This window comes from Streptomyces sp. NPDC042100, from assembly GCF_055582325.1.
On record NZ_JBVJDK010000002.1, the window covers coordinates 54,820 to 109,894 of the forward strand.

At 72.2% G+C, this 55,075-nt stretch carries 55 protein-coding genes, 1 tRNA gene and 3 pseudogenes (2 of these 59 running past the window's edge); 29 read left to right on the forward strand and 30 right to left on the reverse strand.

Translation table 11 applies throughout. The features are described 5' to 3' along the window. The 3 genes from ACZ6J5_RS04460 to ACZ6J5_RS04470 form a co-directional block, all read left to right on the forward strand. On the forward strand, positions 1–20 hold the end of the coding sequence (locus ACZ6J5_RS04460; RefSeq protein ID WP_469387538.1) for an HNH endonuclease family protein. Its footprint begins 631 nt before the window's first position; only the last 20 of its 651 coding nucleotides appear in the window; the start codon falls outside the window, past its left edge; it ends in the stop codon at positions 18–20. Positions 21–108: 88 nt separating this feature from the next. After that, positions 109–561: a DoxX family protein gene (locus tag ACZ6J5_RS04465; RefSeq protein WP_469387539.1), complete on the forward strand. Its 453-nt coding sequence runs from the start codon at positions 109–111 to the stop codon at positions 559–561. 69 nt (positions 562–630) lie between these two features. Then, on the forward strand, positions 631–1,275 hold the full coding sequence (locus ACZ6J5_RS04470; protein WP_469388646.1) for a DedA family protein: 645 nt from the start codon (positions 631–633) through the stop codon (positions 1,273–1,275). A gap of 8 nt (positions 1,276–1,283) precedes the next feature. On the opposite strand, the gene ACZ6J5_RS04475 is transcribed toward ACZ6J5_RS04470, so the two are convergent. Together ACZ6J5_RS04475 and ACZ6J5_RS04480 are read right to left on the reverse strand one after the other, a co-directional pair. Continuing rightward, positions 1,284–1,526 (reverse strand): DUF2277 domain-containing protein, encoded by a 243-nt coding sequence (locus tag ACZ6J5_RS04475; RefSeq protein WP_469387540.1) that lies wholly within the window; start codon positions 1,524–1,526, stop codon positions 1,284–1,286. A gap of 141 nt (positions 1,527–1,667) precedes the next feature. Continuing rightward, positions 1,668–1,883: a hypothetical protein gene (locus ACZ6J5_RS04480; RefSeq protein WP_469388647.1), complete on the reverse strand. Its 216-nt coding sequence runs from the start codon at positions 1,881–1,883 to the stop codon at positions 1,668–1,670. 352 nt (positions 1,884–2,235) lie between these two features. On the opposite strand from ACZ6J5_RS04480, the gene ACZ6J5_RS04485 reads away from it, so the two are divergent. Both ACZ6J5_RS04485 and ACZ6J5_RS04490 read left to right on the forward strand, forming a co-directional pair. After that, a complete protein-coding gene (locus ACZ6J5_RS04485; protein ID WP_469387541.1) occupies positions 2,236–3,000 on the forward strand; it encodes a GntR family transcriptional regulator in 765 nt (254 codons plus the stop codon). 184 nt (positions 3,001–3,184) lie between these two features. Further along, positions 3,185–3,634, forward strand: coding sequence for a lamin tail domain-containing protein (locus ACZ6J5_RS04490; RefSeq protein WP_469387542.1), 450 nt, complete (start codon positions 3,185–3,187; stop codon positions 3,632–3,634). On the opposite strand, the gene ACZ6J5_RS04495 is transcribed toward ACZ6J5_RS04490, so the two are convergent. Both ACZ6J5_RS04495 and sigJ read right to left on the reverse strand, forming a co-directional pair. Then, entirely contained in the window at positions 3,624–4,232 is a 609-nt protein-coding gene (locus tag ACZ6J5_RS04495) for a DUF4231 domain-containing protein (protein ID WP_469387543.1), read from the reverse strand. The genes ACZ6J5_RS04490 and ACZ6J5_RS04495 overlap by 11 nt on opposite strands. Next, complete coding sequence (gene sigJ / locus ACZ6J5_RS04500; RefSeq protein ID WP_469387544.1) at positions 4,225–5,208, reverse strand: RNA polymerase sigma factor SigJ; 984 nt, start codon at positions 5,206–5,208, stop codon at positions 4,225–4,227. The genes ACZ6J5_RS04495 and sigJ overlap by 8 nt, the downstream gene beginning before the upstream one ends. An 89-nt stretch (positions 5,209–5,297) precedes the next feature. Between sigJ and ACZ6J5_RS04505 the strand changes: the two genes are divergently transcribed. Beyond that, complete coding sequence (locus tag ACZ6J5_RS04505; protein ID WP_469387545.1) at positions 5,298–5,768, forward strand: hypothetical protein; 471 nt, start codon at positions 5,298–5,300, stop codon at positions 5,766–5,768. Here the strand turns inward: ACZ6J5_RS04505 and ACZ6J5_RS04510 are convergent. From ACZ6J5_RS04510 to ACZ6J5_RS04525, 4 genes and pseudogenes are all read right to left on the reverse strand, one after another. Further along, positions 5,762–5,872 (reverse strand): annotated as a pseudogene (locus ACZ6J5_RS04510) (mycothiol transferase); the annotation flags it as partial. The gene ACZ6J5_RS04505 and the pseudogene ACZ6J5_RS04510 overlap by 7 nt on opposite strands. A gap of 134 nt (positions 5,873–6,006) precedes the next feature. Next, positions 6,007–6,324 carry a hypothetical protein gene (locus tag ACZ6J5_RS04515; protein ID WP_469387547.1) on the reverse strand — a complete coding sequence of 106 codons (318 nt, stop codon included), beginning with the start codon at positions 6,322–6,324 and terminating at the stop codon, positions 6,007–6,009. Positions 6,325–6,963: 639 nt separating this feature from the next. Then, the gene (gene cyaB, locus ACZ6J5_RS04520; protein WP_469387549.1) at positions 6,964–7,521 is read right to left on the reverse strand and encodes a class IV adenylate cyclase; all 558 of its coding nucleotides are present in this window, start codon (positions 7,519–7,521) and stop codon (positions 6,964–6,966) included. A gap of 16 nt (positions 7,522–7,537) precedes the next feature. Further along, on the reverse strand, positions 7,538–8,380 hold the full coding sequence (locus ACZ6J5_RS04525; RefSeq protein WP_469387550.1) for a helix-turn-helix domain-containing protein: 843 nt from the start codon (positions 8,378–8,380) through the stop codon (positions 7,538–7,540). A gap of 174 nt (positions 8,381–8,554) precedes the next feature. On the opposite strand from ACZ6J5_RS04525, the gene ACZ6J5_RS04530 reads away from it, so the two are divergent. From ACZ6J5_RS04530 to ACZ6J5_RS04540, 3 genes are all read left to right on the forward strand, one after another. After that, the gene (locus ACZ6J5_RS04530) at positions 8,555–9,022 is read left to right on the forward strand and encodes a DUF6415 family natural product biosynthesis protein (RefSeq protein ID WP_469387552.1); all 468 of its coding nucleotides are present in this window, start codon (positions 8,555–8,557) and stop codon (positions 9,020–9,022) included. 280 nt (positions 9,023–9,302) lie between these two features. Then, a complete protein-coding gene (locus ACZ6J5_RS04535; protein ID WP_469387554.1) occupies positions 9,303–9,464 on the forward strand; it encodes a hypothetical protein in 162 nt (53 codons plus the stop codon). Positions 9,465–9,687: 223 nt separating this feature from the next. Continuing rightward, complete coding sequence (locus tag ACZ6J5_RS04540; protein WP_469387556.1) at positions 9,688–9,945, forward strand: hypothetical protein; 258 nt, start codon at positions 9,688–9,690, stop codon at positions 9,943–9,945. Here ACZ6J5_RS04540 and ACZ6J5_RS04545 read toward each other — a convergent pair. Further along, positions 9,935–10,066 (reverse strand): annotated as a pseudogene (locus ACZ6J5_RS04545) (GntR family transcriptional regulator); the annotation flags it as partial. The gene ACZ6J5_RS04540 and the pseudogene ACZ6J5_RS04545 sit on opposite strands and share 11 nt — an antisense overlap. Positions 10,067–10,450: 384 nt before the next feature. Here ACZ6J5_RS04545 and ACZ6J5_RS04550 point away from each other — a divergent pair. Next, on the forward strand, positions 10,451–10,987 hold the full coding sequence (locus ACZ6J5_RS04550; RefSeq protein WP_469387558.1) for an NUDIX hydrolase: 537 nt from the start codon (positions 10,451–10,453) through the stop codon (positions 10,985–10,987). On the opposite strand, the gene ACZ6J5_RS04555 is transcribed toward ACZ6J5_RS04550, so the two are convergent. After that, positions 10,950–12,335 carry a helix-turn-helix domain-containing protein gene (locus tag ACZ6J5_RS04555; protein WP_469387560.1) on the reverse strand — a complete coding sequence of 462 codons (1,386 nt, stop codon included), beginning with the start codon at positions 12,333–12,335 and terminating at the stop codon, positions 10,950–10,952. The genes ACZ6J5_RS04550 and ACZ6J5_RS04555 overlap by 38 nt on opposite strands. A gap of 203 nt (positions 12,336–12,538) precedes the next feature. On the opposite strand from ACZ6J5_RS04555, the gene ACZ6J5_RS04560 reads away from it, so the two are divergent. From ACZ6J5_RS04560 to ACZ6J5_RS04570, 3 genes are all read left to right on the forward strand, one after another. After that, positions 12,539–13,006, forward strand: a complete 468-nt coding sequence (locus ACZ6J5_RS04560; RefSeq protein ID WP_469387562.1) for a DUF6415 family natural product biosynthesis protein — start codon at positions 12,539–12,541, stop codon at positions 13,004–13,006. A 142-nt stretch (positions 13,007–13,148) separates the two neighbouring features. After that, positions 13,149–13,709: a glycine-rich domain-containing protein gene (locus ACZ6J5_RS04565; protein WP_469387564.1), complete on the forward strand. Its 561-nt coding sequence runs from the start codon at positions 13,149–13,151 to the stop codon at positions 13,707–13,709. A gap of 27 nt (positions 13,710–13,736) precedes the next feature. Next, positions 13,737–13,943 carry a hypothetical protein gene (locus ACZ6J5_RS04570; RefSeq protein ID WP_469387566.1) on the forward strand — a complete coding sequence of 69 codons (207 nt, stop codon included), beginning with the start codon at positions 13,737–13,739 and terminating at the stop codon, positions 13,941–13,943. 66 nt (positions 13,944–14,009) lie between these two features. Here the strand turns inward: ACZ6J5_RS04570 and ACZ6J5_RS04575 are convergent. Both ACZ6J5_RS04575 and ACZ6J5_RS04580 read right to left on the reverse strand, forming a co-directional pair. Continuing rightward, positions 14,010–14,246: pseudogene (locus tag ACZ6J5_RS04575) on the reverse strand (helix-turn-helix domain-containing protein); the annotation flags it as partial. Between the two features lie 378 nt (positions 14,247–14,624). Then, positions 14,625–14,696, reverse strand: a tRNA-Val gene (locus ACZ6J5_RS04580). 154 nt (positions 14,697–14,850) lie between these two features. On the opposite strand from ACZ6J5_RS04580, the gene ACZ6J5_RS04585 reads away from it, so the two are divergent. Further along, positions 14,851–16,206, forward strand: coding sequence for a hypothetical protein (locus ACZ6J5_RS04585; protein ID WP_469387568.1), 1,356 nt, complete (start codon positions 14,851–14,853; stop codon positions 16,204–16,206). 104 nt (positions 16,207–16,310) lie between these two features. Then, positions 16,311–16,532, forward strand: a complete 222-nt coding sequence (locus ACZ6J5_RS04590) for an FmdB family zinc ribbon protein (protein WP_469387569.1) — start codon at positions 16,311–16,313, stop codon at positions 16,530–16,532. Between the two features lie 19 nt (positions 16,533–16,551). On the opposite strand, the gene ACZ6J5_RS04595 is transcribed toward ACZ6J5_RS04590, so the two are convergent. From ACZ6J5_RS04595 to ACZ6J5_RS04605, 3 genes are read right to left on the reverse strand one after another with little or no spacing between them, the layout of a single operon-like run. After that, positions 16,552–17,451, reverse strand: coding sequence for an HAD family hydrolase (locus tag ACZ6J5_RS04595; RefSeq protein ID WP_469387571.1), 900 nt, complete (start codon positions 17,449–17,451; stop codon positions 16,552–16,554). After that, a complete protein-coding gene (locus ACZ6J5_RS04600) occupies positions 17,448–19,952 on the reverse strand; it encodes a phosphoribosyltransferase (protein ID WP_469387573.1) in 2,505 nt (834 codons plus the stop codon). Before ACZ6J5_RS04600 ends, ACZ6J5_RS04595 begins: the two co-directional genes overlap by 4 nt. A 9-nt stretch (positions 19,953–19,961) precedes the next feature. Beyond that, a complete protein-coding gene (locus tag ACZ6J5_RS04605; protein WP_469387575.1) occupies positions 19,962–21,149 on the reverse strand; it encodes an HpcH/HpaI aldolase/citrate lyase family protein in 1,188 nt (395 codons plus the stop codon). 154 nt (positions 21,150–21,303) lie between these two features. Here ACZ6J5_RS04605 and ACZ6J5_RS04610 point away from each other — a divergent pair, with 154 nt between their 5' ends. After that, on the forward strand, positions 21,304–22,140 hold the full coding sequence (locus tag ACZ6J5_RS04610; protein WP_469387577.1) for a TerD family protein: 837 nt from the start codon (positions 21,304–21,306) through the stop codon (positions 22,138–22,140). Positions 22,141–22,174: 34 nt separating this feature from the next. On the opposite strand, the gene ACZ6J5_RS04615 is transcribed toward ACZ6J5_RS04610, so the two are convergent. From ACZ6J5_RS04615 to ACZ6J5_RS04640, 6 genes are all read right to left on the reverse strand, one after another. Beyond that, complete coding sequence (locus tag ACZ6J5_RS04615) at positions 22,175–22,909, reverse strand: TerD family protein (RefSeq protein ID WP_469387578.1); 735 nt, start codon at positions 22,907–22,909, stop codon at positions 22,175–22,177. Positions 22,910–23,011: 102 nt separating this feature from the next. Further along, the gene (locus ACZ6J5_RS04620) at positions 23,012–24,148 is read right to left on the reverse strand and encodes a DUF475 domain-containing protein (protein WP_469387580.1); all 1,137 of its coding nucleotides are present in this window, start codon (positions 24,146–24,148) and stop codon (positions 23,012–23,014) included. 29 nt (positions 24,149–24,177) lie between these two features. Next, a complete protein-coding gene (locus ACZ6J5_RS04625; RefSeq protein ID WP_362475260.1) occupies positions 24,178–24,753 on the reverse strand; it encodes a TerD family protein in 576 nt (191 codons plus the stop codon). Between the two features lie 91 nt (positions 24,754–24,844). Then, positions 24,845–25,420, reverse strand: a complete 576-nt coding sequence (locus ACZ6J5_RS04630) for a TerD family protein (RefSeq protein ID WP_351669670.1) — start codon at positions 25,418–25,420, stop codon at positions 24,845–24,847. A 127-nt stretch (positions 25,421–25,547) separates the two neighbouring features. Continuing rightward, the gene (locus ACZ6J5_RS04635) at positions 25,548–26,027 is read right to left on the reverse strand and encodes a peroxiredoxin (RefSeq protein WP_469387583.1); all 480 of its coding nucleotides are present in this window, start codon (positions 26,025–26,027) and stop codon (positions 25,548–25,550) included. A 142-nt stretch (positions 26,028–26,169) separates the two neighbouring features. Then, a complete protein-coding gene (locus ACZ6J5_RS04640; protein ID WP_469387585.1) occupies positions 26,170–26,592 on the reverse strand; it encodes a DUF3052 domain-containing protein in 423 nt (140 codons plus the stop codon). Positions 26,593–27,006: 414 nt separating this feature from the next. Between ACZ6J5_RS04640 and aceE the strand changes: the two genes are divergently transcribed. Together aceE and ACZ6J5_RS04650 are read left to right on the forward strand one after the other, a co-directional pair. After that, positions 27,007–29,739 (forward strand): pyruvate dehydrogenase (acetyl-transferring), homodimeric type, encoded by a 2,733-nt coding sequence (gene aceE, locus ACZ6J5_RS04645; protein ID WP_469387587.1) that lies wholly within the window; start codon positions 27,007–27,009, stop codon positions 29,737–29,739. Between the two features lie 103 nt (positions 29,740–29,842). After that, complete coding sequence (locus ACZ6J5_RS04650) at positions 29,843–30,616, forward strand: potassium channel family protein (protein ID WP_469387589.1); 774 nt, start codon at positions 29,843–29,845, stop codon at positions 30,614–30,616. Here the strand turns inward: ACZ6J5_RS04650 and ACZ6J5_RS04655 are convergent. Together ACZ6J5_RS04655 and ACZ6J5_RS04660 are read right to left on the reverse strand one after the other, a co-directional pair. After that, positions 30,597–30,983: a peptidase inhibitor family I36 protein gene (locus tag ACZ6J5_RS04655; protein ID WP_469387590.1), complete on the reverse strand. Its 387-nt coding sequence runs from the start codon at positions 30,981–30,983 to the stop codon at positions 30,597–30,599. The two genes, ACZ6J5_RS04650 and ACZ6J5_RS04655, sit on opposite strands and share 20 nt — an antisense overlap. Before the next feature lie 150 nt (positions 30,984–31,133). After that, complete coding sequence (locus ACZ6J5_RS04660) at positions 31,134–32,768, reverse strand: MFS transporter (RefSeq protein WP_469387592.1); 1,635 nt, start codon at positions 32,766–32,768, stop codon at positions 31,134–31,136. A gap of 129 nt (positions 32,769–32,897) precedes the next feature. On the opposite strand from ACZ6J5_RS04660, the gene ACZ6J5_RS04665 reads away from it, so the two are divergent. The 7 genes from ACZ6J5_RS04665 (at position 32,898) to ACZ6J5_RS04695 (ending at position 40,554) form a co-directional block, all read left to right on the forward strand. Continuing rightward, positions 32,898–33,527 (forward strand): TetR/AcrR family transcriptional regulator, encoded by a 630-nt coding sequence (locus ACZ6J5_RS04665; protein WP_469387594.1) that lies wholly within the window; start codon positions 32,898–32,900, stop codon positions 33,525–33,527. Between the two features lie 289 nt (positions 33,528–33,816). Further along, positions 33,817–35,028 (forward strand): alpha/beta hydrolase, encoded by a 1,212-nt coding sequence (locus ACZ6J5_RS04670; protein WP_469387595.1) that lies wholly within the window; start codon positions 33,817–33,819, stop codon positions 35,026–35,028. A 76-nt stretch (positions 35,029–35,104) separates the two neighbouring features. Continuing rightward, positions 35,105–35,974, forward strand: a complete 870-nt coding sequence (locus tag ACZ6J5_RS04675) for a DUF4429 domain-containing protein (RefSeq protein WP_469387597.1) — start codon at positions 35,105–35,107, stop codon at positions 35,972–35,974. Positions 35,975–36,116: 142 nt separating this feature from the next. After that, positions 36,117–37,490 (forward strand): sensor histidine kinase, encoded by a 1,374-nt coding sequence (locus tag ACZ6J5_RS04680; protein WP_469387599.1) that lies wholly within the window; start codon positions 36,117–36,119, stop codon positions 37,488–37,490. Next, on the forward strand, positions 37,487–38,167 hold the full coding sequence (locus tag ACZ6J5_RS04685) for a response regulator (RefSeq protein WP_469387601.1): 681 nt from the start codon (positions 37,487–37,489) through the stop codon (positions 38,165–38,167). Before ACZ6J5_RS04680 ends, ACZ6J5_RS04685 begins: the two co-directional genes overlap by 4 nt. Positions 38,168–38,380: 213 nt before the next feature. Beyond that, positions 38,381–39,361, forward strand: a complete 981-nt coding sequence (locus tag ACZ6J5_RS04690) for an alpha/beta hydrolase (RefSeq protein WP_469387603.1) — start codon at positions 38,381–38,383, stop codon at positions 39,359–39,361. Further along, a complete protein-coding gene (locus ACZ6J5_RS04695; protein WP_469387605.1) occupies positions 39,358–40,554 on the forward strand; it encodes an acyltransferase family protein in 1,197 nt (398 codons plus the stop codon). The genes ACZ6J5_RS04690 and ACZ6J5_RS04695 overlap by 4 nt, the downstream gene beginning before the upstream one ends. Positions 40,555–40,595: 41 nt before the next feature. On the opposite strand, the gene ACZ6J5_RS04700 is transcribed toward ACZ6J5_RS04695, so the two are convergent. Together ACZ6J5_RS04700 and ACZ6J5_RS04705 are read right to left on the reverse strand one after the other, a co-directional pair. Further along, positions 40,596–41,624: an aldo/keto reductase gene (locus ACZ6J5_RS04700; RefSeq protein WP_469387606.1), complete on the reverse strand. Its 1,029-nt coding sequence runs from the start codon at positions 41,622–41,624 to the stop codon at positions 40,596–40,598. Continuing rightward, a complete protein-coding gene (locus ACZ6J5_RS04705; RefSeq protein WP_469387608.1) occupies positions 41,621–42,031 on the reverse strand; it encodes a MerR family transcriptional regulator in 411 nt (136 codons plus the stop codon). The genes ACZ6J5_RS04700 and ACZ6J5_RS04705 overlap by 4 nt, the downstream gene beginning before the upstream one ends. Positions 42,032–42,092: 61 nt before the next feature. Here ACZ6J5_RS04705 and ACZ6J5_RS04710 point away from each other — a divergent pair, with 61 nt between their 5' ends. Then, positions 42,093–42,923 carry a serine hydrolase domain-containing protein gene (locus ACZ6J5_RS04710; RefSeq protein ID WP_469387610.1) on the forward strand — a complete coding sequence of 277 codons (831 nt, stop codon included), beginning with the start codon at positions 42,093–42,095 and terminating at the stop codon, positions 42,921–42,923. A 28-nt stretch (positions 42,924–42,951) separates the two neighbouring features. Here the strand turns inward: ACZ6J5_RS04710 and ACZ6J5_RS04715 are convergent, their stop codons facing one another. From ACZ6J5_RS04715 to ACZ6J5_RS04735, 5 genes are all read right to left on the reverse strand, one after another. Then, positions 42,952–43,533 carry a hypothetical protein gene (locus ACZ6J5_RS04715; RefSeq protein ID WP_469387612.1) on the reverse strand — a complete coding sequence of 194 codons (582 nt, stop codon included), beginning with the start codon at positions 43,531–43,533 and terminating at the stop codon, positions 42,952–42,954. Beyond that, positions 43,530–45,011 carry a sensor histidine kinase gene (locus ACZ6J5_RS04720; RefSeq protein ID WP_469387614.1) on the reverse strand — a complete coding sequence of 494 codons (1,482 nt, stop codon included), beginning with the start codon at positions 45,009–45,011 and terminating at the stop codon, positions 43,530–43,532. Before ACZ6J5_RS04720 ends, ACZ6J5_RS04715 begins: the two co-directional genes overlap by 4 nt. After that, positions 45,008–45,694, reverse strand: coding sequence for a response regulator (locus ACZ6J5_RS04725; RefSeq protein ID WP_469387616.1), 687 nt, complete (start codon positions 45,692–45,694; stop codon positions 45,008–45,010). Before ACZ6J5_RS04725 ends, ACZ6J5_RS04720 begins: the two co-directional genes overlap by 4 nt. Positions 45,695–45,788: 94 nt before the next feature. Next, positions 45,789–47,405, reverse strand: coding sequence for a murein biosynthesis integral membrane protein MurJ (murJ, locus tag ACZ6J5_RS04730; RefSeq protein ID WP_469387618.1), 1,617 nt, complete (start codon positions 47,403–47,405; stop codon positions 45,789–45,791). Then, entirely contained in the window at positions 47,402–48,580 is a 1,179-nt protein-coding gene (locus tag ACZ6J5_RS04735; protein WP_362475065.1) for a lipid II:glycine glycyltransferase FemX, read from the reverse strand. Before ACZ6J5_RS04735 ends, murJ begins: the two co-directional genes overlap by 4 nt. A 209-nt stretch (positions 48,581–48,789) precedes the next feature. On the opposite strand from ACZ6J5_RS04735, the gene ACZ6J5_RS04740 reads away from it, so the two are divergent. The 3 genes from ACZ6J5_RS04740 to ACZ6J5_RS04750 form a co-directional block, all read left to right on the forward strand. Beyond that, a complete protein-coding gene (locus tag ACZ6J5_RS04740; protein WP_469387620.1) occupies positions 48,790–49,959 on the forward strand; it encodes a L,D-transpeptidase family protein in 1,170 nt (389 codons plus the stop codon). Positions 49,960–50,451: 492 nt separating this feature from the next. Then, complete coding sequence (locus ACZ6J5_RS04745) at positions 50,452–54,681, forward strand: LamG-like jellyroll fold domain-containing protein (RefSeq protein WP_469387622.1); 4,230 nt, start codon at positions 50,452–50,454, stop codon at positions 54,679–54,681. A 365-nt stretch (positions 54,682–55,046) separates the two neighbouring features. Then, positions 55,047–55,075, forward strand: the start of a protein-coding gene (locus ACZ6J5_RS04750; RefSeq protein ID WP_469387624.1) for an RHS repeat-associated core domain-containing protein. Its footprint extends 6,586 nt past the window's final position; the window shows 29 of its 6,615 coding nt (coding positions 1–29); it begins with the start codon at positions 55,047–55,049; its stop codon lies beyond the right edge, outside the window.

Consider the following 55,075-nt stretch of genomic DNA (forward strand, 5'->3'; position numbering starts at 1 on the left):
CGGTCCTCAACGGCTGCTGACACAAAAGATAAATGTTGAAGTTGCAAGCACTAGTGAGGGGTGCCTAACCTGAGGGCTCCGGTTCTCGTCCCCCACAGGAGCCCTCCCATGAACAACACCCTTGCCGGCCGCCTGAATCAGGCGCAGCCGTACGCCCTCGGCCTGTTCCGCATCGTCACCGGCCTGCTGTTCGCCTGCCACGGCGCCGCCTCGCTCTTCGGAGTGCTCGGCGGCAGCGCGGCGCAGACCGGCTCCTGGCCGGGCTGGTACGCGGCCGTCATCCAGCTCGTCGGCGGCGCCCTGGTGCTGCTGGGCGTGGGTACCCGCAGCGCCGCCTTCATAGCCTCCGGCTCGATGGCGTACGCGTACTTCGACGTCCACCAGCCCGAGGGCCTGTTCCCGCTCCAGAACGCGGGTGAGAACGCCGCCCTGTTCTGCTGGGCCTTCCTGCTCCTCGTCTTCACCGGGCCGGGCGCGCTGGCCCTCGACCGGCTCTTCGGCGCGCGCGGCGCGGAGACCGTGCGGGCCCGCGAGGAGGAGCGGCCGGCCGTCACGGCGTGACGGCACGGCACAACACGGCCCCGGCCCGTCCGGTGGCGGAAGCCGCCGCGTAGGCTCGACGCCGTGAACGTGCTCGACAGCGCGGGCTGGTCGCTGCAGGCGCTGACCACGGGCCCGTGGATCTACGCGGCGGTGATGACGTCCATCCTGCTCGACGTCCTGCTGCCCGTACTGCCGAGCGGCATCCTGGTGGTCACGGCGGCGACGGCCTCGTCCGCCGCCGCCGTGGCCGCCGCCCCGGGCGCGGCGGGCGGCTACGCCCCCGCCCTGCTCCCGCTGCTGCTCTGCGCGGCCACCGCCTCCGTGCTCGGCGACCTGCTCGCGTACCGGCTGGCCCGGGGCGGCGGGACCAGGCTGGCGCGGGCCGTCGCCCGCTCCCGGCGCCTGGCCACCGCGCAGGAACGTCTCGGCGAGACGCTGGCGCGCGGCGGCGGACTGCTCGTCGTCCTCGCCCGATTCGCCCCGGCGGGCCGCTCGGTGGTCGCGCTCGGCGCGGGCGTGACCGGCCGCCGGCTCCAGGACTTCCTGCCCTGGTCGGCCCTGGCGGCGGGCGCCTGGGCCACGTACAGCGTCGGGCTCGGCTGGCTGAGCGGGCGCTGGCTGGGCGCGACCTGGCTCGGCGCCTGCGTCCCGGTCCTGGCCCTGTTCCTGGCGGGCGGGGTGGCGGCCTACGTCATACGGCGCCCCGCCGCGGCCCCGGCGACGGCGGGCTGACCGGACGGCTACCGGTCCCCGTGCGGGTGCGCGTGCGCGTGGCCGCCCCGTACCTCCAGTCCGTCCAGGAGGCGCGCGGTGGCCTCGGCGATCTCGTCCACGGCCCGGTCGAACACCTCGCGGTTGTGCGCGGCGGGCGCCCGGAAGCCGGACACCTTGCGCACGAACTGGAGGGCGGCGGCGCGGATGTCGTCCTCGGTGGCCTCCTCGGGGAGGGCCGGCGGTCGGAGGGTCTTGATGCTGCGGCACATACCTCCAGTGTGACGCGCCCCACTGACAACGGCCCGGGACCCGCCGCGCCCCCGCCCCCCCTCGGCTTCCCTCGGCCTCCCTCGGCCTCCCTCGGCCTCCCTCAGCCGCCCTCAGCCGCCCTCAGCCGCCCTCGGCCCCCCTCAGCCGCCGAGCCCGCGTCTGCTGCGCGCGTTGATCTCGGCGGCGCGGGCGCGCAGCTCCCGCATGGGCGTCGCGAGCTGCACGTCGGCCGGTTCGGCCTCCCACGCGCCGCCGCCGTTGACGGGCCGGATGAGGAAGCGGCCGGAGACGCTGTCGACGTAGAAGCCGACCCGCCCGGTAGCGGTATCACGGACGAGGTCACCGACCTCGGGCATGGGCTGCACGCATTGCCTCCGTCCCGTGGGCAGAGAGCCGGCGGGGAAGAGCCGGCGGCGATCAGACAGAGAGTCCGGCAGAGGTTCCCGAAAGGGATTCCGACAGAGATTCCGACAGGGGTTCCGACAGGGGTTCCGACAGAGATCAGGTAGCGGGGATCAGGTAGCAGGGGTCAGGTAGCGGAGATCAGATAGATACACCCAGAGAAGCCCTGAGACCCCCCTCTGTCAACGCATCTCTAGAGATGTCCCCCGAAGGATGGATCGGCGGCGCGGGACGGCGCACAGGTGTACACCACCTCGGAGAACCGGGCCGTAGGGTGTCCCGCAGACGGAAGGGAGTGGTCCACCCATGACTGACCAGGACAGCGGTCGTCGGCCCAAGTACCAGCGGATCGCCGACGAGTTGAGAACCGCGATCCAGTCGGGTGCCTTCGCGCCGGGCGACCGCCTCCCCGGCGAGAACGATCTGATGTCCACCTACGACGTGGCCCGGATGACCGCCCGCCAGGCCCTGTCCGTCCTGCGCAACGAGGGCCTCGCGGAGGCGCGCAAGGGCGCCGGGGTGTTCGTCCGCAGGTTCCGGCCGCTGCGCCGCCGGGGCATCCCCCGGCTCGCGCACACCCACTGGGGTGCCGGCCGCTCGGTCTGGTCGGCGGACATCGAGGACCGGTCCCTCCTGGTGGACCAGATCGAGGTCAGGGCCGCCGCCCCGGCGGGCGCCCGGGTGGCCAGGGTGCTGGACCTGGCCTCGGCGGACGCGTCCGTGTGCGTGCGCAGCCGGCGCTTCGTGCTGGACGAGAAGCCGGTGCTGTTCTCCGTCTCGTACCTCCCGGCGGCCCTCGCGGAGGGCACCGCGATCGCGCAGCAGGACACCGGCCCCGGCGGCACCTACGCCCGACTGGCCGAACTGGGCCACCGGCCGGTCCACTTCCGCGAGGAGATCCGCTCCCGGATGCCGACGGCCGAGGAGGCGGAGCGGCTGGCGCTGGAGTTCGGCACGCCGGTGATCCTGATCTGCCGGACGGCGTTCACGGAGGCGGGGGTTCCGGTGGAGCTGAACGAGATGACGCTGGACTCGGCGTCGTACGTCCTGGAGTACGACTTCGACGCGTGACGAGAGAGAGCCGACGGAGGGATCGGGCTCCGGAAGGAGCGAAATCCGGCCACCGGGCTCCCCACTTCCGCGAACCCGTGGGGAAGTTGTGAAGGCCGTGCGTATCCTGTGTCCTCGCCGGGCGCCCGTAGGGGCGGGCCCGGCCGGTCACCACGCATCCGCCCCACCACGCCAAGGGACACCCATGCTCCGTACGCGCACCGTCGCGACCGCCGCTGCCGCCGCCGCGGCCGGCCTGCTCCTGCTGCCCTCGCCCGCCCAGGCGGCCGGCTCGGTCCACCTGTACAAGATCTACTACGACAGCCCGGGCAAGGACACCCGCAGCACGGCCAGCCTCAACGCCGAGTACGTGCAGATACGCAACACCACCGGCGCCGCGGTGAACCTCCGGGGCTGGACGCTGACGGACGCGTCGAACCACAAGTACACCTTCGGCAACTTCACCCTCGGCAAGGGCAAGACGGTCACCGTCCGCACCGGCCGAGGCACCAACACCGCCACCAACCTCTACCAGGGCCGCGGCGCGTACGTGTGGAACAACGACCGGGACACGGCGACGCTGCGCAAGGCCAACGGCGGCCGGATCGACACCTGCTCGTACAACTCGACCCGGGTCGACTCCGTCATGTGCTGACGCCGCTCCCGGCCGACCCTGCCGACCCCGTCGGCTCCGTCGCCCCCGCCGACCCCGTCGGCTCCTTCGGGCTCTCCTCGCGCTGCGGGGGGAGCCCGTACTGCTGGAGCTCGCTGTTGACCTGCCCACCGAGGGTCATCACGTTGAGCGTGGCCGAGTTCTCGCTGGCGATGGCCTTCTCGACGCGTGCGACCAGCGTCGTGAAGGAGTCCCGATCCGAGAGCCGGTGGTAGGGCCCGACGCGTGCGGCGAAGTAGACCCGCTCGTGGCCGAGGAGTTGCTCGGTGGAGCGGTAGTTCTTCCACTGCTCCCGGTAGCGGTAGACGCTCTCCAGCGACACGGACGCGACGACGACCAGGCTGAGCACGGTGGCGGTGATCCGCGCGAAGCCGAGGTCCAGGTTGACCAGGACCGGCACCAGCGCGCCCCCGACGACCGAGACCGTCCGCATCCGCAGATGCATCGCCTTCATCTTCGTGGCCTTGCGGTCGTACCACTCCTGGTACTGCGCGAGCCGGGTCTCCAGGTAATCCTGCGGCGTCATCGTCGTCACGCCGCTCCGCACGTCCCCGTCGGGCGCGTCCCCCACCTCATCCATGCCTGGGAGTAGACCGCCGCGCCGGAGCGCCCGTCAACCCGGGCCGCCCCTCCGTCCACGGGCGCAGCTTCTCGGGGTTGCGGACGACCCAGATCCGCCCGATGCGCCCGATCCGCCCGCTCGCTTCGTCCCGCCCGTCGTCGGCGAGGTCGAAGGCGGCGACGGTGACGACGGCGCCGCCGGCCTCGGCGACCAGCCCGGGGCGCCCGCCGACCGAGCGCTCCCGGAGCCGCAGCCCCGGGGCCTTGCCGGCGATGAAGAGCAGGTAGTCGGCGATCCGGGCGCCGCCCTCGACGGGCCGCAGGACGGTGCCGACGAGGCCGCCGCCATCGGCGGTCATGACGGCGGCCGGGTCGAGGAGGCCGACGAGCGCCTCGATGTCCTTGGCCTCCCAGGCCTGCTTGAAGTCCCGTACGACACCAGCCTGTCCGGCGGCGGGGGGCCCGGCGGGCGCCCGGGCGCCGTCGATCCGGCGGCGGGCGGAGGAGGCGAGCTGCCGGCAGGCGGCCGGGCTGCGGCCGACGATCTCGGCGACCTCGCCGAAGGGGTACGCGAAGACGTCGTGCAGCACGAAGGCGACGCGCTCGGCGGGCGTCATCGCCTCCAGCACGACGAGGAAGGCCATGTGGACGGACTCGTCGAGGGTGACGCGGTCGGCGGGATCGGCGAGTTCGGAGGGGCGGGCGCCGCCTTCGGCCCGGTCGGGCAGCGGCTCGGGCAGCCAGGCGCCGACGTACCGCTCGCGCCGGACCCGGGCCGAACCGAGCAGATCGAGACAGATCCGCCCGGCGACGGTGGTGAGCCAGGCGCCGGGCACCCGGACGGCGTCGCGGCGCTCGGGGGTCATCGCGTACCAGCGCGCGTACGTCTCCTGGACGGCGTCCTCGGCCTCGGCGAGCGAGCCGAGCAGCCGGTAGGCGAGATCGGTGAGCCGCCGCCGCTCGGAGACGAGTACCCCGGCATCTCCCCCGTACAAGCCCTCGCCCACCGTCCGCCTCACATTCCGGTCCGCCGCGTCGTCAGACGAGCGAAAGCTACCGCGCACGAGCCAAGAAGGACGCCGACATGACAACGACGACAGGACCCACGACCCCCAAGCCCCCCACAACCCCCACAAACCCCGCACCCCCCAAGCTCCCCACGACCCCCGCAACCCCCACACCCCCCACCCCGAAGACCCACACCTTCCTCCGCGTCGCGATCGCCCTCCAGACCGTCACCCTCTTCCTCCAGGCGACGACGGCGGGCCTGCTGCTGACCTCCTCGTACGGCGAACAACTGCACGGCATAGGGGCGCGCGTGATGTACGGGGCGTCGATGCTGTACGTGCTGGCGGCGGTCCTGGCCTGGCGGCCGGGCGGGGGCGGCCCGCGCCCGATCCTGTACGCGACGGGCTTCCTGCTGCTGGCCTCGGCGCAGGTGGTGCTGGGCGTCGCACGGGTGCCTTCGGCGCATGTCCCGCTGGGTGTCCTGATGTTCGGCCTGAGCCTGCTGGCGCTGGCCGCCCACGCCCTGTCACCCCGGCGGCGTCACTGACCGACCCGGCCGTCGACGCACTCGCGCAGCAGGTCGGCGTGGCCGCGGTGGCGGGCGTACTCCTCGATCCGGTGCACCATCAGCTCCCGGATCGAGGTGCCGTCCCCGGCCGCCGCGCCCCCGCGGCGGAGATCGTCGCGGCGGCTGCGGCGGCCGCGGCGGAGTTCCCGCACGTCGAGGACCTGATCGCGGGACTGTGCCGCTGACGGAGCCCCGTCCCCCCACGTCCCGCGTCGCTTCAGCCCGGCTGGACGGCCGACTTCACCAGATCGTTCGCCGCGACGAGGCCCAGCCCCGGGGCGGCTTCCCTGAGGGTCTTCACGGCGCGTACGAAGTCCTGCCCGGGATCGACCCCCGCCGCCGCCAGCGTGCGCGACACCCAGCGGCGGACGTGCTCCCCGTCGTCGTCCGCCGCCCGGCGGTCCAGCACGCGCAGGGCCGCCTCAAGCCCGGGCCGCTCCGCCTCGCCCGCCACGCCCAGTTCGGCCACGAGCTCCGCACGGACGTCTTCCAGGTCGTGCAGCACCACGATGGGCAGTGCGTCATTGCCGAACACGCGAATCTCCTGTCGATCGGGACCTTCAGTCAACACGAAGCCCTCCGACCGAGTCGACCGAGGCCCCGCGCCCCGCTGCGCGCGGACGGTTTCGAACCACCGGCATCTGCTGTGCGAGCGACTGCGGGGCGCCCTCCCCCAGGGGCGGCTCGATGGGCACTACCGCCACGGCGGCTCGCGCGCAACCGCCGTGATCCGCCAGCGCTGTTGTCACCTCTGAAGGTCGGCCCACCGCACTCGACGACTCGCTACCGCTTCTTCCGAAGCTTCTTCATCTTCGCTTCGGCTTCCTTCTTCTTTCGCTGCTCGACCCCGTACGGGGACCACGCACCCTGGTGTTTGGAGCACCGAGAGGTCCCCGTGATCGCCTTGTTCCCACAGCGGCCTCCGCTCTGGGTAGGCGCACCGCACTTCGGCTGAACCATCCCGTCCCCCTTCGTCGCCGGACCCTGAAATGCTTCCAGCAGCCGCCGCGGAAGGGGAGGCGCAACCGAGGCGGACGGCAGCACACCAACGGCACAAGCCCGGAGAGGAAGAGCGTCGTGGCCGAAGACCCGGGCCGGACCTGCCGACCGATGAACGATGCCCCCTCTCGCCTTCGGGCGGGAGGGGGCTGTTTCGTCGTTTCTGCGGCGCCGACTACGACCTGCGGCGCGCCCGGACGGCGTCCGTGTACAGCTCGCGCGTCAGGTCCTCCTCGCCGATGCCGAGCTCGGCCAGGACTGCACGGACATCGTCGAGTGCGCTCTCGACCTGGTCCTCCTCGACTAGCGTCTCGACCTCCAAGAACGTCCCGTCGACCTCGGGGACGCGGACGAGGGTGGCCAGGAACCGCCGCCCTCGGGACTCGAAAATGTAGTTCCGGCACCGCTTCTCGAACGCGATCACGGGTACAAAGCCGAGGCCCCGCACGATTGCGTGTGCGGCGTCGGCGTCCTCCACCCGGGTCTCGTGCTCCGGTTTCGAGCCGGACTCCTTGTCGACCGCAGCACCCTTGTACGTGAGGACCGTCCGGGTGTCGTCGGGCCCGTGCACGGTACGGATGCGCAGCTCAGCGCCCCGGGCATCAAGGCCACCGTCGGGCGCGTCGTAGTAGGTGTCCTGGTAGACCTCGGACACACCGGATGCGCGCTCATCCAGCCGTCGCACCGTCTCCTCCGGCGCGTGCACGCGGGCCTTCAGTTCCGCCTCGATCACAGGTGTCTCCCTTCCCTCACACTGTCCGCTCCGCGCCGTCGAGGAGCGCCTCGAACATCCGCCGGAAACCTCGGTAGAAGGGACCGTGCGGGGTCTCCATCACCTTGTACGTCGCCGACTCGTGGCCCTCCCAACCCGTGTCGAAGGCGCCGACGAACATCGTGCCGTCGAGGCGGATGATGCGCCAGGTCGGCAGCTGACGGTAGCGGTAGACCTGAACGTCGCCCTGAAGCTCGCGCAGGCGGGCCTCGGCAAGGCGGATACCGCTGGCCATGGACTCGGACGACTCGCCAATCTCGGCAGCGCGGCGAGCGGTCGCCTGCGACTCCGGGTCGAGGAGCAGCACACGCACACGGAGGCCTCGGCCACCGAGGTCTCGGGGCAGGCAGTACTCCCGCAAGAGGCTGTCGTTGAGCCCGATGAGGCCGAGGCCGCGCACAGCCAGAACATCGAGCTCTTCGGCAGCAGCCGCGTGTTGGCGGATCTCCGTGCGCGCAGCGGCCTGAGAGGAGTAGACCCGGACCACTTCAGGGAAGGCGGCGAGGTCGAAGGCAGCGCCGCCCGCCCGTTTCTCCCGGCTGGCCGCGAGGCCGAGGAGGTGCCGGGCGTCGTCGGGCATGGTGAGTCCGTCTGCGATCCGCTCGTACACGTCGAGCTGGGTAACCGTCCGACGACCGTTGATGATCTCGTTGACGCGCCCTTGAGAGAGGTCGACGGCACCGGCGATGCGGGCCTGGCTGGCCCCGCTGTGGTGCTGGACGTAGCGGAATACGGCAGCGATGTCCCGGGCGCGCAGGGCTCGGCGGACCTCTGCCCGTTCCCACGTCCAGGCCTCCAACTGGATTGGTCCGGTGGTCATGTGATGCCCCCTTGTCCAGCGTGAGATCGAAATGCATCTCACGGTGAGATTACCGCTCTGGGATCGAATCACCACCCTCCGTCACAAGATCCTTATGGCGTGACGATCCGAGGCGGCCGGAAGGACCCGCGCCGTGCGCTGGCATACCCGCCACCCAACCCATCAGGAGCGAGCATGGACGAGCAGCCCCAGCACGACAGGCCGGCCGACACGCTGGTCGCCGTCGACCTCGGCGCCGCGCTCGCCACGGCGGCTGACGGGATAGAGGGTCACGTCGAGACGGAGGCCGAGCGGCACATCACCGCCGCCGTCCAGCTGGAGCACCACTGCCCGACGGACGCCGCCATCGCCCAGCTCACGGACAATCTCCTCACGTACTGCTCGTCCCTCGCCGACGGCGTCGCCCTGATCCCGGAGGCCGAGCGGCCCGCGCGCGGCACGGCCGCCGTACGCATGTGGACCGAGCTCGTCCAGGCCGGACTGGAGGACGGCCCGCTCGCGAACTGGAGCTACGCCCGCCAACTCGGCATCGCCGGCCGCGCGCTCCTCTACGAGCTCCGCGAGCACCGGCGCACCGGCCGCCGCCGCGCCGCGTTCGTCGGCCGCACCGAGCTCCCGCCCGCCCCCGCGGAGTGGCCGTGACGGAGCTCGGACGGCAGATCTGCTACTGCGTGATCGTCCTCGCCCTGCTCGGCCTCATCGTCATCGGCATCACCACCTGAGAGCTCCCGTCCTGGGTCGGCCAGGGCGGGCCAGGCGCACCATCCGCTGTGGAACGGTCCGGCGGACGAGCGGATTCCCGTCGCCGCGGGTGGCCAGCATTCCGACGAGTCCGGGCCGATCGTGATCATCCCGAAGGAGAAGAAGGACAAGAAGTAGTCCCTACCCCCCTACGCTGCCGGTCAGAAAGGAGGTTCACCGCATGGACGACACGCAGGACCAGCACGAGCCAGAGGACTGGACCGACCCCCAGTACGAGGACGCCGTGGCGGCGGTGCACGCCGCCGAGATCCCGGTGTCCCCGGCTCCTGACCGACAGCCCACCAGGCCCGCGCGCGGCTTCATCGTGCCGACGAGGGCCTGACCAGACCGGCCCGGCCCGGCCGCTACCAGCTCCCCGGCCAGCCGGCTGGCGGGGGTCGCCCCCACCCGCTCGCGGACGCCACTCAGGGCCGTGCGGGGCTGGTGCCATCCACCGTCGTTGATGTCAGATCCGGATGTCACCTGTCGCCGGTCCGCGAACGGCCGCAGACAGCCCGAGCCGTAGGCGCCATACTCGCCGCGTGCGCGTAAACAAACATGCTCAGGTGGCCCTTCGGTGCGGTGTCTGGGTCGGTGCGACTCTCACCGCGCCCCTGCTGCTGGTGGCCGGCGGCCCGGTGTACGAGCGCCTGACGCGGTACCTGTACCGCGACGAGGGGCCGGGGCTCCTCGCTAAGGAAGAAGGCTGGGTGCACCCGGGGTACTGGGTCGTGACCAACAGTCTGGTCCGAGCCCTGACCTGGCCGACCCGGCGGGACGGGCTGTTGAGGGCAGCCCGGATGCGCGAGCCCTCTACCGGTTGATCGGGATCTCGTAAACGATCTCGCACAAGGCAGCCGGGACGGCCATGTCCGCCGCCTCCACCAGCCGCTCCTCGTCGCTGTAGAGCGGGTGGCTGGTGAGGTACACGAGGACGATCCCGAGGGACGCCGGCGCAAGCAGACGCTTCCCCTCCCCGCGATCTGCGTCGCCCTCCTGCGATGGCAGCGTCTCAAACAAGCCGCTGCCCGCGCAGCGTGCCGGAGAGTGACCGCCCCTGACCGCCCCCGTCGATGTCAGAAGCAGATGTCAAAGGCCCCCAGCCATGATCGGCTGGGGGCCTCTGCACTGGTGGGCGCGGACGGTTTCGAACCGCCGACATCTGCTTTGTAAGACCGCGTGGACAGCGATCGGTGTGGGGGCTGTGGCGGCTCCGGCGGCCGGGTGGCTGATCAGCGTCTTGGCGAAAGGAAATGCCCCCTCTCACCTTCGGGCGGGAGGGGTCATTCGACGTTTCTGCGGATCACGGGCTGTGCGAGGGTGGCCCCCATGAGTGAGTGGACAGTGCATGGGGCGCGCCCCGTCTACAGCAGCCCTTGGGTCAGCCTCGACCTTGTCGACGTCGAGCCGCCGGGCCACGACCGCTACGAACACCACCTGATCAAGCTGGCGCCAGTCGCCGCCGTCGTCCTGGTCGACAACGCCGACCGTGTCCTGCTCATGTGGCGGCATCGGTTCGCGACTGGCTCGTGGTCGTGGGAGATCCCGAGCGGCATCGTGGAGGACGGCGAGACGCCTGAGGCGGCCGCTATCCGCGAGGTACTGGAGGAGACCGGCTACGAGATCCCGCCCGACCAGGTGACCCCGCTCGCCTACAACGAGCCCATCGGCGGCATGTGCAACGCCGTGCACCACGTCTACCTCGCCCGAGGCGCCCGAAAGATCTCCGAACCGGTCGACACTCACGAGGCAGACCGCATCGAGTGGATCGCCCTCGACAAGATCCAGGACATGATCGACGCCCGGCAAATCGTCGCGGGGGTCGCTGTCACGGGCCTGCTTCAACTGCTGGCGCGCCGCCCATGACGGCTGGCGCGGCGGCGACGAGCTCGCGCAGGTCGCGCGCGGGAGCGGCCGCCGCTTCGCGCGCCGGGATCGCGGCGAGCACTTCACGGGCCCGTGAGATCACGATCCCGGTGAAGTGCTCGGGTGGCAGTGCCAGCAGCAGGCGTTCCGTGGCTCGGCAGGCGACCGACACCTCGCCCACCGCGACCAGGCTCTGCGCCTCGTCCATCGAGATCAGCGCCTGGTCGAGGTACTCCGTCGGCGAGTACAGGCCGCGCGCCCGGTGCAGGGCAGCCTGCGCACGTCGCGTATCGCCCAACGTGGTCCACATGCTGCCTCCGTGCCACACGAGCTGCCGCTCCGTGTACCCGTATGCCGTGTCAGAGGTGTCCGCCGCCCCGAGGCGCGCGAACGCCGCCTCGGCGAGGGCAAGAGCGTCCTGCGCCTCGCGCGCTCGCCCCATCCGGGCCAGGGCCCGCGCCTCTAGCGCCGGGGCCCACGCCGCCGTCGCGCACACCGAAGAGCCAGCAACGAGTCGCGCCTGCTCGGCGAGTTGCAGGGCAGCCGCCGGCGCACCGAAGTAGAAGGGGATAACCGCCTCGCGGGCGAGAAGCCACGCCCGCAACGCCCGATCGCCCGTCTCTTCCGCGAGTCGCTGCCCGAGGTGATACCAGGAACGCGCCTCCCGGTGATCCCCGAGGGCCACAAGCGCTATCCCCGTAGTGCCGGCGAGCTGCGCCGCGATCCTGCACAACCGGGCGCGGACGTCGGCTGGCTGCCGCTCTGCGAGCAGGCCCTTGACAGCCTGGAAGTCGGCAACGGATCCGGCAAGGAGCTTTGACGGCGGCAGGACCTGATACTCGTGGCCGTGTTCAGCGGCGCTGCGCTCCAGCTGATCAAGCGTGGTCTCGGCGACGGATCCGGCGAGGAGCGCCGCCGTGCTCACCCGCAGCGCGGGGAGGGACATCGGCCCTGCTGCCGCCTCGGGCCGCGCTGGGGAGGAACTGTGCGACTTGGGCACAGACAGTGCTGGCTCGCCCTGGGTGGGCGTGTAGTCGGAACCGAACCCGAGCCGGTTGGGGCGCGTGCGGTACAGACGGCACAAGCGATCGAGGTTGGCGTCGCCAGGCCGCCCCTTCCCGCGCTCCCAGCTCGACAACTGCTGAACGGTGACTCGCGCCCCGAGGGCTGCCAGTTGCGTGCGGGCGTCCGTGAGCGTCCAGTCGTTCGCCAGACGATGGGCTTGCAATAGTCCGCACGCGGTTTCGCGATGGATCGCTGCGGCGGTCTGCCACGGCGTCCAGCTCTCGGCATCGGCCTGGGCCGTGATGGCCCGGGCCGCACTTCGCTTGCTGTCACTGCGCGGCATGAAGCCCCCCCAAAACTCACGGTAGTTGCTGGCCTTGGGGCTGTGGGCCGTTTTTCATCTCCGCCCAATGAGCGGCACACCGAAATCACCTCAGCGTCATGACGTACCGATGTTTTCACCGCCCCGAAGCCATGGTGCGAAGCCTCCGATCGAGGTCAAAGTGCAGGTCGGCAAGGAGCAGACGTCATCCATCAGGAGCGAGCATGGACGAGCAGCCACAGCACGACAGGCCGGCCGAGACGCTGGTGGCCGTCGACCTCGTCGGCGCGCTCACCGCTGCGGCCGACGGCATAGAGGGACACGTCGAGACGGAAGCCGAGCGGTACATCACCGCCGCCGTCCAACTGGAGCACCACTGCCCGACCGACGCCGCCATCGCCCAGCTCACGGACAATCTCCTCACGTACTGCTCGTCCCTCGCCGACGGCGTCGCCCTGATCCCGGAGGCCGAGCGGCCCGCGCGCGGCACGGCCGCCGTACGGATGTGGACCGAGCTCGTCCAGGCCGGCCCGGGGGACGGCCCGCTCGCGAACTGGAGCTACGCCCGTCAGCTCGGCATCGCCGGCCGCGCGCTCCTCCACGAGCTCCGCGAACACCGGCACACCAGCAGCCGCCGCGCGCGGTTCGTCGGCCGCACCGAGCTCCCGCCCGTCCCCGCAGAGTGGCCGTGACGGAGCTCGGACGGCAGATCTGCTACTGCGTGATCGTCCTCAGCCTGCTCGGCCTCATCGCCATCGGCGTCACCACCTGATCTCCCGCCCTGGGTCGGCCAGGGCGGGCACGTGCACTATCGAGAATCCACCAGGAGGAACCATGGCCTGCACCAACCAGCCGTCGAAGCCGCCGCCGCCCTGCGCGCCGACCGGCCCCGTCGGCGCCAGCCCGCGCGCGCTGCTCAGCGACGCGGCGTTCAACGGCGTGATGCACACCGTCCTGGACAACAACCCCGGCTGGGACCGGTTCTACGCCGGCCGGATCGTCGAGGAGGCACTCAAGTTCGTGGCCGCCGCCGCGCTCTTCCCGCAGGTGCGGATCTCCCCGACGGAGGAGGTCGACGAGGGCTGGCACGCGCTCATCCTGCACACCCACCTGTACGCCACCCTGTGCAGCCAGCTCGGCCGAACGGTCCACCACTACCCCGAGCGGCCCGAGGCGGCCCGGCACGACCCGGACACCCTCACCCGCACCATGGCCCTGATCGAGCAGGCCGGGTACACCCCGGATACCGAGCTCTGGACCGGGCGCACGGACACCCTGGTCGGGGCGACCCGTCACACCCCGATGCCGGGCGGCTGCGGGCCGATCAACCCCGGCAACTGCGCCTCGCACTGCAACAACGGCGGAAGCGGTGGCAGTGAGGGCGACGACAACTAGGCTCGACAGCCCCTACAGAGGAGAGCCATGGACGCGCGCGAGGTCTCAGCCCTACACGATGCGATGCTGCAGCACGGAATTCCCGGGACCCTTCAGCCGAAGGACCCGGACTACCCGGCCGGCACGTGGCAGGTGGTCGATCCTGAAGGACGGGACATCACCGAGGCGACCCTCGCCACCGCGGCTGCCGCCGCCCGGAAGCGTCCCACCCGCGGGTTCGTGATCGCCCGCTAGCCGCAGCAAGAGCGCCCCGGCCGGTATCCGTTCCCCCACGGCCGGCCGGGGCTGTCTCACCAGCTCAGCAAGAGGGACGCCGATCGCGTAGGCGATGAGGAGCAGCATGTCGAACAGGGGCGTCGCGTTGCCCTGCTCGATCCGGTTGTAGCTGGGCCGGCTGATGCCGGACCTGTTCGCCACCGCCTCCTGGGTCAGGTTCCGGTGGATCCGTGCCGCTCGGATCTGGTCGCCGATCTGCCGTCGGCGGTCGAGGACCCAGTCTAGGGGTGGGGTGGAGCGTGGCACGTGCTCCACGCTCACTGGATCAAGATCAAAAAGCTGCAGGGCAGACCCTACTTCGTTTGATCTTGCAACCGTCGGGTGTCAGACATGCATTCCCACGCCACGTCCGTACGCCTGGCTCCGCTGGAGCGTACGGACCAGGTAGCGGCAGGTGTACATGCATCCGCCGCCGCTACCAGCGCTCTGGTTTCGGCCAGAGCAGAGCTGCCCCGTCCCTTCGTGGAACGGGGCAGCGCCATGTGAACGACCGTGTACGAGAAGGCCCCCCACCGATCTACCCGGCGGGGGCCTCTGCCTATGGAGCCGGCCTCCCCGCCAAGCTGCGAAACACGAGAGGCTCCTCAACCGCTGACGGTTGAGGAGCCTTTACCGCGTTCTACCTGCGGTTTCTCATTGTGGGCGCGGACGGTTTCGAACCGCCGACATCTGCTTTGTAAGAGCAGCGCTCTACCCCTGAGCTACGCACCCGTGGAAGGAAGCAACAGCGTACATGGCGCACGGGTGGGGACCGCAAACCGATAGAAGGGGGTTCGCGGTGAACTGATCAGGCCGTGTCTTCGTCCCTAGCGGGTGGGAGAATGAACCGGACCGGGCACGGCGGGCACAGCACGGGAGAGGAAACGTGGCGGCGACCGAGGACAGGGGCGGGGCGGCGGCCGGGGTGACCGGTGTGGTTCGGCTGGGGCTCGTGCTGCCGGCGCTTCTCCTCGCGGTGCTGCCGGGCGCCTTCGCCGGCGGTGGGACGCGGCGCTGGTTCGGGGGGCGCGACGAGAGCCGGCGGGCCGAGGCGCAGGCCGCCAAGGACGCCGCCGCCTCGGCCTTCTACGAGCTCGACACCGCCCAGCGCGGGCTGCGGATCTCCGTCGAGACCATCACCGCCGCCGACGACTCCCCCGACGCCCGCCGCGCCGTCGAGGGCTTCGCCGCGCTCGGGCGGCGGATCGACGAGGCCAGCCACGGGTACATCGAGGCCGTCGACGCCCACGACCTCGACAGCGAACTGCTCGACGGCGCGGCCGCCTCCCGCGCCACCGCCGCCCTCGGGCGGGCCCGCGACGAGCTCCAGCGGGTCAAGGGCGAGCTCGACCGGTTCGAACAGGGCCTCGCGCCGCTGCTCGGCCGGGCGGAGACGCAGCTCGCCCGGCTCGTGCCCGCCGTCGAGCGCGCCCGGCAGGCCCTGCGCGAGGCCGCGGTCGCCCTGGACACCACCCGCGAGCAGGGCTTCCGGGCCGACGAGCTCGCGCGGCGGCTCGCGCTGCTCGGGCCCGAGCTGACCCGCCTCAACGAGGGCGCCGGCCGGCACGGCGTCGCCGAGACCCTGGAGCGCGCCGACCGCGTCCTGCGCGAGGCCGAGGCGGTGCGGGCCGAGGCGGCCCGGGTGCCCGAGCGGGCCGGCGAGACCGACAAGCGGCTCGTGTCCCTGCGGACCCGCTCCCAGGCCCTCGCCACCCGCGCCGAGGGCGTCGAGCCGGTCCTGTCGGAGCTGCGCCGCCGGTTCTCGGCCGCCTGCTGGCAGGACCTCCAGCACGTGCCCGAGCAGGCCGCCACCGCCGCCCGCCAGGCCGAGGAGCGGCTGGCCGAGGCCGCGAAGGCGCGCGACGAGCAGCGCTGGCCCGACGCCACCGCGCTGCTCGCCACCGCCCGCGCCCTGCTCGACTCCGGCGACGAGGGCGTGGCCGCCGCCGGGGACCGGCTGCGGCGGCTGAACGCCGTCGCCAAGGACCCGGGGGCCGAGATCGACCGCGCCCGCTTCGCCGTACGGGACGCCCAGCGGCTCGCCATGGCCGGGCGCACCACCCCCGAGCCCCGGCACGCCCGGCCGCTGGACGAGGCCGTGGCCCGCATCGACCGCGCGGTCGCCGGGCTCGACAGCGGGCGGCACCCCGACTACTGGGCCTTCCTGACGGAGCTGGAGGCGATCCGGGGCACGGCCGCCCGGGTCGTCGAGCAGATCCGGGAGGAGCGGGGGAAGCCCTAGGGCCGGTGGATCATGCCCGGGGTCGCGGCGCCTGTCACGGCACCGCGCCCTGTCCGACCCCGATCCACCGGAAACGCCCGAGCGGCACGCCGTACGCTGAGCCCATGCCTCGTTACGAGTACCGCTGCCGCACCTGCGGCGACACCTTCGAGCTCAGCCGCCCGATGGCCGAGTCCGCCGCCCCCGCCGCCTGCCCCGCCGGGCACGACGACACCGTGAAGCTGCTCTCCGCCGTCGCGGTCGGGGGCTCCAAGGGCTCCTCCGCCGCGCCCGCCGCAGGTGGCGGCGGGGGCGGCGGCTGCTGCGGGGGCGGGTGCTGCGGATAGCCGACGGACGGCGGAGCCCTCAGACCGGGTCCGGGAGCGCGCCGGGCACGCCGGGCGCGGCGGGCTCGCCGTCGAGCCGGGGCGCCGGCGCGGTGTGGGCGCGGGCGGCGGCGCGGAAGCGGCGGAGGATCTCCTCTCCCGCCGCCACGCCCCGCTCGGCCAGCGCCTCGACGTGCGGGGCGGTCCAGTCGGCGTCGGCGAGCTCGCCGTGGCCCGGGCGCCAGGCGCGGTCGGCGGCGAGCAGCAGGTCGGCGTCGAGGAGCGAGTCTCCGGCGCCGAGGGTGAGGGTGGCGCCGGTGCGGCGGGCGACCTCGCGGACGGCGGCGCTCTTGGTGAGCGGCCGGGGCACGGCGTACACCTTGCGGCCCTGGAGGGAGACGGTCCAGCCGCGTTCGCCGGCCCAGGCGGTGAAGCCGGCCAGCCACTCCTCGGGCAGCCGCTCGCGCTCGACGACGAGGTAGGCGAACAGCTCCTCGGCGACCCGGTGCTTGCGCACCCAGGAGGGGTCGGTGGTGTCGGCGAGGCGGGCGCGGACCTCGGCGAGCGGGGCGCAGGACGCGGCGAGCGTGCGGCGCACGTGGGCCTGCCAGTCGGGGTCGGAGACGCCGTCGACGAGGAGGTGCCCGCCGTTGGCGCAGATCGCGTACCGAGGCGGGGTGTCGAGGGGCAGCCGGATGCGCTGGTACTGCTTGCGGGTGCGGGTGGTGGTGGGGACGAAGACGGTCTCGGCGGCCAGCGCGCGCAGTTCTTCGGCGGCGGTCTCGGTCAGGTACGAGAGCGGCTTGGACTCGTGGACCTCCACGCACAGCAGCCGGGGCGCCTGGGCGTCGGGCATCCCGAGGGCGAGCGCGGCCGTGGAGTAGACGAGGGTGCGGTCGAGGTCGCTGGCGACCAGGACGGCCGGGGTCGCGGCGCTCATCGGGACACCACCGCCGTGCCGTCGGCGCCGGTGGCGCCGCGCGTGTAGCGGGGGTGGATGAGCCCGACGCAGCTGTACGGCAGGTCGTCGACCTCCTCGACGGGTACGCCGCGCTGTTCGGCGAGCAGGCGTACGTGGGCGAGGTCGGCGCCCGCGCCGCGCTTGGCCAGGATCTTCCAGGGGACCCGGCGCAGCAGCACCCGGGTGGTCTCGCCGACGCCGGGCTTGACCAGGTTGACGTCGTGGATGCCGTACTCCTCGCTGATCCGCTCGACGGCGCGCCAGCCCTCCCAGGTGGGGGTGCGGTCGGTGGCGAGGAGCCGGGTGACCTCGGCCTCGACGTCGGCGACGACCTCGTCGAAGCGGGCGGTGACGGCGTCGAGGAAGGCGCCGGAGACGTCGGCACCGGCCAGCTCGCGGTAGAACTTGGCGCCGTGGAAGTCGTGCGGGCCGACCAGGTCGGGGCGCAGGACGGTGCGCGAGACGAGGCCGGAGACGGTGGAGTTGAGGCAGGCGGAGGGGATCAGGAAGTCCTCGCGGGTGCCGTGGACGCGGACGCAGGAGCCGGGGTCGGCGAGGACCGCGACCTCGGGGTCGAAGCCGTCGAACTCCTTGAGGGCCTCGGCGAGTTCGCGGGTGATGGCGCCCTTGCCGGTCCAGCCGTCGACGAAGACGACGTCGGCGGGGTCGTGGTGGGCGGCGAGCCAGCGCAGCGCGTTGGCGTCGATGCCTCGGCCGCGCACGATGGAGACGGCGTAGTGCGGGAGGTCCAGGCCGTGCCGGTGCTGGGCCCAGCGGCGCATCAGGACGCCGACGGGGGTGCCGGCGCGGGCGAGCGAGACGAGGACGGGCTGCTTGCCGCGCTCGGCCAGGACGGTCTCGGTGACGGTGCCGACGGCGCGGGCGATGCGGGCGGCGGAGCCTTCCAGGGCGGCCTGGAACAGCTCCTGGTAGCGGGCGCTGGGCTGGTACTCGACGGGCAGCGACTCGGCGTAGTGGGCGCCGCCGCTCTGGATGGCCTCCTCGCGTTCCTCGGTGGGGGCCTCCAGTTCGACGTCCGAGAGGTCCTGGAGCAGCCAGCCGACCTCTTCGGGGGCGTACGAGGAGAAGGCGGGGCCGCGGAGGGGCTCGGGCAGCATGGAGCTCCTTTCGGGAGCTTCGGTGACCTGGGGGGCGTACGAGGGGACGACGGCCAGCACGACGCGCGGTATGTGCGCGGCGAGCTGGGCGAGCAGTCCGTCCGGGGCGTGCAGCTCGGGGGTGTCGGCGACCGAGTCGACGACGGCGACGACCGCGTCGAAGCCGCCGCCGGCCACGTTGTAGGCGTAGCGCTCGCCGGGGCCGTCGGCGGGCTCGTCGTGGGCGGGGAAGACGAGCCGGGTCCGTATCGCGTAGCCGGGGTCGTCGACGGCGAGGACGGGCGAGCGGGTGGTGGTGGAGTACCGGACCTCGGCGGCGGCGCCGGTCCGCTCCAGTTCGGCGGCCAGGCGCAGCGGCGCGTACATGAGCTCTTCGAAGCCGAGGACGAGTACGCGGGAGGGGGCGGCGGCCCCGGACGTGGTGCCGGGGCCCTCGGAGCCGCCGCGTCCTTCGGGGCCTTCGGCCAGGGCGCGGGCGATCCGGGCGGCCATGCCGGGCAGGGCGGCTTCCAGGCGCTCGCGGTGCCCGGGGGTGAAGCCGTGCCGGCCGCCGTCGGGGAGGCCCCTCGGCCAGTCGAGCGCGATCCGCTCGGGGGCGGGGCGCGGTCCGCGCGGGGCGGGGAGGGCGGGGAGGGCGGGGAGGGCGACGGGGGCCGCGGCCTCGTGGCGGGCGACGAGCTCCTGGCCTCGGGCGAGCACACCGTCGGGCAGGTCCACGGTGCCGGCGGCGAGGGTGACCAGGTCGACGCGGGCGCCGAGCTCCTCGGCGAAGGCGGTGAGCCGGTCCCGGTCGGCGGGGGCGCGCATGTCGACGAGCGCGACGACGACGTAGTGCCCGCGCGGGTGGCGCGCGTGGAGTTCGCGGATGGTGTTGAGGACGGTGTTGCCGGTGGAGAACTCGTCGTCGACGAGGACCAGCGGCCCGTCGCCGGCGAGCAGCCCGGGGTCCTCGGGGAGCAGCAGGTGGGAGGTGGCGTGGGAGTGGGACTCCTCGAAGCCGCCGGCGGTGGCGACGCCGTCGACGGGGCGCCGGGTGGAGTGCAGGTACGGGGCGAGGGCGAGGCCGTCGGCGACGCTGTGGCCGAGGCCGGTGGCCGTCTCGGCGTAGCCGAGGACGACGGCCCGGGCGGCCTGCTCGTCGCCGAGCAGGCGGCGGACGCGGACGCCCAGGCCGTGCCCGGCGTCGCGGACGACGGAGGGGCGCTGCGGCACGTGCTTGCCGAGCACGTTGGAGACCAGCAGGTGGGCCCGCTTGGGGTTGCGGCGCAGGGCGAGGCCCAGCAGGTCCGGCAGGGTCTCGTCGCCGTCGAGCCCGACGCCGAGCCGTTCGGCGACCCAGCTTCCCGACCACACGGTGTCCATCGGTGTACGTCAGCCTTCCGTCAGCCGGGCGAGGCCGGCGGTGAGCAGCTCCACGAAGCCGACGTCCTCGCGCGCGACGCCGAAGACCTCGGCGCGCTGGAGGGTGCGTTCGGCCCACGCGCGGTGCGGCTTCACCTCGTTCATCTTGTTGGTGTACGCGGAGCGGAGCACGCCGCCGCCGTCGCGCTCCGGCCGCAGGATGTCCTGGGCGTCGCTGAACTCCTCGTGGCTGACCACGGACAGCGCGTGCACGGGCGGGACGTGGGTGGGGTGGATGCAGGTCTTGCCGAGCAGGCCGTTGGCGCGGTCGAGCTCGATCTCGCGGAGCAGTCCGTCGAGGTCGTGTTCGATGAGCGCGGTGCGCAGGTCCTCGGCCCGTCCCTCCAGGAAGGGGCTGCGGCGCAGCTGGGGCTTGAACATGCGCTCGCCGGGGCGGAAGTACTCCCAGACGGGGCCGGTGATGGTGAAGCCGGTGCCGTCGGAGCGGCCGAGGACGTTGACGACGTCGGCGATGACGTTCGCGACGATCTTGACGTCGTAGGCGGTCATGTCGGGCGAGCGGCGCAGGCCGTAGTGGGAGCAGAAGTCGGTGACGCCGAGGCGCAGGGCGAGGACGCGGTCGCGGTGCTTGGCGGTGATCGCGGCGATGCCGGCGAGGGTCTCGGCCCGGGTCTCCAGGTGCAGGAGTTCGGGGGACTCCAGGACGGGCATGGCGAAGAGGCGCCGGCCGTGGTCGCGCTCGGCGGCGGCGAGGGCGTCGAGGAAGTCCCGGCCGCGGCTCTCGGTGAATTTGGGGAGTACGAATCCGGACAGCAGCCGGAGCGTCTCGCCGAGCCGGTGGGCGAGGTCGGTGATCTGGCGCGGCTCGCGGACCCGGACGAAGAGCAGGGGCAGGTCGGCGCCGTCGGGGGCGGCGGTGTCGGCGAGCCCGGCGAACTGCCGGACCAGGTTGGCCTCGCCCGCCTCGACCTCGGCGTCGCTGATGGAGTCCTCCAGGCAGAGCACCATGGAGGCGACCCCGCGCGCGGCCTGTTTGCGCACGTCGTCGGCGAGGTGCGGCCGGGTGGCGGGGCTGTAGAGCGTGGCGCCGAGGGCGACCGCGAGCGTGCGCGCGGGAGAGGCGGCCGTGAACGCGGCCGGCTCCTGATGGAACAGCCTGGTCCGCGTTGCGGCCGGGATGTGCCCGAAATGACGCATGTATCTCCCCCGACTGGCCCGGGAGGCCCTGATGAGATGTGGCCGGTAATAGTACGTAGGTGAGGGTGTCCGTAGTTCCCCACGTGCGTGAAGTTCAGGTAACTCGTCCGCATCCGGCCCCCCGCGTTGTCCGGAAGGCGTGCGGGCAGGAATGATGACGGGCATGACGCACGCGATGCTGAAGGGCTCCAACGTCCCTCTCGACACCGCGGCCGTACGGGCCGTGCTCCGCTGGACCCCGGGACCCGGGGTGCCCGACGTGGACGCCTCGGCCCTGCTGCTGGGCGGCGACGGGCGCGTGCGGTCCGACGAGGATTTCGTCTTCTACAACCAGCCCCGGCATCCCTCGGGGCTGGTCCGCCGGCTGTCCAAGAAGCGGGGGCCGGAGGGCCTGACGGACACGGTGGAGGCCGAGCTGGGCGCGCTGGACGCCTCGGTCGACCGGGTGGTGCTCGCGGCCTCATCGGACGGTGACACCTTCCGTTCGGTCTCCGACCTGCGGATCCTGCTGTACGACGCGGCGCCGGGCGCCGGGGACCGGGACGCGCTCGCGGTCTTCGACGTGTCGGCGGAGACGGGCGAGGAGACCGCGATCATCTGCGCCGAGCTGTACCGGCGCGGGGAGGGCTGGAAGTTCCGGGCGGTCGGCCAGGGCTATCCGACCGGCCTGGTGGGGCTCGCGACGGACTTCGGCGTCTCGGTGGACGACTCGGCCGAGGCGGCGGCGGACGGGGAGCCCCGCGACGCCTCGGTGCCCGGGGCGGACCCGGACGCGACGATGGTGCGGCCGGCGCCGGAGGCCGGGACGGCGGCCGGGGCCCCGGCGGCTCCGGTGAACCCGCCGCCGGCGCCGCCGTCGGTGCCGCCGCAGCCGGTGGCCCCGCCGCTCCCGGCGACGGCCCCGGTCCCGGCGGGCGGGCCCGCGTACGGCTATCCGCAGCCGGTCCGGGAGTTCCGGATGCCGCCGATGGGTCCGCAGTTCGTCCGCTGAACGCGGCGGGCGCGGCGGGCCGGGGCGGGCGGCCTCAGGTCTTGGTCTTGTAGCCGCGGCCCCACTGGAGGCCCCAGCCGTACAGCCGGTCCAGCTCGGCCTGGAAGCCGTACACGAAGCGCACCTCGCGGCGGACGGTCAGCTCGCCCTTGAGGTTCTGCACGCTGAAGACGGCGCAGGAGCGGGCCTGCGGGGCGTGCTCGTCCAGCTCGATCTCGATCCGCGGGCCGCTGCTCGGGTAGAGCGTGACCTTGGCGTGGGTGCGGTCGAAGGCGGGCGTCTGGTCGTAGATATAGACGAAGAACAGCAGCCGCTTGATCTCGTCCCGGTGGTCCAGGTTGACGAAGATCGTCTCGCCGGAGGGGGCGCCGAAGCGGTCGTCGCCGCTGAGCTTCACGTACGGCGGCTCGTTCATGTGCCCGAGGAAGCCGCCGAGCGGCTGCACCACGCCCTTGGTGCCGTCGGCCAGCTCGTAGAGGCAGCCGAGGTCGAGGTCGACGTTGACCACGCCCTGGGTGTGGGCCTGCACCTCCTCGGGCTTGAAGAGGCGCGAGGGGTGCCGCAGCAGGCCGCCGGCCTGGCGGGGGCGGCCGTCGAGGTCGGAGGTGCGCATCCGCCAGGAGAGATTGACCCGCAGGCTGCCGGTGGCGGCGCCCTGCTTGCTGAGGGAGACCAGCGGGCGGCGTCTGGTCAGGTCGATGGAGTTGCCGGCACCGCCCATGTCGAAATCGTCCGCCCGGCCCGGAAACAGGTTGTCCCAGAAGGCCATGCGCCCCCACCCCCCACACTCGTCGCCCACCCCGGTCACGCGCCGCGGGGCGGCCGGGTGCACCGGCCGCCCCGCAGAGAGCGTTCCTCATTGTCGGGGACGTCACACCCCGGACGGCACCTCTGTCTTGTCTCCCGAGCCCTCGGCCGCCGCGAGGCGCTTGTTGCGCCGGACGGAGGACCAGAAGGACCAGCCGATCAGGGCGACGCCGATGCCGCCGGTGATGATCTCGGGGATCTCGTACTGGATGCTGACCATGAGGACCACGGCCAGGGCGCCGATGGCGTAGTGGGCGCCGTGCTCCAGGTAGACGTAGTCGTCGAGGGTGCCCTCGCGGACCAGGTAGACCGTCAGCGAACGGACGTACATCGCGCCGACGCCGAGGCCGAGGGCCATCAGGACGATGTCGTTGGTGATGGCGAAGGCGCCGATGACGCCGTCGAAGGAGAAGGAGGCGTCGAGGACCTCCAGGTAGAGGAACATGAAGAAGGCGGCCTTGCCGGCGAGCTGGACGGCGGTGACCTTCTTGCCGCTGCGCTTGGCCGCTTCCTCGGCCTCGTGCTCGCGCTCCTCTTCCTCCTCCAGCTTGTTCTCGAAGTAGCCGGAGAGACCGCCGACGACGAGGTACGTGATGAGGCCGGCGATGCCGGAGATCAGCACGGTCTGGGCCTTGTCGACGTGGGCGCCGCCGTGCTGGTGGGCCTGGGTCGCGAAGGTCATCGCGGTGATCAGCAGCACGATCAGGGCGATGCAGACCGACAGCATGTCGACCTTGCCCAGCTTGGCCAGCGGGCGCTCGATCCAGCGCAGCCACTGGATGTCACGGTCCTCGAAGATGAAGTCGAGGAAGATCATCAGCAGGAACATGCCACCGAAGGCGGCGATCGACGGGTGCGCGTCGGTGACCAGTTCCTGATACCGGTCGGCGTCGTTCAGCGCCAGGTTGACGGCCTCGATCGGGCCGATCTTGGCGCTGACCGCGACGATCACGACGGGGAAGACGAGCCGCATACCGAAGACGGCGATGAGCACGCCGATCGTGAGGAAGATCTTCTGCCAGAAGGCGTTCATCTTCTTCAGGATTCCGGCGTTGACCACCGCGTTGTCGAAGGAGAGCGAGATCTCCAGGACGCAGAGGATCGCGACGATCCCGAACGCCTCCCACCCCCCGTAGACCACGGCAGCGGCCAGGCCGAGCACGGTGATCGCGAACGACCAGCCGAAGGTTTTCAGAACCACTGTCTACCCCATCGTGTGATAACGCGGCTTTACGAAACGTTGACCCCGAAGTCTAGAGCGATGCCCCGCAGGCCGGACGCGTACCCCTGCCCCACCGCGCGGAACTTCCATTCGCCCTGGTAGCGGTAGAGCTCTCCGAAGATCATCGCGGTCTCCGTGGAGGCGTCCTCGGAGAGGTCGTAACGGGCCAGCTCCTGGCCGTCGAGCTGGTTCACGACACGGATGAACGCGTTCGCCACCTGGCCGAACGACTGACCCCGGTTGTCCGCCTCGTGGATCGAGACGGGGAAGATGATCTTGTCGCAGTGGGCCGGGACCTTGCCGAGGTCCACGATCAGCGACTCGTCGTCGCCCTCACCCTCACCGGTGAGGTTGTCGCCGGTGTGTTCGACGGAGCCCTCGGGGCTCGTGAGGTTGTTGTAGAAGACGAAGTACTCGTCGCCGAGCACCCGGCCCGACTGGCACAGCAGCGCGCTGGCGTCGAGGTCGAACGGGGCTCCGGTGGTGGAGCGCGCGTCCCAGCCGAGTCCCACCAGGACCCGGGTGAGGTTGGGAGCGGCCTTGGAGAGGGAGACATTGCCTCCCTTGGCGAGCGTGACGCCCATGACGGTGGTTCCTCCCCGGTGGTGACTGGTGATGAGGCACGTCCGGCGCCGCACGGAGGGTGCGGCGCCGGACGGGACGTGCGGGCGTCGGTCAGACGTTGACGCCGAAGTCCTGCGCGATGCCGCGCAGGCCCGAGGCGTAGCCCTGGCCGACGGCGCGGAACTTCCACTCGGCGCCGTTGCGGTACAGCTCGCCGAAGACCATGGCGGTCTCGGTCGAGGCGTCCTCGGAGAGGTCGTACCGCGCGATCTCGGCGCCGCCGGCCTGGTTCACGACGCGGATGAACGCGTTGCGCACCTGGCCGAAGGACTGCTGGCGGTTGTCGGCGTCGTAGATCGAGACCGGGAAGACGATCTTCGTGACGTCGGCGGGGACGCCGGCCAGGTTGACCTTGACCTGCTCGTCGTCGCCCTCGCCCTCGCCGGTGAGGTTGTCACCGGTGTGCTCGACGGAGCCGTCGGCGCTCTTCAGGTTGTTGAAGAACACGAAGTCCTGGTCGTTGCGGACCTTGCCCTCCGCGTTCACCAGGATGGCGCTGGCGTCGAGGTCGAAGTCCGTACCGGTGGTGGTGCGGACGTCCCAGCCCAGACCGACGGTGACGGCGGTCAGGCCAGGGGCCTCCTTGGTCAGCGAGACGTTGCCGCCCTTGCTGAGGCTGACTCCCACGAGTCCCTCCATTGGTTTCCAGGGGCAGCGCCCCCAGTCGTGCGTTGGCATCGGATCAACGTCTGGATCCTAGTGACGGGTTCCCCGTCGAAACAGACGTTTCGCCCGAGTGTTGGCCGAGGACCCCTCAGAGGGCCGCGAGGGCCTTCCTGTACTCGTCCAGGTCACGGGCGTCCGGCAGGGCGTTGACGACCTTCCAGCGGACCGTGCCGGCCCGGTCGATGACGAAGGTCCCGCGGACCGCGCAGCCCTTGTCCTCGTCGAACACCCCGTAGGCGCGGGAGGCCGCGCCGTGCGGCCAGAAGTCGGACAGCAGCGGGAACTCCAGCCCCTCCTGCTCGCCGAAGACGCGCAGGGTGTGCATGGAGTCGGCGGAGACCGCCAGCAGCCGGGTGTCGTCGTTGACGAAGGCGTCCAGGTGGTCGCGAAGCTCGCGCAGCTCCCCGGTGCACACGCCGGTGAAGGCGAAGGGGTAGAAGAACAGCACCACGTTCCACCCGGCCGAGGGATCCCCGGGGTCCCCGGCGAAGTCGGAGAGCCGCACGGTGCGCCCGTGGTTGTCCTTCAGCTCGAAGTCCGGAGCCTGGGCGCCGATCTCGATCGCCATCGCGTACGCATCCCTTCGCCCGGCGGCCCAGCCCTTGGGCCGATCCGGTGAAACCCACCCTAAGGGGCCGGATCACGGGCCGGGCACGCGCAGAGCCCCCACCGGCCGTGGCCGGTGGGGGCTCTGCGCGGCGATCGAGGGATCAGCGCTTCGGGCTGCCCAGACGGGTACCCGTCCAGTCCTTGGCGACGCTGATGCTCTTGGCCGGGGAGAGACCGGCGGTCTGCGCGGCATCGTTGATGTCGCTCGGCTCGATGTAGCCGTCGCGGCCGGTCTTCGGAGTCAGCAGCCAGATCTGGCCGTTGTCCTCCAGAAAACCGATGGCATCCACCAGGGCGTCGGTGAGATCACCGTCTTCGTCACGGAACCACAGCAGCACGACGTCGGCGACGTCGTCGTAGTCCTCGTCCACGAGTTCCTGGCCGATGAGGGATTCGATGCCTTCGCGGAGATCCTGGTCGACGTCGTCGTCGTAACCGATCTCCTGGACCACCTGTCCGGGCTCGAACCCCAGCCTCGCTGCCGGGTTGGTCCGCTCCTCCGCGTGGTCCGCGGTCGCGCTCACGGCTTGCCTCCTGATCGTCTTCGGAAAAATGCTTCGACCACGCGCGTACGCGCGGCACTGGCCGTAGTCCACACGGGCCGGGGCGGATCGCGCAAGTACCCGGCCGTGGAGACCGCCGAAACGGTGACGTTTGGGGCCGTCTCGCCGCAACTTCCGGCGAGGACCCGTCGCACTCCGTGACGAGACGTGCACTCTTCGCCCCGTATTACGGGACTCTGCGGCTTCAGTGTGCCGAACGCGGTGACGAAACGCATGTGCGTGATGGGCGTAAGGTTGCGATTTGACCGAACAAGGCACCTCGGGAGGGTTACCCCACGGTAAAGATGACGTTTGCCGCCGGCGGGGTACACGATGGTCATCCCGGCCCTCCACGGGCCCCTCCCCGTGGGCTCCACCGACCAGCGAAGGAACAGCGTGGCTTCCGCATCCGATCGCAACCCGATCATCATTGGCGGCCTTCCCAGCCAGGTCCCGGATTTCGATCCCGAAGAGACCCAGGAATGGCTCGACTCCCTCGACGCCGCCGTGGACGAGCGGGGCCGGGAGCGGGCCCGCTATCTCATGCTCCGGCTGATCGAGCGGGCCCGTGAGAAGCGCGTCGCGGTGCCCGAGATGCGCAGCACGGACTACGTCAACACGATCGCGACCAAGGACGAGCCGTTCTTCCCCGGCAACGAGGAGATCGAGCGCAAGGTCCTCAACGCCACCCGGTGGAACGCGGCCGTGATGGTCTCGCGCGCCCAGCGCCCGGGCATCGGTGTCGGCGGCCACATCGCCACCTTCGCCTCCTCCGCCTCCCTCTACGACGTGGGCTTCAACCACTTCTTCCGGGGCAAGGACGAGGGCGACGGCGGCGACCAGATCTTCTTCCAGGGGCACGCCTCCCCCGGCATCTACGCCCGCGCCTACCTGCTGGACCGGCTGACCGACACCCAGCTGGACGCCTTCCGCCAGGAGAAGTCGAAGTACCCGAACGGGCTGTCCTCGTACCCGCACCCCCGGCTGATGCCGGACTTCTGGGAGTTCCCGACCGTCTCGATGGGCCTCGGCCCGCTCGGCGCGATCTACCAGGCCCGGATGAACCGCTACATGGAGGCGCGCGGCATCGCCGACACCTCCGCGTCGCACGTGTGGGCCTTCCTCGGCGACGGCGAGATGGACGAGCCCGAATCGCTCGGCCAGCTGACCATCGCGGCCCGCGAGAACCTGGACAACCTCACCTTCGTCGTCAACTGCAACCTCCAGCGCCTCGACGGCCCGGTGCGCGGCAACGGCAAGGTCATCCAGGAGCTGGAGTCCGTCTTCCGCGGCGCCGGCTGGAACGTGATCAAGCTGGTCTGGGACCGCTCCTGGGACCCGCTGCTCGCGCAGGACCGCGACGGCGTGCTGGTCAACCGGATGAACACCACCCCGGACGGGCAGTTCCAGACGTACGCGACGGAGACCGGCTCGTACATCCGCGACCACTTCTTCGGCGACGACCAGCGGCTGCGGGCCATGGTCGAGAACATGACCGACGACCAGATCCTCCACCTGGGCCGCGGCGGTCACGACCACAAGAAGATCTTCGCCGCGTTCTCGGCGGCCAAGGCCCACAAGGGCCAGCCGACGGTGATCCTGGCCAAGACGGTCAAGGGCTGGACGCTGGGCCCCAACTTCGAGGGCCGCAACGCCACCCACCAGATGAAGAAGCTGACGGTCGACGACCTCAAGCGCTTCCGCGACCGGCTGCACATCCCGGTCACGGACAAGCAGCTGGAGGACGGCCTGCCGCCGTACTACCACCCGGGACGGAACTCCGAGGAGATCCAGTACATGCACGACCGCCGCAAGGCGCTCGGCGGGTACGTCCCGACGCGGGTGGTCCGCGCCAAGCCGCTCGCGCTGCCGGAGGACAAGACCTACGCGGCGGTCAAGAAGGGCTCCGGCCAGCAGTCGATCGCCACCACCATGGCCTTCGTCCGGCTGCTCAAGGACCTGATGCGGGACAAGGAGATCGGCAAGCGCTTCGTGCTGATCGCGCCCGACGAGTACCGCACCTTCGGCATGGACTCCTTCTTCCCGAGCGCCAAGATCTACAACCCGCTCGGGCAGCAGTACGAGGCCGTGGACCGCGAGCTGCTCCTGGCCTACAAGGAGTCCCCGACCGGCCAGATGCTGCACGACGGCATCTCGGAGGCGGGCTGCACGGCCTCGCTGATCGCCGCCGGCTCGGCCTACGCGACGCACGGCGAGCCGCTCATCCCGGTCTACGTCTTCTACTCGATGTTCGGCTTCCAGCGCACCGGCGACCAGTTCTGGCAGATGGCCGACCAGCTCGCGCGCGGCTTCGTGCTCGGCGCCACCGCCGGCCGCACCACGCTGACCGGCGAGGGCCTCCAGCACGCGGACGGGCACTCGCACCTCCTCGCCTCGACCAACCCGGGCTGCGTCGCCTACGACCCGGCCTTCGGCTTCGAGATCGCGCACATCGTGCAGGACGGTCTGCGGCGGATGTACGGCCCCGAGGCCGAGGACGTCTTCTACTACCTGACGGTCTACAACGAGCCGATCCAGCACCCGGCCGAGCCGGAGAACGTGGACGCCGAGGGCATCCTCAAGGGCATCCACCGCTACCGGGCCGGTGAGGCCGGCGCGATCCCGGCGCAGATCATGGCCTCCGGCGTGGCGGTCCCGTGGGCCCTGGAGGCCCAGCGGATCCTCGCCGAGGAGTGGAACGTGCGCGCCGACGTCTGGTCGGCCACCTCCTGGAACGAGCTGCGCCGCGAGGCCGTGGCCGTCGAGGAGCACAACCTGCTCCACCCGGACGAGGAGCAGCGGGTCCCGTACGTGACCAGCAAGCTCCAGAGCGCCCAGGGTCCGTTCGTGGCGGTCTCGGACTGGATGCGCTCGGTGCCGGACCAGATCTCCCGCTGGGTGCCGGGCCGTTACACCTCGCTGGGCGCGGACGGCTTCGGCTTCGCGGACACCCGTGGCGCGGCCCGTCGCTTCTTCCACATCGACGCCCAGTCGATCGTGCTCGCGGTGCTCACCGAGCTGGCCCACGAGGGCAAGGTCGACCGGTCGGCGCTGAAGCAGGCCGTGGACCGCTACCAGCTGCTCGACGTGGCGGCGGCGGACCCCGGCTCCGCCGGCGGCGACGCGTGACACCTCGCGCGTAGCACGTATCCGCTGGTGAGGGCGGCGGGACCGGACGGTCCCGCCGCCCTTCCGCGTTCCTTACGATGCCGGGCATGAAGGATCACCCGTCATGCCCTCCGTCATGAGGAACCGCTGGGAGGAGCGCACCCAGACGCCGCTGCTGGTGCTGGCCGTGGCCTTCGGCCTCGCCTACGCCGTGCCGATCGTGGCGCCCGGCGCCGACCCGTGGGTGCACCGGCTGTGCACCCATGTGGAGTGGACGGTGTGGGCCGCGTTCGCCCTGGACTATGTGGTGCGCCTCGCGCTCGCCCCGGCCAGGTGGGCCTTCGTGCGGGGGCATCCGCTGGATCTGCTCGCGGTGATACTGCCGATGGTGCAGCCGCTGCGGCTGCTGCGGGTGGTCTCGACGCTCCTCCTGGTGGGACGGCGGGCCCGGATGGCCCCGCAGATAACGCTCACCACCTATGTGGCGGGCTCGGTGGTCGGGCTGATGATGTTCGGCTCGCTGGCCGTGCTCCACGTGGAGCGGGACGCGCCGAACGGCAACATCAAGACGCTGGGGGACGCGGTCTGGTGGTCCTTCACCACGATGACCACCGTCGGCTACGGCGACCACGCGCCGACCACGGGTCTGGGCCGGGTGCTCGCGGTGGGCCTGATGCTCTCGGGCATCGCCCTGCTCGGTGTGGTGACCGCCAACATCGCCGCCTGGTTCATCGCCCGCTTCGAGCGGGACGACGAGACCGAGCGCCGCCAACTGGCGCTGCTGGAGGCGCTGACCGTCGAGGTGCGGGAGCTGCGGGCGGAGGTCGCGCGCCTCTCCGTCCCGCCGCCCGGCGCCCCGGACGTGCCCGCGCCCGCCCCTACCTCTCCCAGATCTTGAAGGCCCTCACCTGATAGGGCGTCTGGGGGACCCACACCCCTCGGCCCGGGTAGGTCTCGAACTCGCCGGTCTCCGCGCACTCGGCGGACTGGTAGGTGGTGACCGGGCGGCCGGTCCGGTTGGCCAGGGCCTGGGCGGTCGTGCCCGGTGGGAGGGGGACGCAGCTCTCGATGTCGACCGAGGCCAGCTCGTGGACCTGGGCCTTCCCCTTGAAGTCGGGCTTGGGCCACAGGCACAGCTGGCCGGAGCCGCACGGCCCGAGAGCGGCTCCGCCCGGGGCCGCCGCCTCCGCCGGGACCACCGCCGGAACCACCGCCAGGAGCGCGGTCAGGACCACTCCAGCCGCCAGCATCGTCTTCGTATACATGCAGGTGAACCCCCGTTTCGTAACTCTCCGTAATCAGAGCATGGCGGAGGTGGCCCGGGAAAGGGAAGGGGGGCCGCCCCCGTTCACGCGAACGGGTGACGGCCCCCCTGGGGAGCGCCTGCCGGGCCTCGGGTGCCGAGACCCCGCGGATCAGATGTGGGCCGCGCCCGCGCCCGCCTCCGCGTTGGCGCCGCGCTTGGTCAGCGTGGCGACCAGGGCCGCGACGACGGCCACGACGCCCGCGACGGTGAAGGCGAGACCCATGCCGTCCATGAAGGTGTCGTGGATGACCTTGCCGATCACCTGGAACATGTCGGGCGTCATGCCCGGCGCCTTGGCCAGCTCCGGCGGCACCATGCCGAACTCGGCGGCCTGCTCCAGGCGCGGGTCCGCCGGGTGCGGCAGCCCGGCCGCGACCCAGTTCACACCGAAGGCGCTGGAGACCTTGGAGGACATGACCGCGCCCAGCACGGCCGTGCCGAGGGCGCCGCCGACCTGCATGGCGGCCTGCTGGAGGCCGCCGGCCACGCCGGAGAGCTCCAGCGGCGCGTTGCCGACGATGACCTCGGTGGCGCCGACCATGACGGGCGCCAGGCCCAGGCCGAGCAGGCCGAACCAGAGGGACATCGCGAGGGTGCCCGTGTCGGCGGTGAGGGTGATCATGCCGAACATGGCGATCGCGGTGCAGACCATGCCGCCGACCAGCGGGACCCGCGGGCCGAACTTGGTGATCAGCGCGCCGGCCAGCGGCGAGGAGACGATCATCATGCCGGTGAGCGGCAGCAGGTGCATGCCGCTGTCGACCGGGCTGAGCCCCTTCACGCCCTGGAGGTAGAAGGTGACGAAGAAGAGGCCGCCCATGAAGGCGAAGGCCATCAGGACCATCAGCACCACACCGGCCGACAGCGGCACGGAGCGGAACATCGCCAGCGGGATGAGCGGCTCCTTGACCTTGGTCTCCCAGAGGGCGAAGACGCCGAAGAGGACGACCGCGCCGATCAGGCAGCCCCAGGTGTTGAGGCTGGACCAGCCCCAGGACTCACCGGCCTTGATGATGCCCCAGATGAGGGAGGCCATGGCGCCGGAGAGCAGCAGGATGCCGACGACGTCGAAGGAGCGCGGGGCGTTCTCGGCGCGGTGGTCCTTGAGGATCACCAGGCCGAGGACGAGCGCGAGGACGCCGACCGGGACGTTGATGAAGAAGACGGACTGCCAGCTGACGTGCTCGACGAGCAGGCCGCCGACGATCGGGCCGCCCGCGGTGGAGGCGCCGATGACCATGCCCCAGATGCCGATGGCCATGTTCAGCTTCTCGGCCGGGAAGGTGGCGCGCAGCAGGCCGAGCGCGGCCGGCATCAGCAGGGCGCCGAAGAGGCCCTGGAGGACGCGGAAGGCGACCACGAGGCCGATGGAGCTCGACAGGCCGATCGCGCCGGAGGAGGCGGCGAAGCCCGCGATGCCGATGATGAAGGTCTGCCGGTGGCCGAAGCGGTCGCCCAGCTTTCCGGCGGTGACGAGCGCGACGGCCAGCGCGAGCAGATAGCCGTTGGTGATCCACTGGACCTCGGCGAGCGAGGCCTGGAGGTCGTCCTTGATGGCGGGGTTGGCGATGGCGACGATGGTGCCGTCGAGCGCCACCATCATGACGCCCACGGCGACGGCGAACAGCGTCAACCACGGATGCCCGCGGAGTCCCTTCGCCTGAGCCGGGGCCGGATGCGCGTCGGGCGTCCGGCCACCCCCCTGCCCCTGCGGGGTCTTTTCCACGGTGGTCTGACTAGTCATGCCGCGAGGCTAATGTCAGTCACTGACAATTGACTAATCAGTTCACGCGACGGTAACTGTCATGTTGCTCACAGGTACGCTGAGCTGGACGAAGCAGCAGAAATCGAGACGCGGGAAGGGGTCGAGACGGTGACGGTTCCCGGTCTGCGCGAGCGGAAGAAGCAGCGCACCCGTGACGCGCTGATCCGGGTGGCCCTGGAGCGCTTCACCAGCCAGGGGTACGAGGGGACCACCGTCGACGAGATCGCCGACGCGGTCGAGGTCTCCCAGCGCACCTTCTTCCGCTACTTCGCCTCCAAGGAGGAGGTGGCCTTCGCCGTCCAGCAGATGGTGGAGGAGCGGTTCATGCGCGCGCTCACCGAACGGCCCCCCGAGGAGGGCCCGTTCGACGCGATGCGGAACGCGGTGCTGAGCGCCTGGGACACCATCGGCGAGGCCATCGCCGAGGTCGTCCCCGTCGAGCTGTACGTCCGCAGCTTCCAGGTCATCGAGTCCACACCCGCGCTGCTCGCGGTCCATCTGCGCCGCTCCCACGAGATGGAGGAGTCCATCGCGCGGGTGATCGCCGAGCGCGAGGGCCTCGACGTGGACACCGACCCGCGCCCGAGGATCGCCGTGGCGGCGTTCAGCGGCGTGATGCGGGTGACCGGCCAGCTGTGGGGGCGGAGCGGCGATCCGACCCTGGAGGCGATCCGCGCCCTCACCGAGCGCTATCTGGACCAGCTGGGCGCGGCCCTCGCGCCGGACTGGCGCACCTGAGCCGACCGGCCACCGGGCCTCGCGAGCCGACCCGCGCACCCAGGCCGACGCGCCCGCCGGAGCCCACCCGCGCCCCCGGCCCGGGACCCCCCGAGCCGACCCCCGCCCCGCCCCGCGCCCCCGCCCGACCCGCGCGCCCGCCCCGTCCCCGTACGCCCCCGTCCCGCCCCCTTCGCGCGCTCCGGCCCGTGCGCCCCCGCGTGCGGAGCGTCACCATGCGCCGTCCGCCAGGTGATCCGCGTCACTCGCCCGCCCGGGCGCGGGACCGCGCCCCCTAGGGTGGCGCCCGATGCCTTCTTTCGACACCTCCCCCACCCTCCAGGCCTGGCGCATGATGCTCGCGCTCGCCGTGGTGTTCGTGTTCCTGGCGACCACCGGGTGGACCACGATCCGGCATCAGGACGCGCCGGGCGAGACCCGGCAGAGCGCGCTCGCCGCCTGGGCCCACGGCCGGGTCGGGCAGCGTCCGCTGCCCGCCGCCACCGCCCCCGCGCGCACGATCGCCGGCTTCTTCGCCTCCCTCTCCCCCGCGCAGCGCACCCGGCTCGCCGACCGGTACCCGCTCGTCGTCGGCAACCTCGACGGCGTGCCGGTCACCCTGCGCTACCGCGCCAACCGGGTCTCCCTCGCCCGCACCCTCGACGCCGAGCGGGGCAGGGTCGACGACCCCCGGCTCAGCGCCGAGGGGCGGCACGACGCCCTCCGCCGGGTGGACCGCTTCCGCTCGCTGATGCGGCCGGGCCGCCAGATCCTCGCCTTCGACCCGGGCGGTACGGGACGGGCCGCCGAGGTCCTGGGCGACCTGGACCGGGCCCGCCGGATCTCGGTGGTGGTACCGGGTGTGGACACCAATCTGCTGACCTTCCAGAAGACGGCCCGGATGTACTCGGCGCCCGCCGGGATGGCCGCCTCGCTGTACGCGGCCGAGCACCGCGCCGCCCCGCGCACCCCGACCGCCGTCATCGCCTGGGCCGACTACACCGCGCCCGTCGGCGTCGGCATCGACGCGGCCATCGGGCGGCTGGCGGAGAGCGGCGCCGACCGGCTCCTCGGGCTGACCGCCGCGCTGCCGGGCTCCGCCCCCGTCAGCCTCTTCTGCCACAGCTACGGCTCCGTCCTGTGCGGGGTCGCCGCCGGCCGGCTGCCCGCGCGGGTGACCGACGTGGTGGTCGCGGGCAGCCCCGGGATGCGCGCCGAGCACGCCGCCGACCTGGGCACCGGGGCCCGCGTCTGGGCCATGCGGGACAGCGGCGACTGGATCGCCGACGTCCCGCACGTGGAGGTCGGCGGGGTCGGCCACGGCGCCGATCCGGTGGCCCCCGAGTTCGGCGCGCGGCTGCTGTCGGCGGCGGGCGCGAGCGGCCACGCCGGGTACTTCGAACCCGGCACCGGGAGCCTCGCCAACTTCGCCGCGATAGGCGTCGGCGCCTACGACGAGCTGACCTGCGCTCCCGCCGACAGCGCTTGCCGCAGGGGAATCTCCGGTGCCGAAGCCGCCTGACGCGCGTAGATCACGGCGGATTTCGGGCGATGCCACAGGGGCGACGCCGGGGCATACGCCGCATACGATGAGGCGTATGGGTGATGTGCTGGCCGGAATTCATGCCACCTGGCAGTTCGAGAGCGACGCCATCGTCATCCGTTTCGAACGGGGGATCCGCACGCCGAGGCTCTTCGGCACGCTGCGCGAACGGCGCATCCCGCACGAGGCGCTGGCGTCCGTGACGCTGACGCCGGGCAAGCGGGGCACGCTGGTGCTGCACGCCGTGCCGAGGGCCGGGGCCGATCCGCTGGTCGAGGCGGCGGCGGGGCAGCTGCACGAGGGGAGCGACCCCTATCGGCTCGTGCTGCCCGCCGAGCGCGAGCCGCAGGCCTCGTACTACCGCGACGAGCTCCTCGGGCTGCTCCCGGCGGACGCGGCGGAGCCCGCGGAGGGCTTCCTGGTCGCGGCTCCGGAGGGGCCGCAGTCCTTCAAGGCGTACGACGGGAAGGCCAGCTTCGACGGCTCCGGCGAGGTCGCCTTCCGCTGGTCGCGCACGATGGCGTCCTCGGAGAAGTGGCGGGCGGGCGACCAGGTCTTCGCGGTGCGCGAGCTGAACGGGGTCGAGTGGGCCTCGCCGGAGGCCCCGGAGGGCTTCCTGCGGCTGCTGACGCGCCCCGACCCGTGCGGCTCGGCCCGCGTCGGGGAGCACCCGGACCGGGACCCGGCCTCGGTGGTCTTCGGGCTCGGCTACGGGCCGGTCCACGAGTCGCTGCCCTTCGCCGCCGCCGTGCTGGCCGCGATCCGCGGCTCGGGCCGGGTCCCCGCGCAGCCGGGGGCGGCGCGGCCGTACGACCCGGCCGGGGTGGAGGAAAGGATTCGCCATCTCGGCGAGCTGCACCAGGCGGGCCTGGTGACCGACGAGGAGTTCTCCTGCCGCAAGGCGGAGCTCCTCGCCGAGCTGTAGCCGTCCGAAGGCGCCCCTGAGCGCCCGGGCCCGGCCGGTGACCGGGCGCGAGCCGCCCCCGCCCCGTACCCCGGTATGACCCCCGGCCCCGCACCCCGGTATGACGTGCCGGACCGGGCGGCCCGCCTACCCTGGGCGGGCCATGAAGGATGAACAGCGGCGTCGACCGCACCCACCGGAGTCCACGCCCTGGACCGGCCGCGCGCGCGGAGTGGTCCGCGCGGCCGGAGCCGGGGCCAACGTGCTGCTGCGCGGCCTCGGGGTCGCGCTCACCACCCCCACCGGCCCCGGCGAACCGCTCCTCGGGCGGGCCGCCTCCCCCTGGGTGCGGCTGCTGCCGTACGGGGTCGCGCTGGCGTTCGTCGCCTCGCTGCTGCCCGTCACCGTGACCGTCCTCGTGCAGGACTACCAGCTCAACGGGGCCGTCGCCGGGGCGCTCGCCACCGCGCAGACCGCGCCCCTGCTGCTCGCCGTCACCCGGCCCCTCCAGGCCTGGTGGGTGATCTTCCCGGCCGATGTCCTCGGCGGCTTCGCGCTGCTCGCCGCCGACGGGGTGGACGGGCGGCCCTGGCCGTGGACCCCTATGGTGGTGGTCGGCTATCTGGCGCTGATGCTCGCCCTCGGGCTGCGCGAGTCCCGGCGCGCCCTGATGGGGGTGTGGCTGATGACCGGCGCGGCGGCGGCGGTCTTCGAGGTCGTCTCGCCGAACCGGGCCGGCGGCATCACCCTGCTGCTCTTCGTGCTCAGCGGCGTCGTGCTGCTGCTCACCACCGCCCTGCGGGGCCGCGGCGAGGCCGAGCGGCGGCTGGTCGAGCAGGAGACCATCAGCGAGGCCGAACGGGCCCGCCGGACGCTCCTGGAGGAGCGCGCCAGGATCGCCCGCGAGCTGCACGACGTGGTGGCCCACCACATGTCGGTGATCACCGTGCAGGCGGACTCCGCCCCGTACCGGATCGCCGGGCTGCCGGACGCCGCCCGCGAGGAGTTCGCCTCCATCGCGGCCGGGGCGCGCGAGTCGCTGGCCGAGATGCGGCGGCTGCTCGTGGTGCTGCGCAGCGAGGGCACCGAGGGCGAGCGGGCCCCGCAGCCGGGGCTCGACCGGGTGCAGCAGCTGATCGAGGCGACCGTGCGGGCCGGGGTGCCGGCCGAGCTGTCCCTCGCCGCCGACCTGGGCGAGGTGCCGCAGGCGGTCGACCTCTCGGCGTACCGGATCACGCAGGAGGCCCTGGCCAACGTGGTCCGGCACGCGCCGGGCGCCGCCACCCGGGTCTCGATCCGCCCGGACGGCGAGGGCCGGCTGATCGTGCTGGTCGTCAACGGGCCCGCCGAGGGCGGCGGTTCGCCGGTCGAGGGCGGTACGGGGACCGGGCACGGGCTGGTCGGGATGCGGGAGCGCGTACGGTTGACGGGCGGCTCGCTCGACACCGGGCCGCTGCCGGACGGCGGCTTCCGGGTCGCCGCGCGACTGCCGCTGGGTCCGACCGGCATCCGCCCGACCGCCGAGGAAGCCCCGTGACCATCCGTGTGATCATCGTCGACGACCAGGCCATGGTGCGGGCGGGGTTCGCCGCGCTGCTGGCGGCTCAGTCCGACATCGACGTGGTGGGCGAGGCGCCGGACGGGCGGCAGGGCGTGGCCGTGGCCCGGACCGTCCACCCGGACGTGGTCCTCATGGACGTGCGGATGCCGGAGATGGACGGGCTCACGGCGGCGCGGGAGATCCTGAACCCGCCGCCGGGGGTGGTGCACCGCCCCAAGGTGCTGATGCTCACCACCTTCGACGTGGACGACTACGTGTACGAGGCGCTGCGCGCCGGGGCGTCCGGCTTCCTCCTGAAGGACGCGCCGCCCGCCGACCTGATCGCCGCCGTCCGGGTGGTCGCGGCGGGCGAGGCGCTGCTGGCGCCGTCGGTGACCCGGCGGCTGATCGCCGACTTCGCCGCCTCGAAGCCCGCGCCGCGCGCCGACCGGGCCGCGCTGCGGCTCAACGGGCTGACCCCGCGCGAGACGGAGGTGCTGGAGCTGATCGCCCGAGGCCTGTCGAACCAGGAGATCGCCGACACCCTGGTGCTCGCCGAGCAGACCGTGAAGACCCACATCGGCCGGGTGCTGGCCAAGCTGGACCTGCGCGACCGGGCGCAGGCGGTGATCTTCGCGTACGAGTCGGGTCTGGTGACGCCGGGCGGCGCCTGACCCGAGCGGGCCCCGGGCGCGCGGACCGGGCGCCGCCCGCCCGGGCCGGGACCTTCGGCCGGGGGACAGCCCCACCCCTGACCGGGGGTCAGCAGCTCCTCCGCCCCCTACCCCGGTATCACTTCACGGTTGGCGCCCTGGTGTGACGCCCGGTCAGGCACTCCCTTCCTACCTTCCTCTCGCCGACGGACGAGAGAGAGGAAGGGCCGCCCCATGCGCCGCTTCACCAGGACCCTGGTCGCCACCGTGCTCACCGCGAGCGTGGTGGCCGGGACGGCGGGCTGGGCCTCCGCCACCAGCCAGCGGCCGGTCACCGGGATGCCGGTCGGGACGGCCGAGTGGCGGGCCGAAGGACTGCCCGACCCCGCGCGCCTGACGCCCGCTCAGGCCGGGGCGTACTTCGCCTCGCTGAGCCCGGCCCGGCAGCGGGAGCTGGCCGCCGCGCACCCCACCGTCGTCGGCAACCTGGACGGCGCCCCGCTCGCCCTGCGGTACGCCGCCAACGCCCGGAGCGCGGGCGGCCGGTTCGCCGGGCAGCAGCTCCTCGCGTACGACCCCCGGGGGCGCGGCCAGGCGGTCCTGGTCTACGGGGACCTGGCGAAGGCCGCGCACGTGGCGGTGATCGTGCCGGGCTCCGACATCGACGCGGGCAACCTCGCCCCGCTCACCCGCAAGGCCACCGCGCTGCGCGAGGCCACCGGCGGGCGGACCGCCGTGATCGCCTGGGCGGGATACACCACACCCGTCGGCATCGGCCTGGACGCCGCCACCGACAGCCTCGCCGACGCCGGCGCGGACCGGCTCGCCCACTTCGCCGAGGGGCTCACCGCCGTCGGCGCCGCCACGCCCTCGGTCTTCTGCCACAGCTACGGCTCCGTCGTCTGCGGGCTCGCCGCGCACCGGATCGACGCGAGCGACCTCGTCGTCCTCGGCTCCCCCGGGATGCGCGCCGACCGCGCCGCCGACCTGGACACCGGGGCGCGGGTGTGGGCGGCGAAGGACCCGACGGACTGGATCGACCGGGTCCCCTACGTGACGTTCGCCGGGCTCGGCCACGGCACCGACCCGGCCGCGCCCGAGTTCGGCGCCCGCCGGATCGACGCCGCCGACGCGCGGGGCCACGACGGCTACTTCGCGCCCGGCACCTCCTCGCTGCGCGCGTTCGCGGCGATCGCCGAGGGGGCCGCCCGATGAAGACGCTCATCCGGAAGATCGAGGCGGGCACCCCCGCCCACCGCGACCGGGCGGTCGACGGGCTGCGCGCCCTCGCGCTGCTGGCCGTGCCGACGGGGCACTGGCTGCTCGGCGGCTTCACGCTCTCCGCCGACGGCGCGATCCACAACGCCAGCCCGCTGTCCGCCTTCGGCGGGCTCGCCCCGGCGAGCTGGGTCCTCCAGATGCTGGGGATCTTCTTCCTGGTCGGCGGCTACGCCTCGGTGCTGTCCTTCCGGCGGCACGAGGGGCCGGTCCGCGACTGGCTGAAGGGCCGGCTCGCCCGGCTGGGCCGCCCGGTGCTCGGGGTGACGGCCGTGTGGGCGGTGCTCGCGCCGCTGCTGCACTTCGGCCTCGGGGTGCCCGGCGACACGCTGCGGACGGCGGCCACGCTGGTGATCCAGCCGCTGTGGTTCGTGGGCGTCTACACCGTGGTCACGGCGCTGACCCCGTACTGTGTGCGGGCCGCCCGGCGGCTCGGGGTGTGGGCGGCGGCCCCGCTGCTCTGCTCGGTCGCGGTGGTGGACCTGCTGCGCTACGGGCCGGCGGCCGACGCGATGCCGTCCTGGCTGAGCCTGCTGAACATCCTGCCCGGCTGGCTCTTCGCGTATCAGCTGGGCGTCTCCTGGGGCGTGGGCCGGGTCACCCGGCGGCACGCCTGGGCGCTGCTGCTCGGCGGCGCCGCGCTCTTCGCCGCGCTGCTGGTCTGGTTCGGCTACCCCGCCTCGATGGTCGGCGTCCCCGGCGAGGCCCGCACCAACTCGCATCCGCCGTCGCTGCTGGTGCTCGCGCTGGCCGCCGGCCAGTCCGGCGCCGCGATCCTGCTGCGGGACCGGCTCGGGAGGCTGCTGCGGCGGCCCGCGCTGTGGGCGCCGGTCGTGGTGATCAACCTGTCGGCGATGACCATCCTGTGCTGGCACCAGACGGCGATGCTGGCCGCCGCGGTCCCCGCCTCGTACGCCGGCGAGGTCGCCGGTCTGGTCGGGGCGCCCGACTCCCTCGGCTGGATCCTGGCCCGCCTCGCGTGGATGCCGGTCTTCGCCGGGCTGCTCGTCCTCATCGGGCGGTACGCGCGGGGCTTCGAGTCGCCGTGGACGCGGACCGGCACCGCCAGGCGCGCCCTGGCGGGCGTCCTGGCGGCGGGGTTCGCGGTGTTCGCGCTGGGGCTCGCCTGACCGGGCGGGCCCGGCCGGACGGGCCGACCGGGCCGACCGGCTCAGTCCTCCCGGCTCACCGAGGTGAAGCGCATGTCCGGGTAGCGGTCGCCGGCCACCTGGGCGGCGATCGGCTCCAGGGCGGCGAGCTCCTCGGCGGTCAGCGTGATGCGGGTCGCGGCGGCGTTCTCCTCCAGGCGGGAACGCTTGCGGGTGCCCGGGATCGGGACGACGTCGAGGCCGTGCACGGCGGCGCGCCCCTGGACCCAGGCGAGGGCGATCTGCGCGGGGGTCGCCCCGTGCGCGGCGGCGATGGCGCGGACCGGGTCGAGCAGGGCCGCGTTGCGGGCCGCGTTGTCGCCGGAGAAGCGCGGCTGGTAGCGGCGGAAGTCGCTCTCCGAGAGCTCCTTGGAGGCGTCGGCGAAGGAGCCGGTGAGGAAGCCCCGGCCGAGCGGCGAGTAGGGCACGAAGGTGACGCCGAGCTCGGCGGCGGCGCCGACCGCGCTGCGCTCCACGTCGCGGGAGAAGAGCGACCACTCCGACTGGAGGGCGGCGATCGGGTGGACCGCGTACGCCTCGCGGAGCTCGGCGCCGGTGACCTCGCTCAGGCCCAAGTGGCGGACCTTGCCCTCCTGGACGAGCTCGGCCATCGCGCCGACGGACTCGGCGAAGGGGATCTCCGGGTCACGGCGGTGCATGTAATAGAGGTCGATCGTCTCGACGCCGAGGCGGCGCAGGCTCGCCTCCACGGCGCTCCGGATGTAGCCGCGGTCGTTGCGGACGGCCCGGTGGGCGGGGTCGTCGGCGCGCCGCTCGATGGCGAACTTGGTGGCGAGGACGATCTCGTCGCGGTGCTCGGCGACGAACGGGGCCAGGAACTCCTCGTTGGCGCCCTGCCCGTAGATGTCGGCGGTGTCGATGAGGGTGACGCCGTTCTCCAGCGCCGCGTCGAGGGTGTCGCGGGCGGCCTTCTCGTCGGTGTCGCCGTAGAACTCGCTGATGCCCATGGCGCCGAAGCCCTGGACGCCGATCTCCGGTCCGTCCGTCCCCGCGCCGAGGCGTACGGTGTCGATCTTGCCGTTGCTGCTCATGAGGTGCTGCCTCCGCATACGGTGCCGTAGTGGTCGATCTTGAGGTCGAGCACGGCGAGGGTGTCCTGGAGCTCGGCGATCCGGGTCAGGACGTCCCGCCGGGTGGTCTCCAGGAGCGCGCGCCGCTCCGCGTGGGTGTGGGGCCCCTCGCGGACGAGTTCCGCGTACCGCACCATGTCGGCCACCGACATCCCGGTCAGCCGCAGCTTCCCGACGAAGGCCAGCCAGTCCAGGTCCCGCCCGGTGAAGCGGCGTTGGCCGGTGTGCGAGCGGTCCACGTGCGGCATGAGGCCGATCCGCTCGTACCAGCGCAGGGTGTGGGCCGAGAGTCCGGTCAGCGCGGCCACCTCACTGATCGTGTAGCGGTCCTTCCGCACCGGCTGTGTCGTGCTCTCGATCAAGCTCATGGGGACCACGCTAGAACGTTGGAGTGCACTCGAAGCAAGCGGGCGAAGTACGCTCGGCACCATGCCGAACAGCCTCCCGTCCCTGGCGTCGATCGAGAACTGGCCCGTCCCGACCGCGGCCGCCGCCGTCGTCCGCGCCGACGGCACCGTGGCCGGTGCGCACGGCCCGACCGGCCGCCGCTTCCCGCTCGCCTCCGTCACCAAGCCGCTCGCGGCGTACGCCGTCCTCGTCGCGTACGAGGAGGGGGCGATCGACCTGGACGAGCCGGCCGGGCCCGAGGGCGCGACCGTGCGCCATCTGCTCGCCCACACCTCCGGGCTGGCCTTCGACGAGAACCGGGTCATGGCGGCGCCCGGCGCCCGGCGGATCTACTCCAACACCGGCTTCGAGGCGCTCGGCGACCACGTCGCCAAGGCCACCGACATCCCCTTCGCCGAGTATCTGCGCCAGGCGGTCCTGGAGCCGCTCGGGATGACCGCCACCGACCTGGAGGGCTCGCCCGCCAAGGACGGCGTCTCCACCGTCGACGACCTGGTGCGCTTCGCCGCCGAGGTGCAGGCGCCGCGGCTGCTCGACGCGCGCACGGTGCTGGACGCGATGACCGTCACGTATCCCGGGCTGACCGGCATCCTGCCCGGCTACGGGCACCAGAGGCCCAACGACTGGGGCCTCGGCTTCGAGATCCGCGACGGCAAGGCGCCGCACTGGACGGGCGCCTCGTCCTCGCCGCGCACCTTCGGGCACTTCGGCCAGTCGGGGACCTTCCTGTGGATCGACCCGGACGCGGGCGCCGCGTGCGTGGCGCTGACCGACCGGCCCTTCGGCGCCTGGGCGATCCAGGCGTGGCCGCCGTTCACGGACGCGGTCCTCGCGGAGCTGCGCGGCGCCTGAGGCACGGCGCCCGCGAGGCGCGCCGGGGTCAGTCCGTCTCGCAGCGGGTGGCGGGCAGCGGGCCGTCCTCGCCCGCGACGACGACCTCGGCCGCGCGGCCGAGGTCCTCGGCGTAGGAGGCGGTGCAGACGATCTGGCGCACGGCGACCGGGTCGAGGTCGCGGACCCGGACCTTGCCGAGCCGGATGCTCAGCGCCGGTCGCAGGTCCTCACCGGTCTGCCGGACGACGTGCGGCGTGCTCGCGCCGTGGAACTCGATCCGGCTGGTGAGGCCCGCGTCGCGCTCGGTGGCGTCCGGACCGTCGATGAGGGCGGCCAGCACCTTGTCGGTGGCGATCCGGTGGGTGGGCGGGCTGGTGATCTCGGTACCGGTCCCGGCGTCGATGATCCGGCTGAAGGAGAGGTCCCGGGCGACCGGCATCAGCCGTCCTTCCCGTCCCACGAAGAACAGCAGCATCCGGGGGTTGCCGGTCGGGTTGACCGTGACCGGCGCCCCGCCGCCCGCCTCCACGACGTCGCTCTTCTGGATGCCGCAGCCGGCCAGCGCCAGCAGCGCCAGCAGGGCGGCGGCGGCCGGGCGCCGCGCGGAGCGGCGGGCGGCGGGAGTCACAGGGGGATCCTGACGGTGAAGACGGCACCGCCGTCGGGGCGGTCGGCGGCGACGACCGTACCACCGTGCAGCCGCACGTTCTCCAGGGTGATCGCGAGGCCGAGCCCGCTGCCCGCCGAGCGGGTGCGGGCCGCGTCGGCCTTGTAGAAGCGGTCGAAGACGTGCGGCAGGACGTCGGCGGGGATGCCGGGACCCCGGTCGGCGACCTCGGTGACGAGCCACTCCCCCTCCGCGTACACCCGGACCGTCACGGGCGGGGCGCCGTGCCGCAGGGCGTTGCCGACCAGGTTGGCGACGACGACGTCGAAGCGGCGCGGGTCGAGCGGGACGCGGAGGCCGTCGGTGAGCTCGGTGACGATCTTCGCCGGGTCGGTCCAGTGCCGGTTCTGGAGGGTCTTGCGGACCGAGGCGGCCGCGTCGACCTCGTCGGTGTGCAGCTCGGCGGCGCGGGCGTCGAAGCGGGAGATCTCCATCAGGTCCTCCACGAGGACGGCGAGTTTGCCGGTCTCGGCGCTGATCAGGCGGACCGCGCGGGCGGTGTCGGAGTCGAGGGCGCCCGCGTCCTCGTCGAGCACCTCGGTGACGGCGAGCATCCCGGCCAGCGGGGTGCGCAGCTCGTGGGAGACGTCGGAGGCGAAGCGGCGGGCCCGCGCCTCGGCGTTGCGCAGCTCGGTGACGGAACGTTCCAGCTCGGCGGCGGACTCGTTGAAGGTGCGCGCCAGGTCGGAGAGTTCGTCGCTGCCCTTGGCGTGGATCCGGGTGTCCAGCCGGCCCCGGCCCATGCTGTGCGCGGCGACCCGCAGCTCGCGCACCGGCCGCAGCACGCTCCGGGAGGCGATCAGCGCCGGGACCAGGGCGACGAGCAGCGCGGGCAGGGCGCCGTCGCGGGCGGCGGTGACCATGGCCTCGACGTTGGCCTCCTCCTCGCCGAGGTCCATCACCGCGTAGAGCACGAGCCCGGTGGGGCTGCCCTCGGGGAAGCCCCGGTAGTAGTCGCCGAAGACCGCCGGGACCGCGATGGTCAGATACGGGGTGCCGTCCTTGACCACACGCTGGAAGCTGCCGTGGGTGGCGCCGATCGCGGTGGCGCGGCGGCGCAGTTCGGGGGTGAGGACGCTCGACTCGGGGCGGTCGGTGGAGGACACCCGCAGGTCGCCGTATTCCGCGTACACCCGCCAGGGGCGGGGCTTGCCCTGCTTGGCGATGCCCTGGAGGGCGGTGCGCAGCCCGTCCGGGTTGACGGGGAGCTGGGTGGTGAGGGTCTCGACCTGCTGGCGGAAGGCCGTCACGGCGGTGTTCTGGGTCTGCTCCAGGATCGCGTTGCGGGCGGCCCGGTAGGTGAGCGCGGCGGTGGTGCCGCAGCCGACGGCGGCGACCAGCAGGAAGGCGAGGACGAGCCGGGTGCGCAGCCCGAAGGGGCGCAGGCGTCTGCGGCGGGCGTCGGCGTGCCGTCCGCCGCCCGGGACGTGGGCTCTCACAGGGGTCCGAAGCGGTAGCCGAAGCCGCGCAGGGTCTGGATGTAGCGGGGGTCGCCGGGGGGGTCCTCGATCTTGTTGCGCAGCCGCCGGACGCAGGCGTCGACGAGCCGGGCGTCGCCGTGGAAGCTGTGCTCCCAGACGTGTTCGAGGAGCTGCTGGCGGCTGAAGACCTGCTCGGGGGCGGCGCTGAGGTGGAGCAGCAGCTTGAGCTCGGAGGGGGCGAGCGCGACCCGCTCGCCGTTCTTGGCGACGGTGAGCCCGGCCCGGTCGACGGCGAGCTCGCCGTGGAACTCGACGGAGGGCCGCGCGCCGCCGCCGGGCTCCTCGATGCGGCGCAGCACGGCCCGGATGCGGGCCTCGATGACCTCGGTGCGGGCGGGCTTGACGATGTAGTCGTCGGCGCCCGCCTCCAGGCCGATGACGACGTCGAAGTCGTCGCCGCGCGCGGTGAGCATGATGATCGGGAGCTGGCTGGTCTCGCGGACCTGGCGGCAGACCTGGACGCCGTTCATGCCGGGCAGCATGAGGTCGAGCAGCAGCAGGTCGGGGCGGAAGTCGCGGAGCGCGGCGAGCCCGGTCTCACCGGTCGCGGCGGTGCGCACCTCGTGGCCGCGGCGCCGCAGCCCCAGCTCGACACCTTCGCGGACGGAGGGGTCGTCTTCGATCAGCAGCACGCGTGGCATTCGTGGAGTATCCCAAGGTCGGTCGGAGGCGCTCCCCGCCGGGGAGGGGATCCCGGCGGGGAGCGGGTCGTGAGGGGCGGTGCGGAGCGGTGGCTCAGCGCCGCCGGGTGAGCCGGGCGCGGGCGCCCGTGAGCAGGGCCCGGACCTCGGTGAGACCCAGGGGCCGGGCGAGCAGGGCGAAGACGGCGACGATGACGACGGCGCCGAGGGCACCGGCCGCGCCGGAGGGCAGGACGCCGGTGGTGCGGTCGGCGGCGAGCAGCCCGAGTCCGGCGGCGGGCACGGCGGCGAGCAGGAGGCGGGCGAGCGCGGCGGCGGGCGACGGCCCGGCGGCCGGGAGCCCGGTGCCCTTGAGCCTGCGGCCGAGGACGTACGCGGTGAGGCCCCAGCCCGCCCACAGGGCCGCGGAGTAGCCCGCGGCCATGCCCGCCACGGCCCAGCGGGCGGGCAGGAAGGCGTACGCGCAGACGGCGAGGGCCGCGTTGAGGCCCGCGATCACCAGGTTGAGGAGGAAGGGCGTGCGGGTGTCGCGCAGCGCGTAGAAGGCGCGGGTGCACACGTACTGGCCGGAGAGGGCGATCAGGCCGGGCGCGAGGGCCATCAGGATCCAGGCCATCGAGCGGACCGCGCCCGCGTCGGTGCGCCCGTAGCCGAAGACCAGGCCCATCAGCGGGACGGCGAGGGCGAACAGCGCGCAGGCGGCGGGGACGATCGCCGCCATGCTGGTGCGCTGCGCGTAGGCCACGTCCCGGCGGACCCCGGTGAGGTCGCCGTCGGCCGCCGCCGCGCTCATGCGCGGCAGCAGGGCGGTGACCAGGGCGACGGTGACGATGCCGTGCGGGACGGCCCACAGCAGGTAGGCGTTGTTGTACGCGCTGAGCCCGGCGCCCTCGGCGCGCTGGCCGGCCGCCGTGGCGACCTTCGTCGTCACCCAGTACGCGGCCTGGTTGGTGAGGACGAGGAGGACCAGCCAGCCCGCCGCCTTCAGGGGCGCGCCCAGTCCGCTGCCGCGCCAGTCGAGGCGGGGCCGCCAGCGGAAGCCCGCCGCCTTGAGCGAGGGCAGCAGGGCGAGGGCCTGGAGGGCGATGCCCGCGGTGGTGCCCCAGCCGAGCAGCGCGGTCTCGCCGGGGGTGAGCTCGCCGCCCGCCGAGACGACGAGGAAGAGGCCGAAGACGGCGACCACGACGACGTTGTTGAGGACCGGTGTCCACATCATGGCGCCGAACCGGCCGCGCGCGTTGAGGACCTGGCCGAGCAGGGTGAACAGGCCGAGGAAGAAGATCTGCGGCAGGCAGGACCGGGCGAAGGCGACGGTCAGCTCCCGCTGCGCGCCGGTGTAGTCGGTGTACGCGTCGACGATCGCGGGCGCCGCGAGCACGGCGACGCCGGTGAGGACCGTGAGGGCGAGCGCGCAGATCGTGAGCAGCCGGTCGGTGTAGGCGGCGCCGCCGTCCTCGTGTTCCTTGGCCGCCTTGACCAGTTCGGGGACGAAGACGGCGTTGAGGGCGCCGCCGAGGAGCAGCATGTAGACGATCGTGGGGACGGAGTTGCCCACGGCGTAGCCGTCGGCGACGAAGCCCGTGCCGATGGCCGCCGCGACGACGGCGGAGCGGACGAAGCCGGTGGCGCGGGAGACGAGCGAGCCGGCGGCCATGAGCGCGCCGCTGCGCAGGACGGACGGCGCGCGTCTCTCCGTCAGGGTGGCCGTCACCGGCGGGCCAGATACGCCTGGAAGGCGCGGTACAGCGTGTGGTTGGTCGTGCCCGGCAACGGAATCTCCCACTCCCCCAGCGTCTCGACGACCCGCCCGCCGGTGCCCAGCTTCCAGCGGAGCAGCCCGTGGGCGCGCTCGTCCGGGTCGAGGGTGGAGGGTACCCCGCGCAGGTCGTAGACGTCCGCGCCGACCGCGTGGGCGTCGAGCATCATGCGCCACTGGAGGGCGTTGGAGGGGCGCACCTCGCGGCGGTGGTCGGCGGAGGCGCCGGTCTGGTACCAGACCCGCCGGCCCACGGTGATCATGGTGTGGGCGGCGAGCACCTCGCCCTCGTGGCGGGCCAGGTAGAGCTTCATCCGGCCCGGGTGCTCGGCGTTGAGGACGGCGTACTGCCGCTCGTAGTACGCGAGGGAGCGGCCGAGCCGGAAGCCGTCGCGCTCCTCGGTGATCCGCAGCAGCCGGTAGAACTCGGGCAGGTCGGCGGCGGAGCCCTGGACCACCTCGACACCCGACTTGCGGGCCTTGCGGATGTTGCGGCGCCACTCCTGGTTGAGCCCGGACCACAGGTCGTCGGAGCTGCGGCCGGTGAGCGGCACCTGGTAGACGAAGCGGGGCTGGGCGTCGGCGCCGTCCTCGGACTCGCCGCCGCAGCGCTTCCAGCCGCGCGCCCGCAGCCGTTCGGCGACGGCCGAGCCCAGCGGGTCGACCTCGCTGGCCAGCACGTCGGACAGGCGCCGGCCGGGCCCGGCGTGCGCCTTGAGGGTGGCGGCGGACCAGCGGCGGTAGTCGGGCCCGGGGCCCATCCGCACGGCGAAGACGCCGGAGGCCCGCAGGTGCCCGAGCAGCGGGCCGAGCCAGCCGTCCAGGTCCGGGTCGGCCCAGTCGGCGACGGGCCCCTCGGGGAGGTACGCGAAGTACTTACGGGTGCCGGGGAAGGCGCGCAGCAGCACCAGCGCGACCCCGCTGAGCTCGCCGGACTCGGGCCCCCAGCCGATGAGTTGGTGACTCCAGCCGTCCTTGACCTGCGCCCAGGACGGCAGTTGCAGGAAGCTGGGCCCGCCGGGTGCGGCGGCGCGGGCGGTGAGGAAGGCGCGGTAGACCTCGGGCGTGACGGGGCCGAGCCGCGTCGTCGCGGGGCGGGCGGGCGCGGGCGTCACGAGCAGCGCTGACACAACGAGGGCCTCCTGGTTCCGCCCCTCGGTGGTGGGGCGCTCAGCAGGCTCACAGCCGGTCTTGACCGCTCCGCGCGAGGAATGTGACCGGATGATGACCGTTTCTCACCAGGGCCGGTCACACGCCCCCGGAGCCGGGCATTCCCCTCTGACCTGGTCCTACAGTCCGGTACATCCCACCGATTCCACCCTCCCGAGGAGGCCGTGCCGTGCCGCGCACCCACATACGCATCCCCCTGTTCCTCATCGCGGCCGCGTCGCTGACCGCCTGCTCGACGGCGGCGGCCGACCCGCAGGCGGGGGCCCCGAAGGCGGCCTCCGACGGCACCCCCGCGCGGGTGACCGTGACGCCCCCGGCGGCCGGGCAGCCGATCAAGGTGACCGCCGCAGGCGGCACCCTGGCGACCGTGCGGGTGGTCGACGAGGACGGCGCCGAACTCGCGGGCCGCACCGCCTCGGGCGGCGCGTCCTGGGCCTCGGACCGCAAGGCGGCGCCGGGCGCCACGTACACCGTGGAGGTGACCTCGCGGGGCGCCGGCGGCAAGGAGGCCAAGGACCGGAAGTCCTTCTCGACGCCCGCCGCCGACAAGGTCAACAAGCTGACCCTGTCCCCCGGCAAGAACACCACCGTGGGCATCGCCCAGCCCCTGTCGATCGTCTTCGACCGCCCCGTCACCGACAAGGCGGCGGTGGAACGCCAGTTGAAGGTGACCACCTCCCACCCCACCGAGGGTTCGTGGGGCTGGCTCAAGGACTACTCGGGCAAGGACCGCGCGGACTGGCGCCCCCGCTCGTACTGGAAGCCCGGCACCAAGGTCACCCTGGACGCGACCCTGAACGGCACGGACTCCGGCGACGGCTGGTTCGTCCGCGACTACCGCACCGGCTTCACCGTCGCCGCCGAGGCGCAGGTCATCAAGGTCGACCTGGACCGCAAGAAGCTCACCGTGGTCCGCGACGGGCGGACCGTCCGCACCATCCCCGTCTCCGGCGGCACCCCCGGCGGCGACAAGCGCTCCTGGCGCGGCACGGCCGTCCTGATGGCGAAGGAGGGCACGATCAACATGAACTCGGAGACGGTCGGCCTCGGCGACGCCTACAACAAGGACGTCGACTACTCGATGCGCCTGACCTGGTCCGGCATGTACGCCCACGCCGCCCCGTGGAACGCGGCCTATTTCGGCAACGCCAACAAGAGCTCCGGTTGCATCGGCATGAGCACCGAGAACGCCACCTCGTTCTACGCCTCGGCCCGCGTGGGCGACCCCTTCGAGATCACCGGCAAGGACACCAAGGGCGTCGTCGCCGAGGGCAACGGCTACGGCGCGTGGAACGTGGACTGGACGGCCTGGCAGAAGAAGAGCGCGCTGCGCGGGTGAGCATGGGGGTGAACCGCCGCCATCCGCTCAATGGTGGCGGGCGGAATTCAGGCCACCGCCCTGTGAAGCCATGGCTGAGATTCAGCGGCTCGCACGCCGACGACTCTGCGGAGTGAGCAATACCGGAGCGGTGACCTGACATATTCGGCCGCTTCACTCCTTGGGAAATCCTCAGCACCGCGCACTCCGGCCCAGCAGTGAAGCCACCAACCCACAACCGTATTATTCGCCATGTGAAGCGAGATTTCGCGACGCGACAGCTTCCCGCGAGGCCCCAGGTGATTCCCTGGACGCAGAAGCGCCCTCCGGCCCATATGACTGCAAAGACTGCTTTCGATTCGAGTGGCCATTAAATCCCCCATGCCGAACACCCGTCCCCTCGGTAGCGTTCTCGGCTGATCATGCAAACTTCGCGTTTGCCACGCAGAGGCTGGGGGGCCTATGGGGAGGGACAGACGTCGCCACAGAGCGGCGCGCGGAGCCGTCATAGCGATGCTGACGGCATTGACGGCAGGGGGCACGGCGGCTTCGCCGGCCGCCGCGGCGGGATCGGGCGGTCCGGTCCAGGACACCGCGGTCTCCGCGGCCGCCGCGGCCGGCCACGCATTCGACGAGTCGGTCGCGAAGGCCGCCGCCGAAGAGAGCGACCAAAAGGTCGAGGTCACCGGACTCCGCCAGGAACGGCGTGAGGTGTTCGCCAATCCGGACGGGTCGTTCACCGCCCATGAGTACACCCAGCCGATTCGCACGCGGCGGGGCAACGCATGGGTTCCGGTGGACGACACCCTGGTGAGACGCGCCGACGGCGGCTGGTCACCGGGCGCGGCCACGGTCGACGTGGAATTCTCCGACGGGGGGCAGGGACCGTTCGCCCGCATGAGCAAAGTCGGCCGCGAGTACGCGCTGTCCTGGCCCGGCGCCCCGCTGCCGAAGCCGCGAGTCGACGGCAACACCGCCCGCTACGAGGAAGTACTGCCCGGCGTCGACCTCGCTGTTCGCGCCGACGCCGAGGGCTTCGCCCACTACCTCGTCGTGAAGAACGCCCAGGCAGCCGCCAACCCTGAGCTCGACAGCATCGAACTCGGGCTTTCCACGAAGGGTTTGACGGTCGCCAAGTCGGCTGACGGAGCGCTCAAGGCCACCGATTCCGCCGTAGGGGGAACCGTATTCGAAGCCGCGCAGGCCAGGATGTGGGACTCCTCGGCCACCCAGGCCGCGGCGCGAGCGCCCCGCTCCATGGAACGGTCCGCCGCGCAGGCGCTCGAACCGAACGAGGAGGGAGGGGGTCGTCAAGCCCCTGTCGGGCTGGACATCAGCGGCGACTCGGTGACGTTGACCCCCGACACCCGTCTGCTTCGCGGACCGGACACGGTCTACCCAGTGGTCATCGACCCCGTCCCCCGCACCACCGGGACCAATGCCTGGACATCCGTGATGTCCGGCATGCCCCGCGCGCAGAACTGGAAGTTCTCGGGACACGCCGGAATGGGCAAGTGCCCTTCCAACTACAACCCCACCGAATGCTCGGGCATCGGCGTGCGGCGACTGCTGTTCAGTTTCCCGACGAGCTTCTACAGCAAGAAACAGATCATCAGCACCAGCTTCTCCGCTCGCGTGGGCGCCGTCTACTGGGCGGACGCCAAGGCCGAGCCGATCGACCTGTACCGGATCGGCGGGGCGAACCACACGATCACACCGTCCAGCAACTGGGAGAACACTTCCGGGAACTGGTCCGACTACCTCATGACGGTCAACCAGAAGATCTCTCCCACCACGTGCCCGAGCGCGGCCAATCTCCATTTCAGCAACGGTGAGTTGTTGACGGAGATGGCGGCTGCCGCGGCCGGCAGCTGGTCGACGATGTCCCTCGGCCTCAAGGCGAAGGACGAAACGACGTACTCCGGGTGGAAGCGCATCTGCGGCAACGCCTACCTGTCGGTCACCTACAACACTCCGCCACGCCAGATCACGACCGCGCAGATGAGCTCGAATCCAGGTGGACCGTGCGTCGTGGATCCGGCCAAGGCGCCCTACAGCGACCAACTGCCCGAGCTTCGGACGCAGGTGACCGACCCCGATCACTCCGCTTCGTACACGGATCAGGTGAAGGTGCAGTTCCAGGTCTTCTACAAGAAGACATCCGGAGCGAGCGACAGCTACACCTTCACCACCGCCTACAAGTCGCCCAATCCAGGAACACTGTTCACCCACAAGGTGACGCAGAAGGCACTGATGTCCGGAGTCGGCGTGTGGCAGCCTTCAACCGCGGAGGACGATCCAGGCACTCCGGAAACCGATCCCACCAGCGTCTTCCACCTGCGGAACACCGCCAGCACCGGGGTCGCCGACGCGACGGCCAGCTACAAGGGCCCCGGCTCCGTGCCGCTCGTCGGGGACTGGGACGGCGACGGCATCGACACGATCGCCATGTACGAGCCCGACGTCAGCACGTTCCACCTGTCCGAATCGAACGCGGCGGGTGCTGCCGTCCGAAGTCTGCGGTTCGGAAACCGCGGGGACCTTCCCGTCGTGGGCGACTGGGACGGGGACGGACGCGACACCCTCGGGGTGTGGCGTCCGGGCAACCACTACTTCTACCTGAACAACGAACTGACCAACGAAATAGCCGATATCTCCTTCGTGTACGGCGCCACCGGCATGACCCCCGTCGCAGGTGACTGGAATGGCGACGGCATCGACACGATCGGCATGCGAAGCCCGTCCAACATCATGTTCTACCTGCGCAATTCCAACAGCAAGGGTGGCAACAGTTACGAGATGGCGTACGGCAGCGGGGACGACATCCCCGTGGTCGGGGACTGGGACGCGAATGGTTCTGACTCCGTCGGAGTCTGGCGCCCAGGTACGCGCTACTTCCACCTGAACAATCAACTGACGGACAACGTCGCCGACCTCTCCTTCCTTTCCGGAGACAGCGGGGTGCAGCCCCTTTCCGGTAACTGGAGCGACCGTAACGGGATCGCGGACGCGAGCACCATCACCTGGCAGGCTCGTGCGCACGACGGAGAGGCGTGGGGGCCGTGGAGCTCGGCCAACGGCGTCGGCACCTGCGCCGTACGACGAGACTCGGGCGTCCCCTACATGCCCGATGTCGCGGGCGATCCGTACAAGCAGGATGAGATCTTCCGCGACGGAGTCGGCAAGCCGGGGAAGTTCACCTTCACGGCCAAGAACACGGACGTGGTGGGCTACAAGTACGCCTTCGACGGCGAGGGCGGGCGCACCGTGGCGACCGTGAAGGGCGCACCGGTGACACTCTCCTGGACCCCCGCCTCGGGCGGACTCCATTCCGTCGAGGTGTCCACGTTCGACGGCGCCGGTCACACCAGCGCCGCGAACACCTTCACGTTCTTCGTCCACTCCGGCCGGGTCGGCCAGTGGAGCCTCGGGGATGCGCCGGGCAGCACGACCGCTCAGGACGGCTGGGGCAACAGCCCTGCCGCGGCCGGCCCTGGAGTGACCTTCGGGGTGAAGGAACAGGGGCCGGGCGCCGCAGTCTCAGCGGAGTTCGACGGGACCGATCAGGCCTATCTGGAGACGAGCAAACCGATCGTCGATCCGGGCCGCAGTTTCACCGTGAGCGCGTGGGTCAACCTCGCTGATCTGACGGAGGACCGGCCGGTTGTCAGCCAGAGCGGAGAACAGCGGGATGGACTCACCCTGGGGTACCAGGCGGCCGCCGGGGCCTGGGTCTTCTCCGTTCGCGGCGCGGACGAGGCCGACGCACCGGCTTCGGTGACCTCCTCCGCGACGGTCGTGCCCGGCGAGTGGGCGCATGTGCTGGGCGAGTACGACACGACGGCGGCCGGAGGCCCCTCGCTGCGTCTCTACGTCGGCGCGAGTCTCGACGTCGCGCCCGCGAGGCCGGCCGTGTCCTCGGACGCGGCACTCCTGCAGATCGGCCGCGCGACGAAGGACGGCATCGACGGAACCCGGTTCAAGGGCCGCATGGCTGACGTGCGGGTGTACAACCGCGTCCTCACGAGCGGTGAACTCGAAGCCTTCCGCGCGACGAAGCCCACGCGCAAGGGCTACTGGAACTTCGAGACCGCCACCGCCACGGCCGTACCGAACGTGCATTCCGGCGGCCAGGCGCTGAACCTGCACGGCCCCACGATGAACACGGACCCCGAGGGGACTCCCGCGATGGTCGGCAGCGCCGACATGCTGCTGGACGGAGTCGACGACTGGGCCGAGACGGACACACCGGTGACACCGAGCGACTCCAGCTTCTCCGTGGGCGTCCGCGCCAGGCTGACCACGCCTGATCCGACGAAGTCCCAGACCGTTCTGTCGCTGCCGGGAGCACACGCCGACCGACTCGTCATCCGCTACGACGCGGCCGGGAAGGCCTGGCAGATGGAAGTGGCGGCGTCGGATGCCGTGGGAGCCAGACGCACGACCGTCTCGCTCCCCGCCGTCAACGCCTCGTTGTCCGGCGGCAGCCACATCGCCGTGACCTACGACGCGGCGACACACGAGGCACGCCTGTGGGTCGACGGCAACAGCCCGAAGGACGCCGTGATGCTGGACGAGTCTCCATGGGCGTCCACGGACGGGCTGCGCGTGGGCCGGTCCACGTATGCGGCCACCGATGACCACTTCGCCGGTGCCGTGGACGAGCTCAGGGTGTACAGCGGCGTTCTCAGCCAGACCGCCCTCACCTGGACCGCCGGCCACGATCCGAGTTCCGACATCTAGGGCCTGTCGCTCTCCCCGGGGGCCCTGCACTCGCCAGGGCCCCCGCCAAGAGAAACCCACCCATACGCCTCTATCTAGACAGACGGAGATTCGCCATGCCCACACGCGGCCGCCTGCTGGCCGTCCGCATGCCCAGACGAGTGGCCACCGGAACTGTCCTTGCGCTGTCGTTGGCCCTGTCGGCCGGCGTCGCCCAAGCGGTGCCCCTCCAGCCTGAAGCATCCGGACTGCCGGGATTCTCGAACAATCCTGACCCCATCACCGGGACGAACGCGGCGAAGGCGAAGCCCCGCCCCCTCGACGACGCACGCAAGTCCGCGGTCACCACACTCGATCCCGCGACCCTGCCCCAGGCGGGAAGCGCCGTGCTGTCCCTGCCCACCGGCTCTCCGCT

Bases quoted from the DNA above. Each gene is read 5' to 3' on its own strand.
- ACZ6J5_RS04465 (WP_469387539.1), top strand. From the start codon at position 109: ATGAACAACACCCTTGCCGGCCGCCTGAATCAGGCGCAGCCGTACGCC.
- ACZ6J5_RS04475 (WP_469387540.1), bottom strand. From the start codon at position 1,526: ATGTGCCGCAGCATCAAGACCCTCCGACCGCCGGCCCTCCCCGAGGAG.
- ACZ6J5_RS04480 (WP_469388647.1), bottom strand. From the start codon at position 1,883: ATGCCCGAGGTCGGTGACCTCGTCCGTGATACCGCTACCGGGCGGGTC.
- ACZ6J5_RS04485 (WP_469387541.1), top strand. From the start codon at position 2,236: ATGACTGACCAGGACAGCGGTCGTCGGCCCAAGTACCAGCGGATCGCC.
- ACZ6J5_RS04490 (WP_469387542.1), top strand. From the start codon at position 3,185: ATGCTCCGTACGCGCACCGTCGCGACCGCCGCTGCCGCCGCCGCGGCC.
- ACZ6J5_RS04495 (WP_469387543.1), bottom strand. From the start codon at position 4,232: ATGGATGAGGTGGGGGACGCGCCCGACGGGGACGTGCGGAGCGGCGTG.
- ACZ6J5_RS04505 (WP_469387545.1), top strand. From the start codon at position 5,298: ATGACAACGACGACAGGACCCACGACCCCCAAGCCCCCCACAACCCCC.
- ACZ6J5_RS04525 (WP_469387550.1), bottom strand. From the start codon at position 8,380: ATGACCACCGGACCAATCCAGTTGGAGGCCTGGACGTGGGAACGGGCA.
- ACZ6J5_RS04530 (WP_469387552.1), top strand. From the start codon at position 8,555: ATGGACGAGCAGCCCCAGCACGACAGGCCGGCCGACACGCTGGTCGCC.
- ACZ6J5_RS04535 (WP_469387554.1), top strand. From the start codon at position 9,303: ATGGACGACACGCAGGACCAGCACGAGCCAGAGGACTGGACCGACCCC.
- ACZ6J5_RS04550 (WP_469387558.1), top strand. From the start codon at position 10,451: ATGAGTGAGTGGACAGTGCATGGGGCGCGCCCCGTCTACAGCAGCCCT.
- ACZ6J5_RS04555 (WP_469387560.1), bottom strand. From the start codon at position 12,335: ATGCCGCGCAGTGACAGCAAGCGAAGTGCGGCCCGGGCCATCACGGCC.
- ACZ6J5_RS04560 (WP_469387562.1), top strand. From the start codon at position 12,539: ATGGACGAGCAGCCACAGCACGACAGGCCGGCCGAGACGCTGGTGGCC.
- ACZ6J5_RS04565 (WP_469387564.1), top strand. From the start codon at position 13,149: ATGGCCTGCACCAACCAGCCGTCGAAGCCGCCGCCGCCCTGCGCGCCG.
- ACZ6J5_RS04570 (WP_469387566.1), top strand. From the start codon at position 13,737: ATGGACGCGCGCGAGGTCTCAGCCCTACACGATGCGATGCTGCAGCAC.
- ACZ6J5_RS04590 (WP_469387569.1), top strand. From the start codon at position 16,311: ATGCCTCGTTACGAGTACCGCTGCCGCACCTGCGGCGACACCTTCGAG.
- ACZ6J5_RS04595 (WP_469387571.1), bottom strand. From the start codon at position 17,451: ATGAGCGCCGCGACCCCGGCCGTCCTGGTCGCCAGCGACCTCGACCGC.
- ACZ6J5_RS04600 (WP_469387573.1), bottom strand. From the start codon at position 19,952: ATGGACACCGTGTGGTCGGGAAGCTGGGTCGCCGAACGGCTCGGCGTC.
- ACZ6J5_RS04605 (WP_469387575.1), bottom strand. From the start codon at position 21,149: ATGCGTCATTTCGGGCACATCCCGGCCGCAACGCGGACCAGGCTGTTC.
- ACZ6J5_RS04610 (WP_469387577.1), top strand. From the start codon at position 21,304: ATGACGGGCATGACGCACGCGATGCTGAAGGGCTCCAACGTCCCTCTC.
- ACZ6J5_RS04615 (WP_469387578.1), bottom strand. From the start codon at position 22,909: ATGGCCTTCTGGGACAACCTGTTTCCGGGCCGGGCGGACGATTTCGAC.
- ACZ6J5_RS04625 (WP_362475260.1), bottom strand. From the start codon at position 24,753: ATGGGCGTCACGCTCGCCAAGGGAGGCAATGTCTCCCTCTCCAAGGCC.
- ACZ6J5_RS04635 (WP_469387583.1), bottom strand. From the start codon at position 26,027: ATGGCGATCGAGATCGGCGCCCAGGCTCCGGACTTCGAGCTGAAGGAC.
- ACZ6J5_RS04650 (WP_469387589.1), top strand. From the start codon at position 29,843: ATGCCCTCCGTCATGAGGAACCGCTGGGAGGAGCGCACCCAGACGCCG.
- ACZ6J5_RS04655 (WP_469387590.1), bottom strand. From the start codon at position 30,983: ATGTATACGAAGACGATGCTGGCGGCTGGAGTGGTCCTGACCGCGCTC.
- ACZ6J5_RS04660 (WP_469387592.1), bottom strand. From the start codon at position 32,768: ATGACTAGTCAGACCACCGTGGAAAAGACCCCGCAGGGGCAGGGGGGT.
- ACZ6J5_RS04670 (WP_469387595.1), top strand. From the start codon at position 33,817: ATGCCTTCTTTCGACACCTCCCCCACCCTCCAGGCCTGGCGCATGATG.
- ACZ6J5_RS04675 (WP_469387597.1), top strand. From the start codon at position 35,105: ATGGGTGATGTGCTGGCCGGAATTCATGCCACCTGGCAGTTCGAGAGC.
- ACZ6J5_RS04680 (WP_469387599.1), top strand. From the start codon at position 36,117: ATGAAGGATGAACAGCGGCGTCGACCGCACCCACCGGAGTCCACGCCC.
- ACZ6J5_RS04690 (WP_469387603.1), top strand. From the start codon at position 38,381: ATGCGCCGCTTCACCAGGACCCTGGTCGCCACCGTGCTCACCGCGAGC.
- ACZ6J5_RS04695 (WP_469387605.1), top strand. From the start codon at position 39,358: ATGAAGACGCTCATCCGGAAGATCGAGGCGGGCACCCCCGCCCACCGC.
- ACZ6J5_RS04700 (WP_469387606.1), bottom strand. From the start codon at position 41,624: ATGAGCAGCAACGGCAAGATCGACACCGTACGCCTCGGCGCGGGGACG.
- ACZ6J5_RS04705 (WP_469387608.1), bottom strand. From the start codon at position 42,031: ATGAGCTTGATCGAGAGCACGACACAGCCGGTGCGGAAGGACCGCTAC.
- ACZ6J5_RS04710 (WP_469387610.1), top strand. From the start codon at position 42,093: ATGCCGAACAGCCTCCCGTCCCTGGCGTCGATCGAGAACTGGCCCGTC.
- ACZ6J5_RS04725 (WP_469387616.1), bottom strand. From the start codon at position 45,694: ATGCCACGCGTGCTGCTGATCGAAGACGACCCCTCCGTCCGCGAAGGT.
- ACZ6J5_RS04745 (WP_469387622.1), top strand. From the start codon at position 50,452: ATGCTGACGGCATTGACGGCAGGGGGCACGGCGGCTTCGCCGGCCGCC.